The organism is Microcystis ichthyoblabe FBCC-A1114 (assembly GCF_050500245.1).
Classification (GTDB): Bacteria; Cyanobacteriota; Cyanobacteriia; order Cyanobacteriales; family Microcystaceae; genus Microcystis; species Microcystis ichthyoblabe_A.
The window spans coordinates 3,918,726-3,976,396 of record NZ_CP191408.1; the positions used below are offsets into that span (position 1 = coordinate 3,918,726).

The window sequence follows — 57,671 nt, forward strand, 5'->3', positions numbered from 1 at the left end:
GTCGCCAAGATCATCGAAGAATGCGGGGCGAGTGGTTACACGGTGATGGATACTGGCGGTAAAGGCAGTCGCAACGTGCGCTCGTCAGGACAACCCCACGTTTCCGAAACCGACAGTAATGTTAAGTTCGAGATACTTACCCCCGATCGAATTATGGCCCAAAATATTGCCAAGCAGGTTGCCGATCAGTTTTTCCTCAATTTTGCGGGCATGATCTATCTCTGTGATGCGGAGGTTCTGTACGGACAGAGTTTCTGTGGACCAGAGGGCTGTGAAATCTAGACAACTAAGCTTGTCTTGATCCGGGCCACCGCATCCCCAGCCTGACTGTCCTTGAGCGGTGGCCCTTTTTCCTATCCCCCAGTTTTATGACCACCTGAAATCTTTAACCCTCATCCCTTTAAACTGATGATTTTGTCCCCTATTCTGCCTCCTTCGATCGGGGAGATAGCAGCCCCCATGACTCCGCTCCCCTTGCTTGCCACCGTTGTGGCCGAGGATTCACCGATTATTCTCTCTGGCGTATTGCTGACACTGGTGGTGATTTATCTGGCCAGCAAGCTCGGCGCAGAGGCCGCCCGACGATTGGATTTTCCGCCCGTACTGGGAGAACTGGTCGCTGGTGTGATCGTCGGCGTTTCGGCCTTGCATCTGCTCATCTTTCCCGAAGGGGGACTATCGGCCTCGGACTCGCTGATTATGACGGTACTGCAAGGATTGAATCAATTGGCCCCGGCTGCCGTGGACCGGATCTTTGAGTCCCAAAGTGAAGTGATTTCGGTTCTAGCTGAAATCGGTGTGATTATTCTGCTGTTTGAAATTGGCCTAGAATCCGACCTCCGACAACTCAAGGAAGTGGGAATTCAAGCCACGGTTGTGGCCTGTGTGGGGGTTGCGGCACCTTTTGCGGCAGGTACGGCCGGGTTAATGCTCGTCTTTCATGTGGCGGCTATCCCGGCGATTTTTGCAGGGGCTGCCTTGACAGCAACCAGTATCGGTATTACCTCGAAGGTGTTGTCCGAGTTAGGTCAACTCAAATCCAAAGAAGGGCAAATTATTGTCGGTGCAGCGGTGATCGATGATGTCCTTGGTATTATTGTTCTGGCTGTGGTCGCTAGTTTAGCCAAAACTGGTGAGATTGATGTGACCAATGTTATTTATCTGATTGTCAGCGCTACGGCCTTTTTGATCGGATCAATTTTGTTGGGAGGTATTTTTAACAAAAGTTTTGTGGCGATCGTGGAGCGGCTGAAAACTCGGGGAAATATTGTTATTCCGGCATTTGTCTTCGCTTTCTTTATGGCATTTTTAGGCAATGCTATTCATCTTGAAGCGATTTTAGGGGCCTTTGCTGCGGGTTTGGTGCTTGATGAAACTGATACCCGCAACGAGTTGGATGAGTTAATTAAACCGATCGCCGATTTGCTTGTACCGATTTTCTTTGTGACGGTGGGAGCGCGTGCCGACCTCGGTGTTTTAAACCCAACGGTACCGGAGAATCGGGCTGGACTTTTGATCGCTGTCTTTTTGATGGTTGTGGCGATTATCGGTAAACTGGTGACAGGCTGGGCAGTTTTTGGCATATCCGGAATCAATCGCCTCGCCATCGGTGTGGGTATGATTCCCCGGGGTGAGGTGGGTCTAGTTTTTGCCGGGATTGGCTCGGCCAGCGGAATTTTGGATAAGCCTTTGGAAGTGTCGATTATTATTATGGTAATCCTGACTACTTTCCTCGCTCCTCCCTTCCTCAGAGTCGCTTTTGGTAAGACGGAAACTGTTGCCGAAACCCTGGAAAGCAAGGGGCCAGCTAATCCTATTCCTTAATTTTGCGGGTAAAATCTGATTTTTTAGACGAGGCTGAAGCATTTTCAGCCTTTTTACAAATCTATGCTCAGGATAAGGGAGCGATCGAGGTAAGATTTGAGAGTATCTAATCTTTTTCCTATGTTCGAGCAGACATTTAATACCAATTCTCCAAAGTCTGACTACAGAAGTTTAATCCCCCTAAATCCCCCTTAAAAAGGGGAACTTAAAGGGGGATTTAAATTCGATGTGTAGTTTTCATTTAGAGAAATGGTATAACTGAACTTCCCCCATACATATATACTATAATAGCCGAAAACCCTTATCCATCAATGGATACGCCCCTTAACTTTTCTTAATGTACCCATGTAATTTGTAACATTTCTTAATGGACAAGAATTCTCTCTATTTGCTAGAATGGTGGTCATGTATATAGAAAAAGTTCCTAACCGTAATTCCCCCCCCCGCCGTTCTTCTTCGGGAGTCCTACCGAGAAGGAGATCAAGTCAAAAAAAGAACCCTGGCCAATCTCTCAAAATTACCCGATGATATTATCGACAATTTGAAACTGGCTCTCAAAGGGGCAACACTGTCCATGAATGAGGGCATTCCCAATCATTTTGAAGTGATTAGAAGTCTTCCTCATGGTCATGTGATGGCTATTTTAGAGACGATTAAAAAATTAGGTTTAGATAAAATAATCAGTGAAAAATCCTCACGAATCAGAAACTTAGTAGTGGCGATGATTGTGGCAAGAATCATCAATCCTAAATCGAAACTAGCCACAGCGAGAGGGTTTAATAGCGAGACTTGTAGTCAGAGTTTAGGACAATTGTTAGACTTAGAGAAAGCCGATGAAGACGAATTATATAACGCCTTAGATTGGTTATTAGAAAAACAAGAGGCCAATTCAAGTCTGAATTGCATCACTGTCTGATCTACCTTTATAGAATACCTCATTCGGGGTACGATAGTCAAGACATTTTCGAGGACGATTGTTAATCAAGTTTACGGCTCTTTCCACCTCCTCTGGCTTAACGATTTTAAAATTCGTTCCCTTAGGGAAAAATTGTCTTAACAGTCCATTGGTATGCTCGTTTAATCCCCTCTCCCACGAATGATAAGGAGTAGCAAAATAAAAATCTGCTCCTAGTTTCTGACTCAACTCTTGATGTCCACAAAATTCTTTAACCTTGTCACAAGTAAAGGTTTTTCTTTTGTCAGGGTGAATCTCTTGAAAAAGTTTTTCTGTGACTCTATTGATTTCCGATGCGGTTTTGTTTTTGGCTAATCCTGCTACTAAAAATTTCGAGGCTTTATCTACATGAGTAACGAGAACTCCTAGATGATTGCCTCCAATCATTGTGTCACTTTCCCAATGACCGATTTCAGTTTTCTGGTCAGCAATTACTGGTCGCTCGCTGATATCTACACGCCCTGGAATCCCTCCACGCTTACTTTTTGCTCCGCCTCGACTCTTTCTTTGACAAAGCCCCCGGCGTAAATATTTCTGGTACTCTCCACATCCGTGATAGTTCTGATAGATCATTTGATAGATGGTTTCGTGACTGAGAGATTCTTGACTGGCTCTTTTCAGACGACCTGCTATTTGTTCGGGACTATGATAATCTTTCAATCCTTCTTTGACCAACTCTAAGGCTGACTCGCTGACATTTTTAAAGGGTTGTTTGGCATTTTTTCGCCTTGTCTCGCTTTCAGCTTGTGCTGTGTCAGGTAGATAGCAGCCAAGAGAACTTTGATTCCTTTTTAATTCCCGTGATATTGTGCTTTGATGACATCCGAGCCAGACGGCCATTTGCCGTTGAGATAAATTTCCCTTCTGACTAAGTTGGTAGAGCAAGTTTCTTTGTTCTATGTTAAGATGTTGAGGGCTTCGTTTTTGGGTCTGATTTGTTTTTGTTAATGATCAGACAGTACCTGATGAGCCTTTCTTTGTCAACTCTTGAGGTTGATGCGTTTCATTTTTGAATTGGCGTAGAAAGATGGTAGAATCAGTAAAAAGTGTTGAAGCCGACTCTAATTCACCATCTAAAATGGGACCGAAACCTAAACTATCTATAGAAGAACAAGTTTTAGTAACGTTAGAATATTGGCGAGAATATAGAACATATTTTCACATTGGGACAAGCTGGGAACTATCAGAATCAACTATATGTCGGATTGTAAATAAGACGGAAAAAATGCTTTTACAATCGGGAAACTTCCGTTTAAAAGGAAAAAAAGCTTTACTCAATCAAGCAGAGATACCGGTCGTAACGGTAATGGATGTAACGGAAACTCCCATTGAACGTCCCCAAAAGAAACAGAAAGATTTTTTTTCGGGTAAAAGAGGTTATCATACTTTAAAATCCCAATTAGTAGCTGCTCAAAATACAGAGGAAATTATCTGTGTCTTTTGTGGGAAAGGTAAAGGTCATGATTTTAGTTTATTTAAAAAAAGTCGAGTTCGTTTTCATCCTTTAACTACCAGCATAGAAGACAGTGGTTATCAGGGAATAGCTGCATACCATAGTAATAGTTATACACCGAAAAAGAAATCGAAAAATAGAAAATTAACAGAGTTAGAAAAAGAGTATAACAAGGCTTTAGCCAAAGAAAGGATTATCATTGAACCTATAAATAGGAAACTCAAAATCTTTAAAATCTTATCCTGTAAATATCGGAATCGTCGTCGAAGATATAGTTTAAGAGTTAACTTGTTGGCGGCTATTTATAACTGTGAGTTAGGGATAGGTATAGCAGCTTCTTAAAAGTTGCCTAAAGATTAATCAAGTCAAGGAGAATTTATTCTCAATTTTTATAATTGAGATAGTTTGTGCCGCTTAAATAAAGAGGTTTTGATAACCAAATTAAAGCAGCTCTAAAGAGTTTTGAGTTAAAAGTTAAACTTCAAGTTTTCATTCAGGACGAATGTACTGATTAACTAATTTTTTGGGGAAAATTAGTTAGCCCATCATTATAACATATAATTAATTTGCAAGAGTTCTAATAATTAACTGAAAGTCCCTCCCATTATTGTTTCTATCGTTTGTTTTCGGATTTATGCAAGAGGTCTCTTGTAAGAAACCGTGGCACTTAACCTTAAACAACATTCCTCTAAAGCTGGACTAATTCTTTGATGGGATTCCAGATGTAAATACTCCGCTTGTTTTTCGGTGACGGGTAGTTGACCGATTATACTTTTTAGAATTCTTTCTCGTCCCGCTTTTGTTCCCGTTGTTTTTTCGATAAAAAAATTCCTAATTGGGGGGTAACATAATCTAAAGTCTGTTGTCGGATCGTTTTTTCAATATCCCCTAAACTGGCTAAGTCTTCGGGAGCGGCCTCTTGATAGAGAATTTCGGCGATTCCTCGGGCGTATTCTTGGAGTTTTTTCTGGTTTTCTGGGTTCATTGACCGTTTCCTCCTTTGATATATCCCTATTTTACTCGATTCTTCTACCGGTCTCCAGCGCACTCTTCTGCAAAACTGACTTGCTCCCAAGATAGACTCTCTCTCACCAGCCGAGAAATCCTTTGTCGAAAGGTATTATTTAATCTTTCAATAGGCGCGCTCTATCTGCACTGAATAGAATTTAACTTGGTATTACTAAGGCTGCGAATGTATGAAAACGCATCAATTGGGCAAAAGCTCAACAATGCTTTTTTAAGCTCCAAAAACCGCTATATTTGTAACCCAAAACAAATTAATTCTGATTAGAGTCAGTGTTTGTAGGCGCTTTTGCCGGTGGCGATTGATGTTCACTTATCGGAACTAGGAAGAACAATCTGTCTTTTACTTAGCTGTTGCCAAATATCTACTAGGAAAACTAGCAAGAATAGATGAACAGCACCTAGAAACTGATGTCTTTCAAAGATAAAGAAGAACTTGGGTAATAAGGGAATATTCGGTGGTTTTTGAAAACCTAAATACTGTTGTGCTTGTAGCACATAAGCATTAGATACTTGGGAATAAAGAAAACAACCGTAGGCAAAAGCAGCAAATAAAGAGGCGAGTAGGGCGCGTCTGGATATCAAGAAATCCTGATAGTAGAGCCAGATAATACTGATCAGGATAAAAGGATAACCTATATAGAGATAGCGCTGATGAGTGCCACTGAGAAGAATATTAAAACCTAGGTAACTTAGTCCATGGAAAAGGCAGAGAAGTACCATTAAATAGGTAGGATTATATTTAGGGCTAATCGCCTCGGTTTTGGTGGCGAGAATTTGCCAAATCTTGATTAAACCTGTACAGATAAGAAAACCCATGAAACCAGCATAGAGTAAAAGCCCTGCTTGGTGAGGGCTGATACCTTTTTTCCAGCTACCCAGTTGCAAATCCATAAAAGGTACTCGGGAGGAAGCACGGGGTTCTAAACCGAGAAATATCCAGATATTAAAGCCATTTCCTGAGATTTTGTCACCGTGACCACTACCAGATTTTAAGACAAAGAGGAAACTAGACTGAATCAGTCTGAGGGGAACCGCAAATAAGCTATCTAGGTAGAGGAAAAATCCGAGGCTTAAAAGTAGAGTTGCTCCCAGCCAGATTAAGCCTTTAGTCTGGTATCTTTGCTGGAATTTGTAACCTGTGGTGAGGATAAGTAGGGCAAAAAAGGGTAGGGAAAAAATAAAGAGTTGTTTAGTGAGAATAAATAAGACTAAACTAAACATCCCCAGGAGAAACCAGAGGATATTTTTGAGCAGAGTGTTTGTCTCACTCCAAGATTGGAAAAAAGCAATGGTCGCCAGAAGGCAAAATAATAAGCCTACGTTGTCAATCTGTCCCCAGAGAGAACCTGCCGCCCAGATAAATAGCACTAGGGTTATGCTTAAACCGATGATTACGGGGCGTTTGAATTTTAAGATTCTCGCTAGGTAGGTGAGAAGGAGAAAATTGACAGCATCAACAAATGCTAGGTAAAAACGGAAGTAGTAGATAGCTTCGGTTTTTTCGCTAATTCCCAATAGGGATTTTATCGCCGCAATTACGCCGCCACTCGCCAGTATACCTATACTAGGATAGTTGGGGACTTTGCGAGGACAATCCATATATACTTTACCTGCTGCGAGACAATCCCCCCATCTACTAAATTGGAAGACATCGGTAACGTGGTAAATGGGGAGAAAATAGACCAAAATAAAGGGTAGGGCCACTCCTAGCACATAGGCAAAGGGGATGAGGAAATTATTTTTTTCCCCTCGGTTAGTTGAGTCTAGAAAGTTTTTCATTATTTGGTAGGGTTTGCTGAAAAAGTCGCTCAAGTAATTGCAGCACTTTGCAGAACTGATACCATTTTTCTTTATTCGTGGCAGGTATCCCAGTCCCCTCTCCTTTTCTGGGAGAGGGGTTCGGGGTGAGGGTAATTAACCATCTCTGCCATTACTTTAGAAAAATGGCATGAGAGGCATAATAACAGCAATGGGGGAAATAGTTTCTCGAGTGTTTCTTGCTTACTAGCATCAAGCCAAGATGTAAGATAGCTTTTAAGGCTTCTTCCCTTTTCGGGGCGAGTTTTTTCACGAGAGATTTTAATTCCCACCAAAGATGTTCTATTAGCTCACCATTCAATTCTGATTAGAGTCAGTGGCTGTGGCCATTTGCATTCTCTGCACCAGATTATCGAGGGCTAATTCTAGATGCAAACCGGCATCCACGGCGGTCCAACCCTGTTCGGTTAGGTGTCGCCATTCAAAGTGTAGGTGCGGACCAGTAGAAACTCCCGTACTACCCACGCGACCGATAACCGCTCCCTGTTCCACCCATTCTCCCGGTTTGACGGTAATTTCCGAAAGGTGGGCATAACGAGATTCTTGACTACCATCGAGGTGACGCAAAATCACCGTTAATCCGTAACCTCCCAACCAGTCGGCGGTGGCCACTTCCCCTGCGTAGGCGGCTAATACAGGTGTTCCCATCGGTGCGCCTAAATCAGTACCCGCGTGCATGGCCCGATTCCCGCTGACCGGATGATTTCGCCACCCGAAAACCGAGGTAATTTGGGCGGGAAGAGCGAGGGGAAAGAGTAAATCCGTGCGTTGAGTTTGGTTAGAATCCGTGGGACTTAAACGGGTGGCCCGCTCATAGGTGGTCGCTTCGCTGATGGCCTCCACTTCTGCGCGAGTCACCGGGGCCAAAGCTAATTTTACGCCATTCCATTCCGGGGGATTGAGGGCTACCACCTGACTTGGAATCACCGTCGGGGCGGCCAGACGTACTGGGGAGCTAGAAGCGACGAGAGTGGGGGCATAACGACGCAGGGAATTATGAGCGATAACCGGCTGATTTTGAGACCGCCGTCCTACCCGCACGGCCGGATTAGGATTGAGACGCACCCGGGCCAGATTAACCGGGGGTAAGGGTTTGGCCACAGTGCTGACCGGCTGACGACGGGAGGCCCGGGCCGCCAGATTACAGCTACCTCCTACCAGTTGACCATTTTGGGCGATGGTTTGGCAACCACTGCGGCGCTCGGTGACGACAACGGAACTGGGGGGGTTAAAGTTTCTAGTATCGATAAAATTATTTTTACCGCCGGCCCGGGGGGCAAGGGTAGGCATATCGGTTTGATGGTTTTCGGGGATAGCCAGACGGGGGGCAGGATTAGTATTTTCTTTGATAACGGGGGCTTTCAGAGTCGGGGCGGGATTTTCCACTACCGGGGTTTCGCCGCCAATTTCGGAATTAGCGATCGCATTGGGAGCAAGAGTAATCAGACCGCTGACCACTAAACCGAGACCACTGCATAAACTCAGCTTCTTTTTTAAGGATTTTCCGAGAAAAAGTTTCAATATCACCGATGAAGGATACATAGGGCGGCCTCACTTCTCACAGTTTAGTCAAAAAAATATTTAGACTCAATTATAGCCGAGACTGACCCTACCGGCCGGTATATAGATTTCGCTACTGGCATTGTCCGAGGTTAATTTAACTTTTAATTCCCCTCGATCGCTTACCCCAGTTATTATGCCCTGATAGCCCTCAAAAGCTATCTTTTGACCAAAATTGGCAAAAAGTTCTAAATAGGAGGCTAATAGGGCTTTTATGCCGCGATGACAGTAATATTCATAGCCGTATAGGATAGCATCGCTGGTGAGAGAGGTTAACTGAGCGATCGAGGTACTTTTATTGCCAGTAAAAGCCTGTAAATTAATACCCGTGGGGGGGACAGGATTAGACCAATTGAGGCCTACTCCGATGACTGCTTGCGGGATTTTTTGACCCTGAATACGGGTTTCTAGGTTAATTCCCCCTAGTTTGCGCCCTAGTAATACTAAATCATTCGGCCATTTGATTTTAACAGGTATTTCCTGACAATTCAGCTGATGAGCGATGCCCCAAACTGTAGCGAGAACGAGATGGGCAGATTTATCCACCTCTAAATCCAGATTTAAAGCCAAAGATAAATATAATCCTCCCGGTTCAGAAATCCACTCCCGTCCCCATTGTCCCCTCCCGGCACTTTGTTGACTAGCAGTCACCACAAAAGGCGGCTTTTCCCCCGACTCTAATAATTCCCATGCTTTAGTATTAGTGGAAGGTAATAGCTCAAAGTGATGGATTTTGGTCATAAATTGGAAGTGGGGAGTATTTTCAGTGATCAGTAAACAGTAATCAGTGACCTGATACGGCCATCCGTTGAGTATAGGCTAAATATCAGGACAGGCAAAAGGCAAGAGGCAAAAGGCAAAAGAGGGAATAGATAATCAGTTTTTAATAACCGGATTGAGTATGAAAACTGACATCTGATCACTGATAACTGAATCACTGATAACTGATCACTGATAACTGATAACTGACCAAAAGCTTGGATTGAATGATCAAGTGGGAAGTAATACGGCCATCCGTTGAGTATAGGCTACATATCAGGACAGGCAAAAGGCAAGAGGCAAAAGGCAAAAGAGGGAATAGATAATCAGTTTTTAATAACCGGATTGAGTATGAAAACTGACATCTGATCACTGATAACTGAATCACTGATAACTGATCACTGATAACTGATCACTGATAACTGATAACTGACCAAAAGCTTGGATTGAATGATCAAGTGGGAAGTAATACGGCCATCCGTTGAGTATAGGCTACATATCAGGACAGGCAAAAGGCAAAAGGCAAAAGAGGGAATAGATAATCAGTTTTTAATAACCGGATTGAGTATGAAAACTGACATCTGATCACTGATAACTGAATCACTGATCACTGATAACTGATAACTGATCACTGACCAAAAGCTTGGATTGAATGATCAAGTGGGAAGTAATACGGCCATCCGTTGAGCATAGGCTACATATCAGGACAGGCAAAAGGCAAGAGGCAAAAGGCAAAAGAGGGAATAGATAATCAGTTTTTAATAACCGGATTGAGTATGAAAACTGACATCTGATCACTGATAACTGAATCACTGATCACTGATAACTGATAACTGATCACTGATAACTGATAACTGACCAAAAGCTTGGATTGAATGATCAAGTGGGAAGTAATACGGCCATCCGTTGAGTATAGGCTACATATCAGGACAGGCAAAAGGCAAGAGGCAAAAGGCAAAAGAGGGAATAGATAATCAGTTTTTAATAACCGGATTGAGTATGAAAACTGACATCTGATCACTGATAACTGAATCACTGATAACTGATCACTGATAACTGATAACTGACCAAAAGCTTGGATTGAATGATCAAGTGGGAAGTAATACGGCCATCCGTTGAGTATAGGCTACATATCAGGACAGGCAAAAGGCAAAAGGCAAAAGAGGGAATAGATAATCAGTTTTTAATAACCGGATTGAGTATGAAAACTGACATCTGATCACTGATAACTGAATCACTGATCACTGATAACTGATCACTGATCACTGATAACTGATTAGGTGCAGGGGAGAGAACGCAGGTACTCACTGAGGTGGGAACGTAAACCGATGCCATGGAAAAGCGGGCCACGACTGCCTAATTCGACAATACTGACGGCGGCCACGGGCATTTCAAATCGATCGCGATAACGGCCCACATCAATGCCCATCAGACTACAGAGCATGATCCGGATGGTGGCCTTGTGGGAAACGATCAAGATATTGCCATCACTGTGGGTGTGTTCAATTTCCTCCAAAACGGCCGCGGAACGACGGGCGATATCGATCCCCCTTTCCCCGTTGGGGGGGGCATTCCAAGCCGGATCCGTCAACCAGCGTACATAGAGATCATGATATTGACGATCGATATCGTTGGGGTGCATACCTTCCCAAAGACCATAACCGATCTCTTGTAATCCCTGGCGGATTTCTAATTTCAGTCCCACCGCTTCACAGAGAGGTTTAGCGGTTTGAATAGCTCTTTGGAGGGGACTGACGTAGGCCGCACGCCAAGGTAAAGAACGATAGACATCAGCGAATTCTTCCGCCATTTCGATGCCTTCGGCAGTCAAACCGGGATCATTTTCTGGAGTACCACAGTATCCTCCCGTTTTGCTATAGGCTGTCTGTCCGTGTCGCAGAAAATATAACATCAAGCACATAGTTTTTCAGGAGACCAAATCCGGGGCTTCCTTGGTTACTGTTGACTGGTTAGGTTCCCGCTCGCGAGCGCAGGTCATTGCGGAGGTGAGAGCGATCGCCCATGACTTGAAAGAGGGGACCATGTTCGGCTAATTCGACGATCGTCACCGAGGCCACGGGCATGGCAATTCGATCGCGATAACGGCCGATATCAATGCCTAAAAGAGAACATAACACGATTCGGATCGTTGCTTTATGGGAAACGATCAAAATATGGCCATCATCGTGATGATGGTCGATTTCCTCTAATACTTCCGAACTACGGCGAGCGATATCGATGCCTTTTTCGCCTCCTGTGGGAGAATTCCAGCCCGGATCTGCTAACCAGCGCACATAATCATCATGAAACTCCTGATTAACCTCGGCTGCGGTTTTTCCCTCCCATTGGCCGTAGGCAATCTCTTTTAATCCTTCCCGTTTGTGGATGGGAATACCCAAGAGTTCGCTTAAAGGGTTGGCCGTGGCCATGGTACGTTTGAGGGGACTGGAATAGATCCCTGTCCAAGGCACATCTCGATAGGCAAGGGCGAAATCCTTGGCCATTTCATAGCCTGCTGGGGTTAGTTCCAAGTCTAATCGACCGCAAAAACTACCCGTTTGACTGGCTGTGGTTTCGCCATGACGCAAAAAGTAAAGTTTTAGACTCATCTTTTGGGTGCATCTCAATATTTGTGACTCTCTCCCACTTATAGTGATAAGCAGAAGTTATTAAAAGAGGGCGAAGGCAATTCGCCGCTACAATCATCCTTTTTACCTTTTGTTTCTCGGTAATTCTCTAAATTACCACTATATTTGGGACACCTCGAATAAAAGATTTTGTTAAGAAAGTGTTGGTCGGGGAAATCTCCTTTATATACAGTGGTGAAGAGGGAATAATTCGCCAATTCAAAAATGAAACGCATCAACCTCAAGAGTTGACAAAGAAAGGCTCATCAGGTACTGTCTGATCATTAACAAAAACAAATCAGACCCAAAATGAGCCACCAACATCTTAACATAGAACAAAGAAACTGGCTCTCCTGGTTTTCGTGTGTTAATTTTTGTTATAAATTAAAGCAAGCAAACAGCTTAAGTCGAAGATGTTCAAAATTGGTAAATCCATAACTCATTCTTTTAATAAGCTTGATTTTGGTATTCATTCCCTCAATTAATCCGTTGGTTGTATGATTTTCAAAGTAATTACAAATACCAGGCAAATGCTTCTGGATCATGCTGGCACTACTTTGATATAATATCCCGCCTATTCTTATCCATTTTTCCAATTTTCTCTCAGCACCTCTGAACGTTCTACTACTTTGATAAATTTGTCTAATTTCTTCTTTCATTTCCCAGGCTATTCCCAAGCAGGGATGTTCTTTCAGGATAACTTCTAGTTGTTGTTTTTGCTCGTCCTTTAAGTCCTCTTTATTCTTCCATAATAAATGAGGTAATCCTTTTTCATGCACCCCCATTAACTTTCTCAATTTATTAAGCTCGTCATTAATGATATCCATTACATGAAAACGGTCATAGATGATTTTAGCATTGGGAAATAATTCCTTGCTCACTGCTGTAAATCCTGACCACATATCGACGCTCACTTCTTTCACCTTCTCCCGAACTGCGTCTGGCTGTGCCTTTAAGGCTTCCATTAATTCTTCTTGCTTATGTCCTTTAATCACATCTAGTAAAATTTTTTTGTCCAAATCTACGACCGTTGTTATGAAATCTTTATGTCCTTTTAAGTTACTAAATTCATCCAAGCTTATTCGTTCTGGTGCTTCCCACTCTTCCTTTTCTAGTTCTTTAGCACAGTGATTAAATATTAACTCAACTTCTGACCATCCTAACCCTTCTTCTCGACTTATTTCTTCGATGCTACAATTTTTTACTCTCTCATAAATCATCGATTCATAGCGAATTGTCTGAGGCTGTCTTAATCTCATAAAACTCAGTCTTTCGCTGATATACTTTTGGCACTTTTGACAATGAAACTGGCGGCGTGGTACTTCTAAATATACCGGATTGCCTAATATTGACAAATCTCTGACTAGATTATACTCTGTCTGATTGATTCTGTCCAAGGTTTGATGGCAATTCGGACATTCAATTGTTTCATTTAAAAGAGCGAGCTTTAGGAAAATTGTCTGAGCAATTTTTTGATAATTGACCACTGTTACATTTGGTAAATCGAGGAGTTGATCAAAATTTATCCACATAACCCACCTCCTGTTCTGTGTTACTATTATACCATGCTCACACAGAACCTAGAATAGCCAGAAACTTGCTCTACCAACTTAGTCAGGAGGGAAATTTATCTCAACGGCAAATGGCCGTCTGGCTCGGATGTCATCAAAGCACAATATCACGGGAATTAAAAAGGAATCAAAGTTCTCTTGGCTGCTATCTACCTGACACAGCACAAGCTGAAAGCGAGACAAGGCGAAAAAATGCCAAACAACCCTTTAAAAATGTCAGCGAGTCAGCCTTAGAGTTGGTCAAAGAAGGATTGAAAGATTATCATAGTCCCGAACAAATAGCAGGTCGTCTGAAAAGAGCCAGTCAAGAATCTCTCAGTCACGAAACCATCTATCAAATGATCTATCAGAACTATCACGGATGTGGAGAGTACCAGAAATATTTACGCCGGGGGCTTTGTCAAAGAAAGAGTCGAGGCGGAGCAAAAAGTAAGCGTGGAGGGATTCCAGGGCGTGTAGATATCAGCGAGCGACCAGTAATTGCTGACCAGAAAACTGAAATCGGTCATTGGGAAAGTGACACAATGATTGGAGGCAATCATCTAGGAGTTCTCGTTACTCATGTAGATAAAGCCTCGAAATTTTTAGTAGCAGGATTAGCCAAAAACAAAACCGCATCGGAAATCAATAGAGTCACAGAAAAACTTTTTCAAGAGATTCACCCTGACAAAAGAAAAACCTTTACTTGTGACAAGGTTAAAGAATTTTGTGGACATCAAGAGTTGAGTCAGAAACTAGGAGCAGATTTTTATTTTGCTACTCCTTATCATTCGTGGGAGAGGGGATTAAACGAGCATACCAATGGACTGTTAAGACAATTTTTCCCTAAGGGAACGAATTTTAAAATCGTTAAGCCAGAGGAGGTGGAAAGAGCCGTAAACTTGATTAACAATCGTCCTCGAAAATGTCTTGACTATCGTACCCCGAATGAGGTATTCTATAAAGGTAGATCAGACAGTGATGCAATTCAGACTTGAATTGGCCATTTTAAATAACTAATACTAAATCCCTCTTTGCCACGGTATCAGTCGGTTCAAGTCCTGTAACTTGTCTTGGTTCTCTTCTGTCCCTGACTGGCGTTTTGGCTATTCTAGGTTCTGTGTGAGCATGGTATAATAGTAACACAGAACAGGAGGTGGGTTATGTGGATAAATTTTGATCAACTCCTCGATTTACCAAATGTAACAGTGGTCAATTATCAAAAAATTGCTCAGACAATTTTCCTAAAGCTCGCTCTTTTAAATGAAACAATTGAATGTCCGAATTGCCATCAAACCTTGGACAGAATCAATCAGACAGAGTATAATCTAGTCAGAGATTTGTCAATATTAGGCAATCCGGTATATTTAGAAGTACCACGCCGCCAGTTTCATTGTCAAAAGTGCCAAAAGTATATCAGCGAAAGACTGAGTTTTATGAGATTAAGACAGCCTCAGACAATTCGCTATGAATCGATGATTTATGAGAGAGTAAAAAATTGTAGCATCGAAGAAATAAGTCGAGAAGAAGGGTTAGGATGGTCAGAAGTTGAGTTAATATTTAATCACTGTGCTAAAGAACTAGAAAAGGAAGAGTGGGAAGCACCAGAACGAATAAGCTTGGATGAATTTAGTAACTTAAAAGGACATAAAGATTTCATAACAACGGTCGTAGATTTGGACAAAAAAATTTTACTAGATGTGATTAAAGGACATAAGCAAGAAGAATTAATGGAAGCCTTAAAGGCACAGCCAGACGCAGTTCGGGAGAAGGTGAAAGAAGTGAGCGTCGATATGTGGTCAGGATTTACAGCAGTGAGCAAGGAATTATTTCCCAATGCTAAAATCATCTATGACCGTTTTCATGTAATGGATATCATTAATGACGAGCTTAATAAATTGAGAAAGTTAATGGGGGTGCATGAAAAAGGATTACCTCATTTATTATGGAAGAATAAAGAGGACTTAAAGGACGAGCAAAAACAACAACTAGAAGTTATCCTGAAAGAACATCCCTGCTTGGGAATAGCCTGGGAAATGAAAGAAGAAATTAGACAAATTTATCAAAGTAGTAGAACGTTCAGAGGTGCTGAGAGAAAATTGGAAAAATGGATAAGAATAGGCGGGATATTATATCAAAGTAGTGCCAGCATGATCCAGAAGCATTTGCCTGGTATTTGTAATTACTTTGAAAATCATACAACCAACGGATTAATTGAGGGAATGAATACCAAAATCAAGCTTATTAAAAGAATGAGTTATGGATTTACCAATTTTGAACATCTTCGACTTAAGCTGTTTGCTTGCTTTAATTTATAACAAAAATTAACACACGAAAACCAGGAGAGCCGCGTTTTTTGACTCTCCCCTGTCTTTTTACCATTTTCGTCGGCTCCTAAGGACTCTCCCCTCTAGTCCTATCCATTAGTCAGATCTTTCTTAACAAAAAGAGAAGAAACTTAAAAAAAGGGGAAACGATTGATAGGTATAGTTTTGAAAGAAGGAATTAAGGTGGAGGTAAGCAAAAAAATGGAGAAATGGGGGCTCTTCTCGACTTTGTGTGATAATTTTTGCTTATGGAATCGTGAAATGTTGACTGAGAAGGACTTTTACGACTATTTTGCCGAAGAAACTATCAGTATAGGCTTCGTTTCCACACATAAACCAGAAGAGCCAAATGGGCAGCCCAAGAATTACAGTATGCAGACCTGGGGGACACCAGAAGAAAGAAAAGGTTAATCAGTATCGTAGAAAACTTGGCCAGCCAACCTAGCACAAGTGTACCACAAGCTTCGGGAAATCTAGCCGCAGCGAGTGCCACCTACGACTTTTGGAATTCCCCCTATTTTCACCCCTCAGATATAATTGCCGCCCAAGCCAAAAGTACAGTAGAAAGAATCAAAGAACATCCAATAGTTTTGGCAGTGCAAGACACAACAAGTTTAGACTTTACGACCCAAAAAGCCAAAAAAGGAATGGGTTATCTAGATTGTAAAAAATCCTTTGGTCTCAAAGTTCATACCACATTAGGAGTGTCAGTGCAAGGAATACCTTTAGGACTGATTAATCAATATGTCTGGGCAAGAGAAGAAAAGAATTTAGGGATTGCCAAGCAAAGAAAAAAAAGAGAAACCGAAGAAAAAGAGAGTCAAAGATGGTTAGATTCTTTATCAGAAACACAACAACAAATACCCGAAGATATTCAAGTAGTAACAATCGGAGATTGTGAGGCAGACATATTTGATTTATTTGCCCAATCAAGAAGTCCTAACTCTCATTTATTAATCCGAGGAACTCATAACCGAAAAGTTAACGGTTCTTCCGAACTTACCATGTAAAATCAACTAGCAAAATGCCAATTTAATAAACATCTAAGACTAAAGTTTTTAAAGTTTCTAAATCCATAGCCTCTCCTTTTAATCACCTTCAGTTTATTATTACTGGACTTCCCCGTTGACAAAAGGCCATAACCTATGCTGTAGGAGGGATTAAGAGAATTTCCGCCGCCCCGTTACTGGGTACAAATCAGGGAAACTCCCAATAAATCTAACGCTTTTTGTTGCAGTTGGGTCGGTCGAGTTATCTTAGAAAAACGATAACTTCCCTCCCTAATCGTACATTCCACTGTATTCAAGCAAATTGTCCCCAGGTCTTCCAACAAAGTCCGAAAGCTATGCACAGGGAGGTTCTCTTGATTCCGTTTTTTTCTCTCTTTAGACTGAGCGGATTCACTGCGACTCGCTTTAATCACATTCAGAGAACCATCATCAATTTCTTCATCCTCAAATAACAAAGGAGCCAAGCACTGTTTTAAATGCCATTCCACATAATAAGCCAACATACATAAAAAGATATGAGCTTTGACTCTATCACCCTTATAATGATATATAGGACGTACCTTTAAATCAATTGACTTATAACAGCGAAATGCCTCCTCCACTTGAGACAAACTTTTATAAGCTTTAACCGTCGTCGCTGCATCCATCAAGGTTGACTCCAGAGAAGTTCTTAACACATACACACCATCCAAAGCCGTTTCTTGAGCGATTAATTCCCGCTGACGCTGATAAGAAAAGCCTTCCTCTGTTATCTCTAAGTTATAGTATTTATTGACCTTAAACTGATTAAGAACCTTGCCCACTCTCAAAGCTATCTTATCTTGACCCTTTAAAGCTCTTTTCTCCCTTTAAGTCGCCTGAACAATCAAATCTAGTTCCTTCTCTACCGCTTCTAATAATGCCTCTCTTTGTAGTTGATTTTTCTGGGCGATTAAGGGATTCCGACAAGCAATTAATCTTTCATCGGGATAATCTTCACTCTCAAATTCCACCAAGTTTACCTGATCAAATAATCCTAATTGAATCACTTCTACCTCAGCCAGTTTCCGAATTTGAGGCTTAGTTAAACCAGTAATATAGTCTAATCCTTCTATGGGTTTTACTAATTCGTTGATTTTCGAGTTGGTTAAAATTCCTCTATCGCTTACCCAGACAACATTCTCAATCCCCCAACCCTTTCTGACTTTCTCAATTTGTCCGCTTAAAGTAGCACCGTCTGAAGTGTTTCCTGCAAATACTTCTACCGCTATCGGACAACCCTTAGCTGAACAGAGCAGACCAAAAACTATCTGAGTTTTCCCTTTCTTTTTATCTCGGTTATAACCATATTTTCCCAGTTCACAACCATTTCCTTCTAGGTAGGTAGAAGTGACATCATACAAGACTAATGTTCCTGATTCTAAGTGTTTAATTGCTAGGTGCTTCTCAATTTTCTCTTGTTTTTCTAATAACCAATCTAAGGCGTTATATAATTCGTCTTCATCGGCTTTCTCTAAGTCTAACAATTGTCCTAAACTCTGACTACAAGTCTCGCTATTAAACCCTCTCGCTGTGGCTAGTTTCGATTTAGGATTGATGATTCTTGCCACAATCATCGCCACCACTAAGTTTCTGATTCGTGAGGATTTTTCACTGATTATTTTATCTAAACCTAATTTTTTAATCGTCTCTAAAATAGCCATTACATGACCATGAGGAAGACTTCTAATCACTTCAAAATGATTGGGAATGCCTTCAGTCATGGACAGTGTTGCGCCTTTAAGAGCCAGTTTCAGATTGTCGATAATATCATCGGGTAATTTTGAGAGATTGGCCAGAACGGAGGTGAACTAGGGGGGGTACTTTGTTCGGTGCTAGACTGATATTTCAGGAAGCCAGACAGGAGCCAGAAAAAGATATTTATCAGAAAAGTCATGATCAAGCTAGAGGTTTAAAGACTGATCGGGTTCCAATTATTTTTATTAATAAATATTTTACACAATTCATACCAGGTAAGCAAGAGGGCTACGCCACTACTACCAAATCATTACCCATCGGAGGCTATTTGGTTATCTCTTTAGTCTAGCGATCGCTCCGACTTGATACGTTATGACAGCAAATTAAATAGAGCATTCATTCGATCGCACTCAAGCGCGGGACTTCTGCTGACGCTAAGTTAAAATTATAAAAAGCCCACACTCCCAGAAAGCCATTTATTTTTTACAATGGAAGATTACCTGGATTATTTTTGCGGGGGGGCGATCGGTGATTCTCAATTTTTCCCTAAGGATTGTAGCGGCCAAAGGCAGACTATTCTGTAAGTTTTCACTCTACAAAACCTATCGGGTGGTCAGTAGCGCCCCCGTCGATGTCCTCTGGCAAAAATTAATCAATGTGGCCGATGTCTCTTGGCATCCTTTGATTGCCAAGGCCGATGTTCCCTTGGGTTTAATCGCTAAACCGGGGTTAATCTATCAAGCTGTCACCCGTCTGACTCCCATTCCTATCCGGGTTTTCGTGGAAAATGTCCGCCCCGGGGAACTCCTCAGCCTCAGAGTTCTCGCTATCCCCGGCATGGAACAGAAAATGACCTACCAAGTGGAATCAACCCTCTGTGGTACTTATATTTCCTATTCTGTCACCCTGCGCGGTTGGCTGTCCCCGTTTATCTGGTGGTTAAGTCGTCCCTATTTAGCCAAAGTCGCCGCCCAACTAGCCCACGCTGCCGAAGAATTAACGGCCTAAAAAAAAATTCCCCTCCATTGTGCTAATAAATAATCTGCCAAGGGTCAAGATCTAAGTCACAATAGTATATGGATAGACTTAAACAAAATTTTAGTCAGCTACATTGGTACATATAGTCTACTGATATCATCCCGACGAGTTGAGCGCAACAACCTCAATCCGCCGGGATGAACTATCTCTAGAGACTTTACTGATGAAGTAAGCTCTACAGGAGGGAATTATGGGGGAATTAAACACAGCCGAACTTCTAGTTAAATGTCTAGAGAATGAAGGGGTCGAGTATATTTTTGGGCTACCCGGGGAAGAAAACCTCGATGTTTTGGAAGCCCTAAAAAACTCCTCGATCAAATTTATCACCACCCGTCACGAACAGGGCGCGGCTTTTATGGCCGATGTCTATGGACGCTTGACGGGAAAAGCGGGGGTTTGTCTCTCCACCTTAGGACCGGGGGCGACTAACCTGATGACAGGGGTAGCCGATGCTAACCTGGATGGGGCACCCTTGGTGGCCATCACCGGCCAGGTGGGAACCGATCGGATGCACATTGAATCCCATCAATACCTGGATCTGGTGGCCATGTTCGCCCCAGTGACGAAATGGAATAAACAGATCGTCCGGCCGGGTATAACCCCAGAAGTGGTACGGAGAGCCTTTAAAACCGCCCAAAGTGAGAAACCGGGGGCAGTTCATATCGATCTTCCTGAAAATATCGCCGCTATGCCTGCCGATGGTAGTCCTTTGCCCCTCGACAGTCAGGAAAAAGTTTACGCTTCCTATCGGACTTTGAATATGGCGGCGGCAGTGATTTCTAAAGCCAAAAATCCCTTGATTTTGGCGGGAAATGGGGCAATTCGCGCTAATGCTAGTGAGGCTTTAACGGAATTCGCCACGGCCTTGAATATCCCTGTGGCTAACACTTTTATGGGTAAGGGGGTGATTCCCTATACCCATCCTCTGGCTCTTTGGGCGGTAGGATTACAGCAACGGGATTTGATTAGTTGTGCCTTCGATCGCAGTGATTTAATTATCGCTGTTGGTTACGATTTAATCGAGTATTCCCCGAAAAAATGGAATCCAGACGGGAAATTACCGATTATTCACATCGGCATGACTCCAGCGGAAATTGACAGCAGTTATGCTCCGGTGGTGGAAGTGGTGGGTGATATCACCGATTCTCTCATCGATATCCTCAAACGGGCCGATCGCCAGAATAAACCAACTCCTGTCACTGCGGGATTAAAGACGGAAATTCGGGCCGATTACGAAACCTATGCCAATGATACGGGTTTTCCGATCAAGCCACAAAAATTGATCTACGATCTGCGTCAGGTTATGGGACCAGAAGATATCGCTATTTGTGACGTGGGCGCTCATAAAATGTGGATGGCCCGCCATTATCACTCCGATTGTCCTAATACTTGCATTATTTCTAACGGTTTCGCCGCTATGGGTATTGCTATCCCTGGTGCGATCGCCGCTAAGTTAGTTCATCCCGATAAGCGCATTGTGGCGGTGACGGGAGACGGCGGTTTTATGATGAATTGTCAGGAATTGGAGACAGCTTTGCGGGTGGGAACTCCCTTCGTCACTCTCATCTTTAATGATGGCGGTTACGGTTTAATCGAATGGAAGCAGTTAAACTATTTTGGGACATCTTCTTTTATTAAGTTTGGTAATCCCGATTTTGTTAAATTTGCCGAAAGTATGGGATTAAAAGGCTATCGGGTGGAATCTACTCAGGATTTGATCCCGACACTAGAGGAGGCTTTCCGGCAAGAGGTGCCTACGGTGATCGATGTTCCCGTCGATTACGGTGAAAATCTGCGTCTTTCCCAAAAATCGGGCGATTTAAGCTGTCAGATTTGGGAATAGAAGTTGATAGCGGCAAGCAACCCCCTCGGTAGCTTGCCGTTAACTTCTCGAAAAAAATCCCCTAACTGAATCTCAGTTAGGGGGAAGTAATTAGGTTGGCTTTGGTAACGTTAGAAAACCCGATCTAGAATAACCATTCTAGAACCGCCTCATCTTTAGTGTTGGTATTGCGAGAGGGGGTTTCCCGGGTAAATTTCATGTGGATAGAACGATTTTGTTCACCATCGGCGGCCACGGCCATAATCGGATAATCGATTAAACCATCTTGGAAGGACATCTGATAGCGGAAAGTGCCATCGGGATTGAGTTTAATCGGACGACCACCGATAGTTACGGTGGCATCGGGTTCGGTGGCACCATAGACGATTAATTCTGCATCGGCAACTAACCAGAATTTGCGCGGACGTTGTAGGGTTTCCGAAGCACCCATACCGATACCAGAAGCAGTCATCCCGATACCGGAAGCGGTTAGTCCCGATACCGTGGGAACTGCCCACATACCAACCCCGGAGGGGAATACATAAGAACTGATCACTTCCGACATCGGTACGGAACCAGCGACGTGCTGCATGGAACCAAACAAGGAACCGGCCACCCGTAGGGCCTCCATATCGCCGACACTCTCGAAAATTTGGTCGTAGATAGGGCTTCCGGTGGTTCCGGTGCTGCTGTCGTAGCGTTTGCTGGGGGGAACGAGTTCGTAAACAGTTTTACCCACCAGTTCTTCTTCCCAGTTAACGGTGACAAAAATATCTTCAATCCAGTCGGAAGGATAGACGGGAGGAATGCGGACTAAAGGAGAACGGGCCAAAACTAACCAACGACCATCAGCACAACGATAACCGATATCGATAACATAATCTCGATCGCTGACCGGAATCGGTAAATACCATTCCCGGGCTAATTCATCACAGAGATATTCTTGGACGCTATGCGCGCCTTGGCTATTGATATCGATATCGGTGACATCATAAAGACGCAGGGCTAACTGTTGTCCTCCTTGACGACGGAGATCTTCTTTTGATTCGTTGGGGATATCCCAGTAAGCATAGGCCCACTGAGGATCGCGAGGTAGGAGGGTAATGCGATTTTCACCGTAGCCACCGGGCAGATCTCCTAAACCATCATCCACTGAACCTAGAATATCTTCGATCGGGTTAGCTTGACCTAATTCAAATTTTGCTGCTTCCACTGGTTTTTCCTCTTTAATAATAGATTTAAAATTGCCGCTTACTCCCATAGCTTGGGTAATTGCCTCGATTAATTGCGTTTTCCGCATCCGACTGTAACGAGAGATGCTGTATTGACTGGCAACTCGTCGTAGTTGCCGCAAGGTCATCTCATCTAAGGGGGGGTATTCTGGAACCATGAGTTGACGCTCTCCGATTAGTTACGACGGCAAATGTTTTTGGGCATTTGCAAAAGCAGTGATCTGGGTAATCCTTCAACTACTCATCGATTGCTTTGTGAACAAGAGATCCACTCGATGGGGATCAAGGGAATCGCTTGTTATAAATACCTATTAAACAGCAAGATTCCGATTTTGACCAAGTACATTGTCATGGTTTCTTGATAAAACCGCCAAACCCTTGATCCCAAAGAGATTGTTATATCAGAAAGTTTTGATATGCTGTGCTGCCTTGAAACTGTAGGCGATATTTTAGTACAAGTGTGCTATGCTAATTACTGATTACTGATCACTGATTTGTACTCCGATCCCGATCGCCTGTAATCTGATATTGAGACTTTTAGTTAAGGAGACTGAACCGCTTGGCTACTCGTGTGATTATTGTTCGTCATGGACAAAGCAGTTATAACGCAGAGCAGAAAATACAAGGTCGCAGTGATGGCTCGGTTTTGACGGAAAAAGGGCATCTGGACGCGGAAAAAGTAGGAAATGCCCTCAGTCAAATCGATATCGCCGCTTTTTACTGTAGTCCTCTCCAAAGAGCCAAATCTACTGCTGAGGTGATTCAGTCTCGTTTAAATCACTCTCCCGTCATTCAACCCACTTCGCAGTTACTAGAAATCGATCTGCCTATCTGGGAAAATATGGTCAAAGAGGAGGTAAAAGCTCAATACCCCCAAGAATATCGGGATTGGCACCAAAAACCTCATGAATTTAAGATGATACTGCCCGATGGTCAAGAACATTATCCCGTTCTCTCCCTCTATCAACAAGCGCAGGATTTTTGGCGAGAAATTATTCCCCAACACGAGGGCCAAACTATCCTCATTGTTGCCCATAACGGCATTAATCGCTGTTTAATCCTCAGTGCCATCGGTATTCCAGTTTCCTTATACCATTCCCTACAACAATCTAACTGTTGCGTTAATGTTCTCAATTTTACGGGTGATTTTGGTGATCCTGTCCAGGTGGAATCCCTCAATCAAACGGCACACTTAGGGATAGCTTTACCCCCACCGCGTCCTCCTTTCCAAGGATCGAGGCTGCTGCTGGTGCGTCACGGAGAAACCCAATGGAATCGGGATAAACGTTTTCAAGGGGTGCGCGATATTCCTCTCAATGATAATGGCAAAGCTCAAGCTGAGAAAGCCGCCGAATTTCTGCGAGAAACGGCGATAAATCACGCTGTCACCAGTCCTTTATCCCGTCCCAAGGAAACTGCCCAAATTATCCTGCAATATCACCCCAATGTCACCTTAGACACCCAAGTAGATCTGACAGAAATCTGTCACGGACTTTGGGAAGGTAAATTAGAGGAGGAAATTGAAGCGAGTTTCCCCGGGATGTTAGAAGACTGGAAAAATGCCCCAGAAACCGTGCAAATGCCAGAAGGGGAGAATTTACAGGAAGTTTGGGATCGAGCGATCGCTTGTTGGCAGCAAATCGTTAAAACCTATAGTAATAGTGATAGTCCTAAGACAATTATGGTAGTAGCTCACGATGCCATTAATAAGGTGATTCTTTGTTATTTATTGGGTTTAAAACCCGCTAATTTCTGGAATATTAAACAGGGAAATGGCGCGGTTAGTGTTATCGATTATCCTAAAGGAGTTGACTCTCAACCAGTCCTGCAAGCAATTAATATTACCTCTCATCTAGGAGCGGGAATACTCGATCGCACGGCAGCTGGCGCTTTATAACAGTTATCAGTTATCAGTTATCAGTGGGTAAGTTAACAGTTAACAGTTATCAGTTATCAGTATTCAGTATTCAGAAGATTGCTTTTATTTATTCTTCCCAATTCATAATTCATAATTACGGCTAACTAGAAGCTAAGTACCTAAGCAAAATTAATTACACATTTCGATAAAGCTTTTGCCTATTGCCTATTGCCTATTGCCTCTTGCCTATCTTCACTAGGAAATTTATTTTGCACGACTACTTAATTGATTCTCAATCTGTCTAACTACCGTGAGTGCCGAATAGCTGACTCCGGCAGTGCCTTCTCCCGGATGGGTGGAATCTCCTACTAACCAAAGATGGGGGATCGGAGTGCGCGTCGCTACGCCAAAAGGGCCAAAAGTGGACAGTCTTTGACCAATACCGCCGACAATGCCCTGATTTCGCCCCGTAAACCGTTCAAAAGTGCGAGGTGTAGCTGATTCGATATGAACGATGTGATCAGGACTAAGATGGAAATAATTACCGAGACGCTCGATCGCCTCTTGGGTGTATGCTGCTTTTAATTGCTGATAATTATCTTCTCCTTTTCGCCACCAAAGACTGGTATCGGTGAAGGAAGAAGCAATAATCGTCGCTTTTCCCACTGGAGCGCGACCATCCCCTTCTTTACTCACGGAAACAAACAAAGAGTTATTTTCGCCGATTATGCCATCGTAATCGTAGAGGAATTGCAAATGGGGGGGACAATCGGGGGGAATAGCAGCGCGATCGACTCCTAAGTAAACCACAAAAGCAGCGGATGCGGGGGGAAGTTTTTCAATTCTCCGGTGATAAAGACTGGGAATGGCTTCGCGATCGATTAATTGTGGTAAATTTTGGATCGGGATATTAGCGACAATCTCATCGGCCATTTCTGGATGTATTTGACCATTTTTTTGATTTCTGACGATAATTCCAGTGGCTTTTCCCTTTTCTGTCAGTATTTTTTTCACTGTGTGGCGCATTTGCAATTTACCGCCGTATTTTTCCAAAGCTGTTACTAGGCGATCGCTTAATACCTGCATACTACCCTGAAGGTGGGATAAACCTTGGGGAGACTGAGAAACTGCTAAAGCGGTGGCGGCATAAAGTAAAGCGGTTTCATCGGCAGTAACTTGGGAATAAAGCTTTAACTGGAGATCAAGGAAGGTTTTTAGGCGTTTATCCCTCTCTAAGCCGTATAATCGCAGAGCATCCCCCACAGTCATCAAAGTAAAGGGGAAGGTAATGGCAGTATCTACACGCAAAGCGGCGATTAATTGCCCTAAATCCCACCAGTTGCGCGGGGGTAAAACTGGATCGCGACTTTGAAAACGCCAACTTGCTTGAAAGAGTTTTTGTAATAATTGCCAAAAAGGTTCGCTGCCCGGAAATTGTTTTTGTCTTTCCTCTTGCCACTTTTGCCGATCGCGCCAGACATTAATCGGATTGGTTTCCCCCGGCAGAAAAACGGCACAGGCGGGATCGCAGGGGACAGAATCGGGTAAATCTATCCCTAATTCGGCAAAAATGCGCTGATGAATGCCCCCTACTTCTAATCCTGCCACTTGAGTTGCCCCCACGTCAAAAGTAAAACCCCGACGGGAAAAAGTCGAGGCACAACCCCCGGGGACAAGCGCCTGATCATATACTGTGACTTGATAACCTCGACGCGCCAATAATGCCGCCGCCGTTAGTCCGCCAATCCCTGCACCAATAACGGTAATTCGCGTCATTTTCTTAACAATTATGGCTCTTCTAGAGTAGTTATGATATGTTAGCAGAAAATAATCGACGCAAGCCTTGCCAAGTAAGGCTCACCAGAATTCAAAAAAGCAATTTTAATAAAAAAAGCTTTTTGCTTTGTTGGATTCCAGGCTATTTAAGGGTTTAGGCTCATTTAAACTACTAATTAAGGAAACTCTATGAACCAAGAATCCCTCGCTTTTAAGGACGGGAGTGTCAACACCTTAGTGATTTGTACTGGTTTTCATGATTCTAGATTGACGGAGGATTTTTTAGGACATCTGGGGAGCAAATCGGTCAAATTACGCTCCTATATTATTATTTCTCCTTTTTCTTGCTTAAATGAAGCTTTTTTACCCGGAGAAGACCTAACCTTGATTGGGTTTAGTGCGGGGGTGGTAAATGCGATCGCTTTAGCCTATTATTGGCAAGCTCAAGGGGTGAAAATTCGAGCTTTAATGGCTCTGGACGGGTGGGGAGTGCCATTAATCGGTAATTTTCCCATTTATCGCCTTAGTCATGATTATTTTACCCATTGGAGTTCCTGTTTATTGGGTAGCGGTGGAGAAAATTTTTATGCGGATCCCCCTGTAGATCATCTTAGCCTCTGGTCGTCCCCCGATCGAGTGACCGGTTGGTCTGTCAATGGTAATTTTGTCCAACGCACCACAGCGTTAACTTTTTTATCTAAAATCGGTTAGGCAAGAATGAATTAAGTATAATTGGCCAGTCGCCTCCCTATCTTTCCTATTTCTTTACCGCTGCCGACTAATGAGTACACCAGTTCTGAGTTCTTCGATTCTCTTGGTGGGAATTGAGGAGAATATCGCTAAACTAGCTAGTGCGAACTTGCAAGAAGCAGGTTATCGTCCCCTGATTGTGCCTAGCATTGATAGCGCTTTCCCAGAAGTGGAAAGTTGGCAGCCAGCGATGATTATACTCGATCGCCTCCTCGCGGCGGAGGCCGGTGTAAAGTTTTGTCGTCGTTTACGTTCCCAAGGAAGTCGCGTTTATATTATTTTATTAGTATCTCAAGAAACTCTAGAAGAACGTCTCGCCTGTTTGGAAGCGGGAGCCGACGATTATTTTCTCAAACCCTATAATTCGCAATCTTTCCTCAAATTAATCCGTTTTTACCTGCAACCGATGGAAACTATCCCCGAACAATTGCGCTTCGGTGACTTAGTATTGGATTTAGCCACTCGTCGTCTCTCCTATAAGAACAAAAATATTGAGTTGACGATGAAGGAATTTGAACTGCTCCGCTACCTGATGATTCACCCGAAAGAAGTATTATCAAGGGATCAAATTCTCGAAAATGTCTGGGGAGATGAATTTCAAGGAGAATCAAACGTTATTGAGGTATATATTCGCTATTTACGCCTGAAAATGGAAGCTGGTGGTCAAAAACGCCTCATTCATACCGTGCGCGGTGTCGGCTACGTTTTACGCGAATCTTAACAGGAGATAGGAGCCGGTCGTCGGTCGTCAGGAGATTATTTTTATTTATTTTCCCCACACCCTACACCCTACACCCCACACCCCACACCCCACCACCCTAGTCAAGCTCTGCTATTCAATCTGGATAGAGTTGGGGGAATCGATGGGAGGGGTGGAACTCCCCGGGGTAATAGTTTGACGGTATTGACTATAAAGACGATCACGCCAGACAAAAAAGCCCTCGTAGGCGCTATTATCAGCTAACCCTGGAATCCCCTTGCCTTGCAATTCCGGGGGTAAGTTGAGATAGGAACCCTGGGGAAACTTAAGCAGTACACTTAATCCCGCCACAGCTAAATCGGCTAAACTGGGCTGATCCCCGACTAAATAGGGACGATTGGCTAAAATGAGGTTTAAAGCCTCTAAGTCCTGTTGTAGCCCTTTTTTAGCCGTATTGATAGCATCTTTTCCCAGACCTACACCCGTCCCAAAAATATCAATTAATTCCCCCGGCAAGGAACCCAGCAACAAGCGCATAAAATCGGGAGTTTCCCGGGGTAAAAAGGCGGTACGAAAGTTTTGATTTTGGGCAAAAGCGCCGAGAAAAGCGGTTCTTCCTTTTAATCCCAGGGATTCATCGGCCCATTCTTCGATTAATAAACATTGACCCCGTTGGAGGGGATCCGTAGGGATAATTGGTTTTTCAGGATACTTGCGATCGAGATAAAAAGCAATCTCCGTCGAGTCAGCGATATAAGTGTCACCATCCTTGAGGACCGGGACCTGGCGCTGTCCGGAAAGACGGAATAATTCCAATTGTCCCACCCCTGGCACCACGTCCCTTTTTTTATAGGCAAGACCTTTATAGTCGAGGATGAGACGGACTTTCTCACAATAGGCAGATAATTCAAATTGGTAGAGTTCTAGCATAGGATAATATAGCCTCTCGATAAATCAGTTTCTCCCTGATTACTCTAACCCTATCCGGCATCAATCGCCTAAACCTAAAGACTTTACTCCGATTTTACTCAAACATTTGTGGTTCTTCGGTTTGTGTTATGCAATGGACGGGGGTTATAAGAGATGAAACCCTTATAGAAACAGAGATTACCGCAATTTTTGTCAATTGTTTGCGATCTGGAGCGAACTAATCAATTAAGTCTCTTGCCAGATAAGGATTTAGTCGATTTATGCCCCCCTATCGAACCATACCAAGTAACGAAGAAGCAGATGTTTTAAATTCATACCACACCCAGGAGTTTGAATGGTCTAATTGTAGTCGCTCAAATTCAATCTGTAAACTTTTAGAGGGAGGAAATTAAGAATTCTGCTACATTAATGAATATTCTAGACGAGAGACAAAAAAATGACCCTCGATCGAGTGATCGTCGGTTGGCGAGAATGGCTCGATTTACCCGATTTAGGCATTACCAAAATTAAGGCCAAGATTGATACAGGCGCTCGCTCCTCGGCCCTACACGCTTTTCATCTGCATCCTTTTCGAGATGGCGATCGCAATTGGCTGCGCTTTCAAGTTCATCCCTACCAAAAAGATAGTCACCACACTGTCACCACCACCGCAGAAATCCTCGAATGGCGACAGGTAAAAAATTCCGGTGGTCAAAGTCAACTACGTCCCGTTATCAGAACAAGTGTATTGCTTGGCGGTCGTCAATGGCCGATCGAATTAACCTTGACTAATCGCGATGTCATGGGGTTTCGGATGTTATTAGGACGAGAGGCCCTAAAAAAAGGCTTTCTTGTCCATCCGAATAGGTCTTTTTTACTGAGTTAAGTTATATTTAAAGCCGTCAGTTTTGAATCAGTTATCAGTTATCAGTTATCAGATGTGAGTTTTTAGTTCACTGTTTACTGTTTACTAAAAAGGCTCCACTACTTCCCGATCTCCTATACCTTTTAAACAAGATTTAGTATTAGATGCCCATAATATTGATTCTCTCTCAGATTCTTGAGGAATGCCTCTCGACATTCTTAATAATTTCAGGTGTATTATTATCTATCTAAATTCTTGGAGCTTGTTGCTGTATAATTGTGATGACTGCCCCCGCTTTTCATCTGAACTATGCCTATTCCCGATTTTCAATCGATTATGTTGCCTCTATTAAAAATACTTGCAGATGGCAAAGTGTATAAATATCGAGAAATTATTGAAGCCTTGGTCAGAGAGTTTCAAGTCACAGAAGCGGAAAGAAAAGAAATGCTTCCCAGTGGACAACAAGAAATTTTTTCTAATCGAGTCGGTTGGGCAAAAACCTATTTAAAGAAAGCGGGATTAATTGACTCACCCAAAAGGGCAACTTTTGTAATTTCCGAGAAAGGAAAAGAAATCTTATCTCAAAATCCTGCTCGAATTGATGCCAAATTTCTCAGACAGTTTCCTGAATTTCAAGAATTCAATCGAGTCAATAAGCAAAATGAAACTATTACTCTTGAAAGCAATTTATCAACTTCTGATCAAGAACAAAACCCAGAGGAATTACTAGAAAACTCCTATCAAGAAATTCGTCAAGCATTAGCAACAGACTTACTTTCTATTTTGAGAAAATTATCCCCAGATGCGTTTGAAAAATTAGTAGTAGAATTACTGGTAAAAATGGGTTATGGTGGCTCGATTAGAGATGCAGGTAAAGCAGTGGGTAAGAGCGGGGATCAAGGGATTGATGGGATAATAAAAGAAGATAGACTCGGTTTAGATATAATCTATATTCAAGCCAAAAGATAGGCTGATAATAATGCCGTTGGTCGTCCAGAAATCCAGAAATTTGTCGGGGCATTAGCGGGACAAGGAGCCAAAAAAGGTATTTTTATCACCACTTCCTATTTTACCCAAGAGGCTTTAGAATATGCCCCCAGAAATGAGATAAAAATAGTGCTGATTGATGGGGAAGAATTAGGTCAATTCATGATTGATTATAATTTAGGTGTATCGACAAAAGAAATCTATGAAATCAAGAGAATTGATCATGATTATTTTGGGGATGAATGAGAGAGAGAGAGGGACAAGGGTTACAGAAAACGGCCATGGCGTTAAAATAGATGGAAAAAACAGAGGATAAAAACTATGGACGGTATGACCTTTTTTCAGAAAAGTGCGGGACAGTGGAAATCTCAGCGCACCACCCATCATTTACCCTTTCGACGCGCAGAAACCGGCGATTCCGAGATTTATGTGGAAGCTTTAAGCGCCGATAACCCGAAAATTATCGCTATCTGTGAAATGCACGAAGTCGATCCCGCTAAGACTGTGGGGGGTGCCTTTGTCAGTTGGGATGGTTCGATGCAGTGGGACAAAGAAGACGAAAATCATCAAGGAACCACCGTTTTTGCGCTAATTCCCGATGAAGATAATCCCCAAGCTGGTGTTCTCCTGCGGGAGCGAGGTTATGCGGAAATCATTCCCGTGGCGGGCCGTTATCACATTGATGAACAGGAAGGTTTAGTCTTAATTACAGAATACGAAACTATGACCTCGATCGAGCGTTTTTGGTTTGCCGATGCCGATTTACGTCTCCGCACTAGCACAGTTCAACGTTTTGGCGGTTTTAATACGGCCACTTTTTGTGCTGAATCCCGCAATCAGTCATCGGAGTCAGTCTCTAGTGATTCCCCCGAACCATCATCCTATTCGATTAGTGGCTGGTAAATTCAGTTATCAGTTATCAGTTATCAGTTATCAGTCGAACGCTTTTTTCTCCCCTCTCCCTGCTCCGGCGCTCCCCAACACCCTGGATGGTAAGCAAGTTTTCTTAACAATTGTAAGAATTTTTAATATTTCTTTTCTAGTTGGCACCTACTCCCTTATCATTAGGAGGAAAGTTTTTTAAGCATTTCTAAGGATACGGAGGTTTACCCTTGGCCATTCCTCTTTTAAATTACGCCCCCAAGTCCCAAAACGTGCGGGTAGCTGGTTATGATGTCGGTGGAGACGAAAAACCGAAAGTTTACACGACAGAAAATGTCCTCTCCCCTACCGACCTGGACGATTTAATCGAAGCCGCTTACCGTCAGATTTTCTTCCATGCCTTCAAATGGGATCGGGAACCCTTCCTCGAATCCCAATTACGCAATGGACAATTATCGGTGCGGGATTTCATTCGTGGTTTACTGTTATCGAAAACCTTCTATAACAGCTTCTACGAGAAAAACAGCAACTATCGCTTTGTCGAACAGGTAGTACAAAGAGTTCTCGGTCGCGATGTCTATAGCGAAAGAGAAAAAATTGCTTGGTCGATTGTCGTTGCCACCAAAGGCATTCAAGGTTTTGTTGATCAACTTCTCAACAGTGACGAGTATCTGCAAAGCTTTGGTTATGATACCGTTCCCTACCAACGTCGTCGCACCCTGGCCAGCCGCGAAATCGGTGAACGTCCATTCAACATTACCTCGCCTCGCTACGATGGCTACTATCGTGGTATTTTGGGCTTCCCCCAAATCGTTTGGCAGAATGCTGTCCGTCGCTATGTTCCCCAAGAGCAAAAACCCAAAGCTGGCGATCCTTCCAGCTTCTTGGCCATGGCCCGGGGTCTCGGTAGCGCCAAAGGCAATCCTGTACCAAGAGTCTCCGCTATGAATATTAACATCGAGGCTTCTGTACCCCGTCGTTAATTTTTAGCTCAACTTGCCGGGGAGAGTCCCTAATTGGCAGAATGACCCGCGAACCATAATCAGGTTATTCTGTGAATTGGTGGCTCTCCCTATGGGGTGGCTCCTGAGATAATCCCCCCACCGAGGACGATTTCCCCTTCATAAATCACGGCTGCTTGGCCCGGGGTGATACTAAATTGTGGTTCATCGAAAACCAGCTTCACTTGCTCATTTTCTAGGGGGATAACATTGACGGGAACGGCCGGAGAACGATAACGTACCTGTACTTGAGCGCGGATAGGGGTGGTAGGTTCAGCAATAGAAACCCAGTTCATCCGTCCGACAAGACAAGCGGCACTAACGGCACTTTCGCGATTACCGACGATAACCCGATTCATGACGGGATCAAGTTTTACCACATAGAGAGGTTCGGCGGCGGCGATGCCGATGCCTTTGCGTTGTCCGATTAAGTGAAAGATAGGAAAAGGTAGTGTTGGGTTTCGTTGCCTCAACCCAACCGACAAGATCGGTGTACTGCTACGCAGTGCCTTCGGCATCGCACTATACAATTTGTGTTAATCTTCTTTTTGTACCAGATCTAAAACATTGCGTTTGGAGAAACCCCAGACAAAAATAAGAGCGATCGCACTAATCATATCATATTCCAAGGCTCTGTCTTGGAACAAGGATATGGTTATTGATTTCTTTTTGCTTCCTCCGCTAACTTTTTGTTATTAGAAGCATAAGGATGTTGAGGATTAATTTCAATGGCTTTATTAAAATCTTTAATAGCTTTATCATATTCTTTTAAATTATAGTAAACATACCCTCGATTATTGTAAGCATAAGCATCTTGAGGATTAATTTCAATGGCTTTATTATAATCTTTAATAGCTTTATCATATTCTTTTAAATTATAGTAAACATACCCTCGACCATTGTAAGCATAATCATTTTGAGGATTAATTTCAATGGCTTTATTATAATCTTTAATAGCTTTATCATATTCTTTTAAATCAGAGTAAACATTCCCTCGACCACTGTAAGCTTGAAATAATTGAGGATTAATTTCAATGGCTTTATTATAATCTGCCATTGCTTTATCATAGTCTTTTAAAATACGGTAAACAACTCCTCGATTATTGTAAGCTTCGGCATATTGAGGATTAATTTCAATGGCTTTATTGTTATCTGCCATTGCTTTATCATAGTCTTTTAAATCAAGGTAAACAATCCCTCGATTCTTGTAAGCTTCGGCATATTGAGGATTAATTTCAATGGCCTTAGTATATGCCGCAATCGCTTTATCATATTGATTATTATTACGGTAGTCTTCCCCTTGCTTAAAATAGGTTTCAGCAGTGGTAGAATTAGGTTGAGATGATTGCGCTACCGTAACAGGATTAAAAGAAAAATCCCCCACCAAAGAGGAAGACTCCCAAGGAACTTGCTTATTTTGAGTAGCTTGTACAACATCCTCCCGCACCCGTTTAAACATCAACTCCACATCTAAATTCGGTGTTTTCAGATGCTTTAATAAAAAAGAAGTATATAACCCATTTTCTCCCTCTCCATCAGCAGCAACCCCTCCTGGTTCCGTCGCAAAAGCAATCAAGGCACCCCTAGCTGATTGTATCGGAGCCAAACCCCGTTGACTAGAGCGCCATTTTCGAGCAAAGGGATTATTGCGACAAGCATCAAGAATGACAATATTCATCTGATTTGCCGCATCTTCCATCCTAGCTAAGACTTTTCCTACCGGAATCGCCTCATAGCGCACATCTTCTGCCACATCCAGCTTCGCATTTACCGGAATAAGATAATTTTCGCCATCCACTTGTTTACCATGTCCCGCATAATAAAATAATCCCACTCCTCCTGCCTTAAGTTGGTGGTGAAATGTGTCAATAGCATTTTCAATCTGCTTTAAATCAGCATTTTCCAGCAAAATTACGTCAAAACCAACATCTTTAAGCGCATTCGCCATCGCTTCTGCATCATTAATCGAGTTTTTGAGAGGATTATCCTGATAACTCGCATTTCCAATGACTAAGGCTGTGCGTCGTTGTTTTTGTTGACTTTGTGACTGATTTGTGGTAATAGTAATTCCACGATCTTGAGTTTGCTGGTTTTGACAGGATACGAGGGAGAAAATTAGGGGAAATAGGGATAAAATTAGGCAAAGTTTCAATAATTGCGGTTTCATGGCAATTCAGATAAGCATTGGAGGATAATAATGGGATTGAACTGATTAGGGAAAGGATAAAATTATTTCCCTACATTATCATATCTATTCCAATATTTGCTATAATTAACAATTATTTATTATTTGCTGACAACACTAGACGGCGGATGCAAGCAACTGTCCAGTATATTACTATGGAGGATGAGTTATCTTATGAAGATATTCAAGAAGCAGGGGAGGATTTCTCAGAGCAGTTAGGTCGAGTTTTAGAAGCTAAAATAGTAGTCAATGGAATTAGAATCCGATTGGAGAATTAACGATGACTTCAAAACCGTTTACTGAACAGGAATTAGCAGAAATCTTAAAAATCGCTCAGCAAGGAGAAAATAAACTCAGAGAAATGAGCGATTATGCCACAATTCTAGCAGAAAAATGGAGAAGCAAAACCCAAAACACTCCTAATCCCGTAAACAAAGGTATATTTTGAGTCTAAAACGCTGCACCATTGTTTGGATTAGATTGCTGTTTTGGGGATTTTTCTACTTTCAAAACCTCAGATAAATCATAAAAAACTTGCTGCTTTTTACCAGAATTTTTAGAATCATTTACTCCTCTAGTTAAGGGTGTATTGTTATCAGGTGCTTGACGAATTTCCATAAGATCATCTAATACTGCATAAGGCTCATCCTTAGTTTCCAAAGTAAAGAGTAAATCATCTTGATCACAAGTAGCACTTTTGGATTTTACTCCACAGACAACGGGAACTTCTCGATCATTAATCCAACTTGCTACCGTAGCCGTGACATACTGTAGTCCATCCCGATCATAAATATCTTGGAATCGTCTAGAAACTTGATCACATCGTTTTCGAGGATTCCATTGATTACCAAAATAATAATTATCTGGTTTCCAAATAATTATAGTAAAATCTCTGTCTGAATTTGGATTATGGACAATAGTAGCTGGCACATTTTTACCTAAATATTGAGCATTTCCACAAAAAAACTTAGATTTTGTTGCAGCATTAGAATTTCCTTGACATCCTGATGTCAGCATTAGCAAACCAAATAAAAGTGAGACTGCTATTCCCGAAGTATGACGCTTCATAAATCTTACTTACTCCTGTTAAACTTGTTCCTATTACCTTTATAGCTTAAAAAGCAGGTTGATGTTGTGTCTCATTGTTTTGTTGTCTCTCAGATAAATTGATCACCCCAATACCAATTACTCCTCCTAAAAGTAACATTAAAATTAGGGGAATAACGGCAATTTTACCCCCTTTATTTTGTATAGATGAAGAATGAGACATAAAAACTGTTGGCGCAATGGTAGGGGAGACTCCCTGTAAACCTTGAATTGCTTGCAAAGCTTCTGTAGCTGAGGGATAGCGTTGTTGAAAATCTGGATGACTCATTTTAACTAAAATATCAGTAAATTTAGGTGTTGTTTTGACTTTATTTTGCCAATGTATTTCTCCTGTTTGACTATCAACTAATTGGGTAGGATAATATCCCGTTAACATCTGAATAGCAATCATTCCCACAGAATAAATATCACTGCTAAAGGTAGGTTTTCCTAGATTTTGTTCATTTGACATATATCCTGGTGTTCCTATTCCAATTGTCTTAGGTTGGTTTTGAGGATTACTTAAATTAATAATCTGTTTTACCGCACCAAAATCAATTAAAATAATTTTATTATCTCGTTTGCGTCTAATTAAGTTATCAGGTTTAATATCCCGATGAATAACGTTATGCTGATGTACAAAAGCTAAAGTTGATAATACATCTTCTAAAAATTCAATTACTGCTATTTCTTCCCATTGTTTCCCTAGTATAGTTTCCTCACCTAAAGGATGTCCCTCAATATATTCTTGAACGAGATAAAATTGATTATTTTCAGAAAAATGGGCAAATAATTGGGGGATTTGAGCGTGTTTTCCCAATTGATAAAGACTTCTTGCTTCTGTATCAAATAAACGCATTGCTATTTGCCAAGATTGGGGATCAGATTGGGGTTTAAGTTGCTTGACAACACACCAAGGATGATCTGGTAATTGGGTATCTTTAGCTAGAAAAGTTTCACCAAATGCACCAGAAGCAAGCGATCGCACAATTTGATAACGATGGACTAATAAATTCACCCTTATCTTACCTGCTGATAAATAGTGGTTATTATAGCATTGATTGATCCCCCCTAGTCCCCCTTAAAAAGGGGGGAACCGGATTCAAAGTCCCCCTTTTTAAGGGCGATCGCAGATATTGTATATACTTTAGACGTTCATAATCTGAGATTTATTAAACTTCTGAAATCGTAGAGTGAGCAACGAATCCAGTTCTTTTTTATGTTTCAGATGGACATCATTCAGACATTCATAAATAGCTGAAGAAAAGTCAGAAAAGTTTTCATAATATTTACCATAACCCAAAGCTGGCGATCCTTCCAGCTTCTTGGCCATGGCCCGGGGTCTCGGTAGCGCCAAAGGCAATCCTGTACCAAGAGTCTCCGCTATGAATATTAACATCGAGGCTTCTGTACCCCGTCGTTAATTTTTAGCTAAACCTGCCGGGGAGAGTCCCTAATTGGCAGAATGACCCCCGAACCATAATCAGGTTATTCTGTGAATTGGTGGCTCTCCCTATGGGGTGGCTCCTGAAATAATCCCCCCACCGAGGACGATTTCCCCTTCATAAATCACGGCTGCTTGGCCCGGGGTGATACTAAATTGTGGTTCATCAAAAACCAGTTTCACTTGATTATTTTCTAGGGGAATAACATTGACGGGAACGGCCGGAGAACGATAACGTACCTGTACTTGAGCGCGGATAGGGGTGGTGGGTTGAGCAATAGAAACCCAGTTCATCCGTCCGACAAGACAAGCGGCACTAACGGCACTTTCGCGATTACCGACGATAACCCGATTCATGACGGGATCGAGTTTTACCACATAGAGGGGTTCGGCGGCGGCGATGCCGATGCCTTTGCGTTGTCCGATCGTATAATGATGGATACCGCTATGTTTACCCAAAACTTTGCCATCGAGATCTACTATATCGCCCTCACTAACGGCGATATACTTATCCAAGAACGATCGCATAGTTCCGTGAGCTTCAATCAAGCACAAATCCTGACTATCGGGTTTATCTGCCGTTTTTAAGCCAAATTCCTGGGCAATTCTGCGGGTTTCTGCCTTGGTTTGTTCTCCCAAGGGAAATAAAGTCCCACGCAGTACATCTTGAGTTAGATCATAGAGAAAATAAGATTGATCTTTATTTTTATCGACGGCACGCAGCAGTTGATAACGGTTATTTTCCGGAGAAAAACGAATTCTGGCGTAGTGACCGGTAGCAATAGTATCCGTTTCTAAGGTTTCCTTAGCATAATGCAGCATCGGGCTAAATTTTACCGATTTATTGCACTGAGAACAGGGCAGCGGTGTGATTCCCGCTTCGTAACCGGAAACTAGATAATCAATAATTTCTTTTTGGAAAAGCTCGCGACTATCGACGATATGATGGGGAACCCCCAACTGCTCACAAATAAAGGCCGCATCTACCATTCCCTCGGAGCAGCATTGACCTTTACCCTTCATTAACCACAGGGTCAAGCCAATAACATCATAACCTTGAGCGTGTAAGGCGGCAGCGGCAACAGAGCTATCTACTCCCCCTGATAGACCGACAACAACTTTTCCCATAAATCTTGTAATGATTTTTAACCAATATACTTTCTAGACTAGCATCTCCTACTTTAAAATTTGGACATGGTGTACCCAAATTTCGTGTGAGGACAAACCAGCATGATGAGAACAAACTTACTGTTTTTCTCGGCTTTATTTTGGTTAAAAGTCGGGATAATCGCTCAAGGAACGCTACTGCTAAAAGCAGACTTATCTTTTGCCCAGAATGTTTATCCCGGTCGTCGTTTACCCCCACCACCAGCGGTGAGACAACCAACTAAACGTTCAGACAGTCCCAGTGGTGCTAATTGTTCCCAATGTTCACCCTTAAATTTACCCCCAGTTAATTCTCCTTCAGTTCGTCCTCTGGTGGCGGACCCAGTTTCCGGTAATCAACCCCTGAGAGAATACGTTTTTCAAGCTCCCGCTACCGTGCGGCCCGCCGATGCTACGGTGGTTAATAATCATAATCGTCAAACTGTCAATCCACCAGCACCCAGACCTCAAAATCGCGCCAATAAACCCCCCGCACCACAGCAGCGGGTTATTGCCGCTAATCAACTCTTTCGCGTGGAAGTTAGTAGTAATAGTGCGGAAGCGTTGGCAAAAATTCAAGAAATTGAACCCCTCGCATTTATCCGCGCGGGAGAAAATGTTATTCAAGTGGGGTTATTTCAGCAACAATACCAAGCTAAACAACGGGTACAAGATTTAACTAAACAGGGTTTTAGCGCTCAGATTATTACCCTCAATAATTAGGGTATGCTGAAAAAGTCTGTTGGTGGGGTGTAGGGTGTGGGGTGTAGGGTGTGGGGTTTTATTCCCCCCCGTTCACTCCAATGGCTGACACTTTTTGATATCAAAAAAGTCTAAAATTTTTATCCAACAAGGTTTTTAGATTTATTCAGCAAACCCTAATTAGGGTTTGCGGCAAAAAGTCTGTTGGTGGGGTTAGCAGTCGGTCGTCAGGCTCCTTACCCCACAGTTAACTTTACTTTTGTCCAACTACTTACCTAGCACATAGAGTTAATTTTGTCAAGCAAAATTCTGACCGCATCGATGATCACATCCGGTTGATCCATCCAGATAAAATGGCCACTTTTATCCGCTTGTATTTCCATAAAATCTCTGGATAACTTGCCTAATTCTAGGTGCATCTCCTCCCGGAGTTGGTTGGCACTTTTGAGGGGAATAAAGCGAGTCCAAAGGGAAGGTTTAAAAAAAGAATTAGCTTTAATACTAACTATCGGTAAATTACCGAAATTGTTAGCCTTACTCACCTGACGAGCGCTTTGGTCGAGATTAAACATTTCTCTACTCATCGTCATCCAGTGTTTAGCGCGACAGAAAGAACGCTTAACTCGATGACAAGAATCTGGGGAAAAGCGACGCAATTCTGGTTTTAATAATTCAAAAACTCCCAGAACTCTCATAACTCTTATAATGCCTAAAATTGAGCCAATAATCGACATCAAAAATCCAGAGATGAAAAATAATTTTAATGCCTTTAATGCTGGCGACATTTTCAGCATTCCCTGCTCGTGTAAACCATCGGTGAGTACCAAACCTAATACTTTTTCTGGGAACAGATGAGCATACAGTCGAGCATTATAACTACCAAAAGAATCACCAACTAAAATATAAGGCGGTTCTATTTTTGCTTGGGTTAGTAATTTATCTAATTCCTGAACAATTTGGTAGCTAGTCCGGGGATAAGGACTAGAATCGCTCCAACCATAACCCGCTCGATTATAAATACAAACCCTAGCTAATTGTGACAATTCTTCTATCAAAAAATATCCCTCAATTCCCCCTAAACTATGGTCAATAATAATAGTGGGAATAGCCTCTCCTGCTAGACAAAAATGCAGGCGATATTTACCCAGATTAATCAAATGACCCGGCGGTGCTTTTTGTTCTTCTAACCAAACAGATAACGTCTGATAAACTGTTGTCGCTACTAGGAGAATTACTCGAATTGATAAATACATAACTACACCTCTTGTAAAAATAAAAAATTCTCTTGGTTGCTGGAGAATTAACCATGAATAATCATCAATTAAATGGTCAATTTAGCAGTGATTAAAAGAGAGCGCCAGCATTGCAGCCAAAATATAATACAAATGAACGCTTGACACGATGATTTTGAGCCAAGTATTGCCAGTCAATTGAGCATAAATACTTAAAAATACCCTCAAGTGCGAGCTGCTACGCAGTGCCTTCGGCATCGCATTTACCTAAGAAAAAGCGCTTAATAAGTTGTTAAATTTCGAGAACAACATTAGCAGTATGCTGATAATTGGCGAAAACTATTAAGATCATAGACCGAGTTTAATCTTATGCTAGAGAAAATACTATACGCTGATTCCGGCACAGGTCAAACCCAAGAAATGCTACAAGCATTAATGGATCTCCCGGCTATCCGGAAAGCGTCGATTACCATTCTCCGGGTTGTTCCCCCTCAGATTACCACCGAAGCTCTGGCCAGTAAATGGGAAGAAGGGACCCAAATGCTGACTAAAATTCTGCAAGAAGTCAAAATTGAACCGAGCAAAGTCTCCACGATTCTGCGGCAAGGAGATCCCAAAGATACCGTCTGTCAAGTTGCCGACGAAATCGGGGCCGATTTGATCCTGATGGGTTCCCGAGGACTGAAGCGACTGGAGGCAATTCTAGAAAATTCCGTCAGTCAATACGTCTTTCAACTGACTAATCACCCGATGTTATTGGTAAAAGACGATATTTACGTCAAAAAAATCAAAAAGGTGATGGTAGCTCTCGATAAGTCTAGTTCGGCTGATTTAGCTCTCGATCTGGCTATTTATCTCCTGCGGGATTATCCTTCAGCAGAGTTAATTCTGGCCCGCGTCAACCCCGACTTAAAACCGGAATTTGCCCCCACTTCCCCCAAAGAAATGGAAGAAAACCCGATTATAGGGCCGGCAGTGGCAAAAGCGAAACGGATGAATATACCCTATCGCTGCGTGGTGACGGGGGGTAAACCGGGAGAACAACTCTGCAAACTCGTCGATGATTATGGTGTCGATCTCTTACTGTTGGGTTCGCCCGATCGCCGTCCTTCCGTGGCTAAGAGTTTACCAGATCTCGATCGCCTTCTCGGTACTTCCCTCTCGGATTATGTGCGGGTTAATGTCAATTGTCCCGTCCTTTTAGCTAGAAAAGAAGGGATTTAGCCCCTATTGGGTGTAGGCAGGTAAGTCTTGACTCATTTGATTTAAGTTGCTGGCAATGGCTTTCATCGTCATAAAAGCCGAGCTAAAGGCGATTAGCTCATTTAAGGGATAACTTCGACTCTCAACCCCCAAGCTCAGTAATTGCTTCTCAAGAGATTCGATTTCTTCGATGAGCAATCCTAACTTTGGTGGGTTGAGAATTACCTGGGCAGCGATCGCAGCTTGTTGTGCGATCGCTAAAATCATCGGCCATTTTTACTTTTTTGGTGAGGACGGTGGGCAGACATTTGGAGCGTTTTGCCCGTAAATATGCACCGATATTTTCCAGTTCAATTTTCAGAACTTCTCGATAAAGGAAGAGGATGGCGTTGAGGGCTTGGTTCTGGGTGGCGGCGGCAACGTTTTTATCAACGGCAAGATGGGTCAAAAAGGCTCTAATTTCTTCACCCCCCATTTCACGGGGATGTTTTTTCTGATGGAAGAGCAGATAACGCTTAATCCAGTCCAGATAGGTTTGTTCGGTGCGGTAGGAGTAATGCGGTAGGGCGGCTCTCGTCTCTCGCACTACGTCTAGGAGTTCTCGGGGTGGGGGAGGGTTCATAACAGAGTATGCTAATCGGCATAACACGCTTATCGTAATATTATACGGAAAACTTCTCGCGATCGCTCCATTTGAGCGTAATATACGGAAAGATTCTTAAAAAAATGTGTATTTGGCGTGATATACGGAAAATTTCCGCATAATATGTAGTTATGCCAAGTCCGGTAAGCCCATTAAAATTGTCTGTCTTGATCCAAGGTTAGGTAATCAAAAATGGGTTGCTTCGTTGATAAGTCCCGGTAGATTTAGAGACGATCGTCTAGGTTAAGTGATTGCCAAAGCGATCGGGCATAACACACCATTCGAGCGGACGTAATCGGTATTTGTAGTGATAAACTCAGAGAAACGATCGCCGCTCAATTCAACCGTTATGCCAAAGCGCGAAGTCCGTTAAGGTTATCTGTTTCATGTTTAGGACTAGGTAATCAAAAATGGGTTGCTTCGTTGCTAAGTCCCGGTAGATTTAGAGACGATCGTCTAGGTTAAGTTATCGCTAAAGCGATCGGGCATAACACACCATTCGAGCGGACGTAATCGATATTTGTAGTGATAAACTCAGAGAAATGATCGCCACTCAATTCAACCGTTAGCTCTCTAGGTTGTCTTAGAGATCGCAACTCTAACATTATATGATAATTATCAGGATATTAGTAGAATGGATCGAATTTCGCACTCTATAAAATTAAATACCATTTCTAGAGAGCTATGGCTGAATTAATTAAAGCTATTGCTGATCTTGCCAGCAATCAAAGCAGTTTATTAATTGTGGCTGGCCTGATTTTCCTGGCAATAGGTGCTTGGGGAAAAATTGAAGGGAAAATCAATCTTGGTCGACCGGGTAGAATTATTTCTGGATTGATTGGTTTTACTCTTTTAATATGTGGCCTCTTATTGCCGCAATTAGGACTTAATAGAACAGATACAAACAGTAGTAGTTCTCATGCCACGTTACAAAAATCCTATGATTTAGCAAGCAGAGGAGACTTTGCAGGAGCAATTCAACTTGCTGAGACGATTCCGGCAAACTCCGATAAATATTCACAAGCTAAGCAGAAAATTGTGGAATGGCGGCAAGCCCTCAGCCAACAAGGGGGTAAATCGGATCAAGAGAAATTACAAAAATCCTATGATTTAGCAAGCAGAGGAGACTTTGCAGGAGCAATTCAACTTGCTGAGACGATTCCGGCAAACTCCGATAAATATTCACAAGCTAAGCAGAAAATTGTGGAATGGCGGCAAGCCCTCAGCCAACAAGGGGGTAAATCGGATCAAGAGAAATTACAAAAATCCTATGATTTAGCAAGCAGAGGAGACTTTGCAGGAGCAATTCAACTTGCTGAGACGATTCCGGCAAACTCCGATAAATATTCACAAGCTAAGCAGAAAATTGTGGAATGGCGGCAAGCCCTCAGCCAACAAGGGGGTAAATCGGATCAAGAGAAATTACAAAAATCCTATGATTTAGCAAGCAGAGGAGACTTTGCAGGAGCAATTCAACTTGCTGAGACGATTCCGGCAAACTCCGATAAATATTCACAAGCTAAGCAGAAAATTGTGGAATGGCGGCAAGCCCTCAGCCAACAAGGGGGTAAATCGGATCAAGAGAAATTACAAAAATCCTATGATTTAGCAAGCAGAGGAGACTTTGCAGGAGCAATTCAACTTGCTGAGACGATTCCGGCAAACTCCGATAAATATTCACAAGCTAAGCAGAAAATTGTGGAATGGCGGCAAGCCCTCAGCCAACAAGGGGGTAAATCGGATCAAGAGAAATTACAAAAATCCTATGATTTAGCAAGCAGAGGAGACTTTGCAGGAGCAATTCAACTTGCTGAGACGATTCCGGCAAACTCCGATAAATATTCACAAGCTAAGCAGAAAATTGTGGAATGGAAACTGCTAGCAGAAAAGCAAAAGAATTAAAGTCCTATTAATTTCTTTATCATGATGTTAGTGATCGTGGGCTAACAATCGTGTTGCAGCGGAACAATGAACTTGGTCGGTTGAGTTCGAGAGGTGATCTATGTCCGCTGAACACGGTCGTTAGGCGTGTTCTTTCACAAGGTATAAACGAGAATGTCAAATCTTATTGAGTATAACTGAACTTACCCCATACATATATACCATAATAGCCAAAAACCCTTATCCATCAATGGATGCGCCCCATTAACCTTTCTTAATGTACCCATGTAATTTGTAACATTTCTTAATGGACAAGAATTCTCTCCATTTGCTAAAATAGTGGTCATGTACATAGAAAAAGTTCCTAACCGTAATTCCCCCCCCGCCATTCTTCTTCGAGAGTCCTACCGAGAAGGAGATCAAGTCAAAAAAAGAACCCTTGCCAATCTCTCAAAATTACCCGATGATATTATCGACAATCTGAAACTGGCTCTTAAAGGAGCAACACTGTCCATGAATGAAGGCATTCCCAATCATTTTGAAGTGATTAGAAGTCTTCCTCATGGTCATGTAATGGCTATTTTAGAGACGATTAAAAAATTGGGTTTAGATAAAATAATCAGTGAAAAATCCTCACGAATCAGAAACTTAGTGGTGGCGATGATTGTGGCAAGAATCATCAATCCTAAATCGAAACTAGCCACAGCGAGAGGGTTTAATAGTGAGACTTGCAGTGCGATCGCCGATCTTGTAGGGTGCGTTAATGAAATGTAACGCACCTTATCTAACCCCAGTTCGGGTTAAGCAGCGGGGGGTAAAGCCCATTCCATCTTCAAGGAGGGTTTTTTCGGCTGGTGACAGTAAGCAATCAAACCACCCTTATTAGAAGCGGATAATTTCGATCGTGCATCGCGATCGTTGAAAACAGACATCAAATTCTCGAAAAAAGTTTGTTTGCCCAAGAATTAAGGGTATCTGAGAGGTTTTTGCCCAAGCAAAGGCTAGACGAACAGGTTCCAAATTCCCAATTTGAACATACACAAATAACCCTCGTGCTTCAACCCTTGCAAGATTTCCGGCCAATGGCAAGCGGACAGTTTGTTCCTCCCAAATTGCACCCAATTGCAGCCCGATGTCGTAAGGTAATAGATTGACCGTAGATCCGGTATCCAGCAGGGCATTCGCAGAAACAGAAAGGCCTGCATGACTCAGAGTGATGGGAATCGTGGGTAATGCTTCATCGTCGGAAAGGGGAAATTCGACTGTACTAGGCATGGGTAGATGCCTCTCGGTCATCCTGAATCATATGCATCAGAATATTGGCGGCTTCCGTGGCATCGTAGGGCGACCAAATCGGATACTCTGATGCGGAAAAGATAACCTGTAGTTCAGCATCCGGGATTTGTGCAGCTAGGAGTTTGAAGAGTGATAATTTGTCTGTCTGGCTCAGATTGTTGACCAGAAGAATTAACTCAGTGAGTGACATGGCTTAAACTTCTAGATATGCGAGAATAAATTGATCATAAGCGATCTGTGAGGTACGGTCTAACAATCCCGTTGCACACCGACCGTATCAGGTTGGTCGGTGCTGAGTAACAAGAACCACATCATGTGTTGCTACAATTTGATCCCACATCCATAATTCTATCAAGCTAAAATGGAGTGCTATCTAGAAGGAACTTATGATGAAATACAAAATTGTCCTTTATCGTTCTGAAGAAGGAATTACTGTTGGCGTTCCTGCGCTCCCCGGTTGTTGGTCCGAGGGAGATACTGAGGAAGAGGCATTAACCAATATCCAAGATGCAATTCGTGAGTATCTTGCAGCCTTAGAAGAACGCTTGCAAGATGGGGAAATTCGTGAAATTGAAATGCAGGTGTAACTATGCCTAGAATTCCTGGCGTAAATCACCTAGATGCAGTACGAGCCTTGGAGAAGGTAGGCTTTCGGATCATTCGCCAAGGCAAACATATCATCATGAGTGATGGGGTGCGTCAAGTTGCTCTTCCAAGGCACAATCCAATTAAGGCATTTACAATGGGTGGAATTGTTCAAGATGCTGGTTTGACAGTCGCAGAATTTCGTCAACTATTATGAGTGCGATGCCAAAGGCACTGCGTAGCAGATCGCCTCGCCCGTAGGTTGGATTGACCCAAGGAAACCCAACATCAATCAACTCATAACAGAGTGCGATGCCGAAGGCACTGCGTAGCAGCACGCCGATCTTGTAGGGTGTGTTAATGAAGTGAACGCACCTTATCTAATGTTCAAAATCCGTGGGTTACGCTAACGCTAACACAGGCTACATCATATCGATCGCCAAGATTAAGTGATTGCCAAACACACCCTATCAATTCAAAAGAGCGAGATCGTTCAGGTTAACATGGAGAAGGCAGTCAATGGGGCAAGGCTATGACAGTTCGGCAAAGGCGTTACAGCAAAGAGGAGATGGCTCGTCGGGGGAAAGAACTCTACGAGTCTGGCATTCGGCAGCAAGTCGAAGCGGGTAATGAGGGTAAAATTATCGCGATCGACATCGAAACCGGAGATTTTGAGGTTGATGAAACGGTCGTAGCTGCAACCAATCGGCTATTTGAGCGTAACCCTGATGCCCAGCCTTTTGGAATTCGGATTGGACACCCTGCCGTGTATCACTTTGGTTCGCGGAGCTTAAATAAGAATTCATGATACGCGGAGTTGTGAATTTGCGCCGTGAAGCTACACTTTCCCTTGTAGCCGTAGGGTGCGTTCCCTAATGCAAGTCCTACTGTTCCACCAATAGATTTTGGGGAACGCACCATGCACATTGATTGAAGCTGATTTTTCTTGGTATATTGGCAAAACGCGGTTAACTTGAGTTTCAGTCTGTCCAATTTGTCACCTTTAGAGAGGTTAGATTGTCGATGGAAAGTAGCGATCGCGTAGTCTGGCGCTATGCTCAAGAACACGAGATATTGAGTTAGATTCAGGAACGGAGGTACTGGCAAACTGTAATTGCGGGCTTGATTCGATCCGCTATAATTAAGAAACTATCCTTTGTCTACAAGGGGTACACCACACCTTTCCGAGTTGATGGGACTAAGACGGCAGACTAACACGACTATCGAAAGATAGTCCGCTGTGTGGGCAATCGGGTTAATCCTTAGTCCCTGATCTCCACTGTTATCTTTCCTGCAAAGGGAGAGCAATGCCGGTTCACTCGATCCGGAGGAAGACAGTGTTAAAGGGAAGTAAGCTCAACGGCAACGGGCAGCGCAAATCAAACCAGTCACTTCAGTCTTTTTGCCAAAGGCTAAAGGTGAGTATCAAGCGTCTAGATAAAACTTCTCGATCTTATTATCGAAGATTTAGATTAGTTATTAGGCGTTTTTTACCCTTCTTACAGGCTATCGCTGCACTCATTGCAATCGCTAAATCTCTAGGGTTCTTGTAACCCAATCTAAGTTCGTAAGGCAAGGGAGAGATGTTTCTCAATCTTGCCTTTAACGTTAGTAGAGGAAGTGCGATCGCTGATCTTGTAGGGTGCGTTACGGCGAATTATTAATTTTAGTTTTTTGACTAAATTGATAGCCGCCTAACGCACCCTACACTCTACTGAATATACAGCCCTGAGAGCAGAAATCCTTCAGGCTGATAATATTTGCCTATTACCTATTGGGTGTAGGCAGGTAAGTCTTGACTCATTTGATTTAAGTTGCTGGCAATGGCTTTCATCGTCATAAAAGCCGAGCTAAAGGCGATTAGCTCATTTAAGGGATAACTTCGACTCTCAACCCGCAAGCTCAGTAACTGCTTCTCAAGAGATTCAATTTCTTGGATGAGCAATCCTAACTTTGGTGGGTTGAGAATTACCTGGGCAGCGATCGCCTCAGCCATTTGATCAAAAGCGATCGCGGTCTGTTGTGCGATCGCTTGTAATTCAGGTAAAAACTTTTGTCGTATCGGTTCAGGAAGCGGTTGCTGTAGCCCATCTTGTAAAGCATCCAGTTGAGCCGAGAGTTTTTGTTCGTAGCCCATGGAGAAATTCCAAAAATTTTTGTTTTTAGTTGCTAAAACTGTGGAAATTTGTTCGAGACTGGCAATCTTAACCGAGGCTGGATGTTGAGCGATCGCCACTGTGATGGCCTGCTTCAGTTGGGGGATATCTGACGGTGGTATCGTATCCTGAAAATAGCCTGACAGCAGTTTTTGATATAGCTGTCCCATTTTCTTAAAAGTCACAGAAAAATCTGTTTCCAGTTGGTTTGTAGCCGATTTTGTCATAAATACAGTGGTCAGCAACACCCCCAGAAACGCACCTACGGGAACTGAAATTAGTGCGGCCCAAATTCCTTGCTCGAAAAAAGGAAAAATATCCTTCCCGATGGCATCGGCTGCTACAATCGCACCGATGCGAGCGATGGGCGTAAACCCCAGCCAAGCACAACTGAAGTAGGCGAAAAAATAAGCCAGACTGCTACTAAAAGGATTATAACCAAAGGACTTGACCAACAGGTAAATACAGAGAATCGTCAAACTCAACGAAACAGTGGCCGCCCAACCGATCGCGATCGCTCGACCCCTTGTCGGTTGAATGACAGTGACCACTGCACCTATGATCACAATATCTGCCACTTTTTCGTAAGCAGAAGGATAGGGAAACTCGATGTGACGAATAATAGCCAGTAACAAACCAATAACCACGCCAAGACTGACAATTTCTCTCAGGCGTTTTAGGGATATAGGGGCCCATTTGGGAAAGGTAATCAGGTGTCTTCGTCTGAAAGTTGCAGTTACTTTGGTTTTATCGATTATCCTGCCTCCTAATCCCTCGCATTGTTGGATAAATCGAGATACAAGTTGAATAAATTGATAAAACTGTAGTGATTCTTGAACATCATACCGATCAATCTCTCCACTTGTTCGGAGATGATCAAGTTTACCCCCAATATTCGCTAAATCTTCTTCTAATTCTGTCAGGTAGGGGGTAGCTAAGATTTTTTGGCCGTTACTCAAATCCCTCAAGCTATCAAAGCTGTCGGTAAGATGAGTCGCCAATTGGTTTAATTCATCACTGAACTGATGCACTAAATTTTGTTCATGCTTTTCGCCCTTAAAAGCCATCAGATCAGCTAATTGTCGAGTCAATTGGTTCTGAATTGCCAAGATTTCACTCCAATTTTCTGCCACCAATATCTCACTACCGAATTCATGGGTTGCTTTTGTGAGTATTGAAAGGCTAGTTTGTGTTGATTTTTTAATCTGATTGAGTAAGTTAAGCTCGTTCTGCTCAATAGAAAGAGAATAATCCCGCTCCTCGACCTCAGTTTTTAAGTGGCGATCGAGGATTTTTTGGAACAAGCGCGGTATATCTTGAAGGATTCCCATCAAGTTCCGGTTGAGATCGGATCGAGTATTCTGGGGCCAAAATAGTAAGGCCACAGCAATTCCCACAGCGATTCCGATCCAGTTATCGATCAGGCGCGACCGCAAATAGAGCCAGATATCTTGTTGTGCTGATGTTCCTACCACTCTCATGGCAATTAAAGCGCCCAGTAGTGTGGCTTGGGAATAAGCGGCTTGCCATCGGTAAGTTTCACAGATCAGGGCGGCTAAAATGTAGGTGAGAGAGGGAATGACAAAAAAACTTGAGCCTTGGATTCCGTAGGCGTTCACCAGGATAGCGGCAATGATTCCCCCCAAAGCACTTCCCCCCAAACGCCCCAAACCTGCCGCAATCGCACCTCCCATCGATGGCTCAATCAGTACAGAGACATACCCAAAGACGGGATAGACAAAGTTGTCTAATACATTTCCTCGGTGCCAAAAGAAACTCGTTAAGAGAGCAGCACCCAGGGAAAATTTCAATCCCTGTCTGATCATTAGCCCGTTTTTACTGTCCAAGGTATCTCTATATCCTTTTTCGACTTACTCATTGTTACCCATTAATCGCTCGCTCAATCCCATATAAAATCAGTGCCAAAAACGTCACCAACCAAAACCAAAGCTGAGGAGGCTCACTATGGATCAAGATTACTAAGACAAACGCTGCGGCAATAATCCACCACTTAAACCACCAAGTCCACCATTGAGAACGTCTTTTCGGATTTTCCATATTAGGTTTAACCGTTTATTCTAGTCGTTGTTTCTTTCAGCTACTTACGCTCGCAAGATTGTGGTTAACGGTCGTACACCCCTGTAATCCAGCGAAAAGCAGGGGTTATATAACTCACTAAAGAACGCTCTTCTACCACAGCATGGACATCTGCGGTAGTCCCGTTGGTAATTCTTTGGGGCGCTCCCTTGGCTTGAGTCCAGTAAAAACCACTCGGTGTATTGCGATCGACCTTCAGCGCTAAAGTGGCTTTGATAACACTTGCATTGACGGGTATAGGCTTATCGCGATCGTCTTCATCTCTACCCAGAAACAGTTTGCTGGCGAGTTCATGACTTCCGACTATATTTGCTAGTTCTGCCACAGTTACCGGCTGCTGATCGACGGTAATTACCTTAGCAACGATACCCCCATAGCGTTCGCGATCATAGAGATCGGGAACGACTTCTACTTCCTGGCCCGGTTCTAATCGTTTGGCATCACCGCTCTTAAACAAGGCCACCACGTTGGTCTTGGCCTTTAGATTGGAGACTTCTAACGTACCGATGCGCCCCCCCGGAGCCAAAACTTCCCCCGGATTAACAGATAAGTCTAAAATCTGGCCGTTGTACAGACTCACTACATTTTTGTTGGCTTGAATAGTGGTTTTTAACGTATTAATCTCTCGTTGCTGGTCAGCGATCGCATTGTAACGAAGAATATCACTGGCTGTATCTTGCAGGTCTATTTGCCGTTTTTCCGTGTTTAGTATATTATTCTGGGCCGTCAATGCGTTCATCTGCGCTCGCAGGCTTTCATCAACCCCCTTCAGGCGATCAAGTTCTATTTGGACGCGATTGATACTATTAGAAGCCTCTAGATTATTGAACTGAAACAAATAGGAGGGAAAATCTAGCTTGGCGACAGCCCCCTCTTCGATAAGTTTATCGTAGGCGGCTAGTCTTTCATCCGTTGAGTTCTGGAAATTTTTAAGATATCGAGCATGGGAGAGATAGGCTTCTCGCTGTTTTTGATTACTGGATAATTGAACTTGAAGTGCTTTAATCTGAAGCTGATTCGCCTTTTGCTGGCGATCTATTGAGGCTGCATTCAATTGGCGACGACTCACTTCAATAGAGTCAACTCTTTTATCCTGCTGCTTGAGATCTGCTAGTCTATCCTTTTTATCTTTTAATTCTGTTTCTAATTCAGGAAACTCTAAAGTTGCCAGTAATTGCCCTTTTTTGACAGAATCTCCCGGTTGAATCAGGAGGGTTAACACCCGTCCACCTTGACGGGGTTCGATATTAACAATAGAACGAGGAATCAAAATGACCGCTCGTCCTTGAATAGGAGTCGGAATCTTACCAACTATCGCCCAATAACTCAGTCCTCCGAGCAAAAGACCCAACGGCATTAAGCGCAGGATTATCTCCCCTAATCTTCCTGTTGGCTCCGAATATTTAAACGGTTTTTCCGAATCAATTTTAGGATCAATTCCCGTTTTTATTTGATTATTATCCTGATGTTCTATCCTAGCCTGCGTTGTTTTCTTCGCACCCATATCTGGCTGCTGATGATTCTGATCAGACATAGATTCTGCTTGATTTTTTGCCATTGTACTGAAATGAGTAAAAATCACTTAATTTGTAACATTATAAGCATTCAGAGGATATTACTTTAGACTAGAAAAATCCTCTGAAAAAATCGCTCAAGCTATTTTTGACATAAGATAACTAGGCTACATCGAAAGATTTACCGAAGGCTCAAACCTTTAAAATTTCCTGTAAGAAACCTAATAAAGTATTACTCTTGATGTGACCTAAAACAACCTAATTAGGGATCAAGTGTTTGAGTCCAACACTCCGACTAGAGAGATAATCTATCGAACGAGTTTACACCATTCTAGCTTCTAACTTACATAAGGCGCATAGCTTTATTGTAACCGTTCAGGGGGGGGATGTCAAGCCGCCAGTGGCATTGACTCAGTGGAAGGACTCTCCAGGGGCAGCACAGAGATGGATACTACTCTTTCACATTAGCCGCTCTTTTCCACGTCTTTTTAGATTATCAGATTTTGTCACCCCCTGAACGGTTACTTCAAGGGAGAAAAAGCGATCGGGCTATAATAGAGAAAATTTCATTTTAACTTGAGAAAATTCATTATGACAGCCACTATTGAAGACATTCGGGCAATACTAAAGGAATTGGCCCAATCCCAACAAGAGTTATCCCAATCCCAACAAGAGTTATCCCAAGCTCAACAAGAGTTATCCCAAGCTCAAAAAGAAACGGATAAACAAATCAAGGAAACAGATAAGCAAATTAACAGAGTTAGTAAGCAGATTGGGGAGTTGGGCAATGGTTTAGGAGAGTTTGTCGAGTGGCAAGTACGTCCTGCGGTGGTGCGTCTTTTTCAAGAGCGGGGTATTGATGTGCATGAGTTTCACCCTGGTATTTCGGTAAAACGGGATAATGAGGGTTTAGAGATTGATCTATTAGTAGTGAATGATACGGATGCCATTTTAGTGGAGGTCAAAAGTAAGTTAACTCAAAGGGATGTGGATGAGCATTTACAACGTTTGGCGAAGTTTAAGCGGTTAATGCCTCGTTTTCGAGATGTAAAGGCCTTGGGAGCGGTGGCAGCGATGATTGTTCCCAATGAGGTGGCGAGTTATGGTTGTCGTCAGGGTTTGTTTGTGTTGGTGCAGTCAGGAGAAAATGTAATAATTTTAAATGATGCAGAGTTTACGCCCCGGGTTTGGTAGGTTTAGCTTTCGTTCCACCCCCTCGCTCTTGAGAAATATATCTTAAAATACATTTTACCCACCAAATCCAAGAGAGCCGATTCCATTCCTGCCAATAATCAACTTAACTTGAGAAAATTCATTATGACAGCCACTATTGCTGAACTTCCCCCATACATATATACTATAATAGCCGAAAACCCTTATCCATCAATGGATACGCCCCTTAACTTTTCTTAATGTACCCATGTAATTTGTAACATTTCTTAATGGACAAGAATTCTCTCTATTTGCTAGAATGATAGCCATGTATATAGAAAAAGTTCCTAACCGTAATTCCCCCCCCGCCGTTCTTCTTCGGGAGTCCTACCGAGAAGGAGATCAAGTCAAAAAAAGAACCCTGGCCAATCTCTCAAAATTACCCGATGATATTATCGACAATCTGAAACTGGCTCTTAAAGGCGCAACACTGTCCATGACTGAAGGCATTCCCAATCATTTTGAAGTGATTAGAAGTCTTCCTCATGGTCATGTAATGGCTATTTTAGAGACGATTAAAAAATTAGGTTTAGATAAAATAATCAGTGAAAAATCCTCACGAATCAGAAACTTAGTGGTGGCGATGATTGTGGCAAGAATCATCAATCCTAAATCGAAACTAGCCACAGCGAGAGGGTTTAATAGCGAGACTTGTAGTCAGAGTTTAGGACAATTGTTAGACTTAGAGAAAGCCGATGAAGACGAATTATATAACGCCTTAGATTGGTTATTAGAAAAACAAGAGAAAATTGAGAAGCACCTAGCAATTAAACACTTAGAATCAGGAACATTAGTCTTGTATGATGTCACTTCTACCTACCTAGAAGGAAATGGTTGTGAACTGGGAAAATATGGTTATAACCGAGATAAAAAGAAAGGGAAAACTCAGATAGTTTTTGGTCTGCTCTGTTCAGCCAAGGGTTGTCCGATAGCGGTAGAAGTATTTGAAAGAAACACCTCAGACGGTGCTACTTTAAGCGGACAAATTGAGAAAGTCAGAAAGGGTTGGGTGATTGAGAATGTGGTCTGGGTAAGCGATAGAGGAATTTTAACTAACTCGAAAATCAACGAATTAGTAAAACCGATAGAAGGATTAGACTATATTACTGGTTTAACTAAGCCTCAAATTCGGAAACTGGCTGAGGTAGAAGTGATTCAATTAGGATTATTTGATCAGGTAAACTTGGTGGAATTTGAGAGTGAAGATTATCCCGATGAAAGATTAATTGCTTGTCGGAATCCCTTCATTGCCCAGAAAAATCAACTACAAAGAGAGGCATTATTAGAAGCGGTAGAGAAGGAACTAGATTTGATTGTTCAGGCGACTCAAAGGGAGAAAAGAGCTTTAAAGGGTCAAGATAAGATAGCTTTGAGAGTGGGCAAGATTCTTAATCAGTTTAAGGTCAATAAATACTATAACTTAGAGATAACAGAAGAAGGCTTTTCTTATCAGCGTAAGCTGGAATTAATCGCTCAAGAAACGGCCTTGGATGGTGTGTATGTGTTAAGAACTTCTCTGGAGTCAACCTTGATGGATGCAGCGACAACGGTTAAAGCTTATAAAAGTTTGTCTCAAGTGGAGGAGGCATTTCGCTGTTATAAGTCAATTGATTTAAAGGTACGTCCTATCTATCATTATAAGGGTGATAGAGTCAAAGCTCATATCTTTTTATGTATGTTGGCTTATTATGTGGAATGGCATTTAAAACAGTGCTTGGCTCCTTTGTTATTTGAGGATGAAGAAATTGATGATGGTTCTCTGAATGTGATTAAAGCGAGTCGCAGTGAATCCGCTCAGTCTAAAGAGAGAAAAAAACGGAATCAAGAGGACTTTCCTGTGCATAGCTTTCGGACTTTGTTGGAAGACCTGGGGACAATTTGCTTGAATACAGTGGAATGTACGATTAGGGAGGGAAGTTATCGTTTTTCTAAGATAACTCGACCGACCCAACTGCAACAAAAAGCGTTAGATTTATTGGGAGTTTCCCTGATTTGTACCCAGTAACGGGGCGGCGTAAATTCTCTTAATTCCTCCTACAGCATAGGTTATGGCCTTTTGTCAACGGGGAAGTCCAGCTATTGAAGAGATTCGGGCAATACTAAAGCAATTAGCTCAATCCCAACAAGAGTTATCCCAATCCCAACAAGAGTTATCCCAAGCTCAAAAAGAAACAGATAAGCAAATTAACAGGGTTAGTGAGCAGATTGGGGAGTTGGGCAATCGTTTAGGAGAGTTTGTCGAGTGGCAAGTACGTCCTGCGGTGGTGCGTCTGTTTCAGGAGCGGGGTATTGATGTGCATGAGTTTCACCCCGGTATTTCGGTAAAACGGGATAATGAGGGTTTAGAGATTGATCTATTGGTAGTGAATGATACCGATGCCATTTTAGTGGAGGTCAAAAGTAAGTTAACTCAAAGGGATGTGGATGAGCATTTACAACGTTTGGCGAAGTTTAAGCGGTTAATGCCTCGTTTTCGAGATGTAAAGGCTTTGGGAGCAGTGGCAGCGATGATTGTTCCCAATGAGGTGGCGAGTTATGGTTGTCGTCAGGGTTTATTTGTGTTGGTGCAGTCAGGAGAAAATGTAATAATTTTAAATGATGCAGAGTTTACGCCCCGGGTTTGGTAGGTTTAGCTTTTTCTCGAAATCTTATAGGTTCTGTGCGATCAGTTTAACTTACAATATGAGCGATCTTTGTGTCCTTTGTGTCTTTGTGGTTCGTTCCACCCCCTCGCTCTTGAGAAATATATCTTAAAATACATTTTACCCACCAAATCCAAGAGAGCCGATTCCATTCCTGCCAATAATCAACGCTAAAATTATACTAAATCGCTTGAGTATAGGCTACATCACTTTAACTTGAGAAAATTCATTATGACAGCCACTATTAGAACTCTTGCAAATTAATTATATGTTATAATGATGGGTTAACTAATTTTCCCCAAAAAATTAGTTAATCAGTACATTCGTCCTGAATGAAAACTTGAAGTTTAACTTTTAACTCAAAACTCTTTAGAGCTGCTTTAATTTGGTTATCAAAACCTCTTTATTTAAGCGGCACAAACTATCTCAATTATAAAAATTGAGAATAAATTCTCCTTGACTTGATTAATCTTTAGGCAACTTTTAAGAAGCTGCTATACCTATCCCTAACTCACAGTTATAAATAGCCGCCAACAAGTTAACTCTTAAACTATATCTTCGACGACGATTCCGATATTTACAGGATAAGATTTTAAAGATTTTGAGTTTCCTATTTATATGTTCAATGATAATCCTTTCTTTGGCTAAAGCCTTGTTATACTCTTTTTCTAACTCTGTTAATTTTCTATTTTTCGATTTCTTTTTCGGTGTATAACTATTACTATGGTATGCAGCTATTCCCTGATAACCACTGTCTTCTATGCTGGTAGTTAAAGGATGAAAACGAACTCGACTTTTTTTAAATAAACTAAAATCATGACCTCTACCTTTCCCACAAAAGACACAGATAATTTCCTCGGTATTTTGATCAGCTACTAATTGGGATTTTAAAGTATGATAACCTCTTTTACCCGAAAAAAAATCTTTCTGTTTCTTTTGGGGGCGTTCAATGGGAGTTTCCGTCACATCCATTACCGTTACGACCGGTATCTCTGCTTGATTGAGTAAAGCTTTTTTTCCTTTTAAACGGAAGTTTCCCGATTGTAAAAGCATTTTTTCCGTCTTATTTACAATCCGACATATAGTTGATTCTGATAGTTCCCAGCTTGTACCAATGTGAAAATATGTTCTATATTCTCGCCAATATTCTAACGTTACTAAAACTTGTTCTTCTATAGATAGTTTAGGTTTCGGTCCCCTTTTAGATGGTGAATTAGAGTCGGCTTCAACACTTTTTACTGATTCTACCATCTTTCTATATGTTTGTTTGTACACACCGAAACGGCGTTTGAATTGTTCATCTGATAAGTTTTGATAATCCATAATTTTGCTAATAAACATAGCAAAATTATAGATGATTTCCTGACCTAAGATCACATTTTATTCTTTTTTCCACTTCAATCTAAGAATTGAGAAAAAAGCAAAACCTTATATTATACCATAAAAAAATTATGCAAGAGGTCTATTGAAGAGATTCGGGCAATACTAAAGCAATTAGCTCAATCCCAACAAGAGTTATCCCAAGCTCAAAAAGAAACAGATAAGCAAATTAACAGAGTTAGTAAGCAGATTGGGGAGTTGGGCAATCGTTTAGGAGAGTTTGTCGAGTGGCAAGTACGTCCTGCGGTGGTGCGTCTGTTTCAGGAGCGGGGTATTGATGTGCATGAGTTTCACCCCGGCATTTCGGTAAAACGGGATAATGAGGGTTTAGAGATTGATCTATTGGTAGTAAATGATACCGATGCCATTTTAGTGGAGGTCAAAAGTAAGTTAACTCAAAGGGATGTGGATGAGCATTTACAACGTTTGGCCAAGTTTAAGCGGTTAATGCCTCGTTTTCGAGATGTAAAGGCTTTGGGAGCGGTGGCAGCGATGATTGTTCCCAATGAGGTGGCGAGTTATGGTTGTCGTCAGGGTTTATTTGTGTTGGTGCAGTCAGGGGAAAATGTAATAATTTTAAATGATGCGGAGTTTACGCCCCGGGTTTGGTAGGTTTAGCTTTTTCTCGAAATCTTCTAGGTTCTGTGTGATCAGTTTAACTTACATTATGAGCGATCTTTGTGTCCTTTGTGTCTTTGTGGTTCCTTCCATTCCCTCGCTAGGAGAGATGTATCAATGATAGAACAGATGAAGAAGCAATTTTTTGTCAGCTATAATGGGCGTGATGAGCAGTGGGCAGAATGGATTGCGTGGATACTCGAA

Annotated in this window: 47 protein-coding genes and 13 pseudogenes (2 of these 60 cut by a window edge); 33 read left to right on the plus strand and 27 right to left on the minus strand. The window is 42.4% G+C overall.

Annotation, left to right across the window (positions count from 1 at the left end; translation table 11 throughout):
• From ACQY1Y_RS18960 to ACQY1Y_RS18970, 3 genes and pseudogenes are all read left to right on the plus strand, one after another.
• Positions 1–282, plus strand: the 3' portion of a protein-coding gene (locus ACQY1Y_RS18960; protein WP_002736019.1) for a P-II family nitrogen regulator. 57 nt of this gene lie to the left of the window's left edge; only the last 282 of its 339 coding nucleotides appear in the window; the start codon falls outside the window, past its left edge; the stop codon is at positions 280–282.
• A 126-nt stretch (positions 283–408) separates the two neighbouring features.
• Positions 409–1,824: a cation:proton antiporter gene (locus tag ACQY1Y_RS18965; RefSeq protein ID WP_042790746.1), complete on the plus strand. Its 1,416-nt coding sequence runs from the start codon at positions 409–411 to the stop codon at positions 1,822–1,824.
• A gap of 405 nt (positions 1,825–2,229) precedes the next feature.
• A pseudogene (locus tag ACQY1Y_RS18970) lies at positions 2,230–2,707 on the plus strand (IS1634 family transposase); the annotation flags it as partial.
• Between the two features lie 6 nt (positions 2,708–2,713).
• On the opposite strand, the pseudogene ACQY1Y_RS18975 reads toward ACQY1Y_RS18970, so the two are convergent.
• A pseudogene (locus tag ACQY1Y_RS18975) lies at positions 2,714–3,697 on the minus strand (IS30 family transposase); the annotation flags it as partial.
• 103 nt (positions 3,698–3,800) lie between these two features.
• Between ACQY1Y_RS18975 and ACQY1Y_RS18980 the strand changes: the two are divergent.
• A pseudogene (locus ACQY1Y_RS18980) lies at positions 3,801–4,574 on the plus strand (IS5-like element ISMae4 family transposase); the annotation flags it as partial.
• Positions 4,575–4,879: 305 nt separating this feature from the next.
• Here ACQY1Y_RS18980 and ACQY1Y_RS18985 read toward each other — a convergent pair.
• The 7 genes and pseudogenes from ACQY1Y_RS18985 to ACQY1Y_RS19015 all read right to left on the minus strand — a co-directional run.
• Positions 4,880–5,217 (minus strand): annotated as a pseudogene (locus ACQY1Y_RS18985) (ISKra4 family transposase); the annotation flags it as partial.
• Positions 5,218–5,564: 347 nt separating this feature from the next.
• Positions 5,565–7,037, minus strand: coding sequence for a hypothetical protein (locus ACQY1Y_RS18990; RefSeq protein WP_002736650.1), 1,473 nt, complete (start codon positions 7,035–7,037; stop codon positions 5,565–5,567).
• A gap of 336 nt (positions 7,038–7,373) precedes the next feature.
• On the minus strand, positions 7,374–8,618 hold the full coding sequence (locus ACQY1Y_RS18995) for a M23 family metallopeptidase (RefSeq protein ID WP_430013354.1): 1,245 nt from the start codon (positions 8,616–8,618) through the stop codon (positions 7,374–7,376).
• Positions 8,619–8,663: 45 nt separating this feature from the next.
• A complete protein-coding gene (locus ACQY1Y_RS19000) occupies positions 8,664–9,377 on the minus strand; it encodes a biotin--[acetyl-CoA-carboxylase] ligase (protein ID WP_430013355.1) in 714 nt (237 codons plus the stop codon).
• A gap of 1,294 nt (positions 9,378–10,671) precedes the next feature.
• Positions 10,672–11,316, minus strand: a complete 645-nt coding sequence (locus ACQY1Y_RS19005; RefSeq protein WP_002759710.1) for a histidine phosphatase family protein — start codon at positions 11,314–11,316, stop codon at positions 10,672–10,674.
• Between the two features lie 49 nt (positions 11,317–11,365).
• Positions 11,366–12,004: a histidine phosphatase family protein gene (locus tag ACQY1Y_RS19010; RefSeq protein WP_430013356.1), complete on the minus strand. Its 639-nt coding sequence runs from the start codon at positions 12,002–12,004 to the stop codon at positions 11,366–11,368.
• Between the two features lie 395 nt (positions 12,005–12,399).
• Positions 12,400–13,554, minus strand: a complete 1,155-nt coding sequence (locus ACQY1Y_RS19015; RefSeq protein WP_430013357.1) for an ISL3 family transposase — start codon at positions 13,552–13,554, stop codon at positions 12,400–12,402.
• A gap of 53 nt (positions 13,555–13,607) precedes the next feature.
• On the opposite strand from ACQY1Y_RS19015, the gene ACQY1Y_RS19020 reads away from it, so the two are divergent.
• The 4 genes and pseudogenes from ACQY1Y_RS19020 to ACQY1Y_RS19035 form a co-directional block, all read left to right on the plus strand.
• Complete coding sequence (locus tag ACQY1Y_RS19020) at positions 13,608–14,570, plus strand: IS30-like element ISMae39 family transposase (protein ID WP_430014694.1); 963 nt, start codon at positions 13,608–13,610, stop codon at positions 14,568–14,570.
• A gap of 165 nt (positions 14,571–14,735) precedes the next feature.
• On the plus strand, positions 14,736–15,890 hold the full coding sequence (locus tag ACQY1Y_RS19025; RefSeq protein ID WP_430013357.1) for an ISL3 family transposase: 1,155 nt from the start codon (positions 14,736–14,738) through the stop codon (positions 15,888–15,890).
• Between the two features lie 210 nt (positions 15,891–16,100).
• Positions 16,101–16,310, plus strand: coding sequence for a hypothetical protein (locus ACQY1Y_RS19030; RefSeq protein WP_430014695.1), 210 nt, complete (start codon positions 16,101–16,103; stop codon positions 16,308–16,310).
• A pseudogene (locus tag ACQY1Y_RS19035) lies at positions 16,280–16,885 on the plus strand (IS4-like element ISMae7 family transposase); the annotation flags it as partial. The gene ACQY1Y_RS19030 and the pseudogene ACQY1Y_RS19035, both read left to right, overlap by 31 nt.
• A 26-nt stretch (positions 16,886–16,911) precedes the next feature.
• On the opposite strand, the pseudogene ACQY1Y_RS19040 reads toward ACQY1Y_RS19035, so the two are convergent.
• Positions 16,912–17,010, minus strand: a pseudogene (locus ACQY1Y_RS19040) (transposase); the annotation flags it as partial.
• Between the two features lie 72 nt (positions 17,011–17,082).
• Positions 17,083–18,726: pseudogene (locus ACQY1Y_RS19045) on the minus strand (IS1634 family transposase); the annotation flags it as partial.
• A gap of 427 nt (positions 18,727–19,153) precedes the next feature.
• Here ACQY1Y_RS19045 and ACQY1Y_RS19050 point away from each other — a divergent pair.
• The gene (locus ACQY1Y_RS19050) at positions 19,154–19,633 is read left to right on the plus strand and encodes a hypothetical protein (protein ID WP_002735718.1); all 480 of its coding nucleotides are present in this window, start codon (positions 19,154–19,156) and stop codon (positions 19,631–19,633) included.
• 220 nt (positions 19,634–19,853) lie between these two features.
• The gene (locus tag ACQY1Y_RS19055; protein ID WP_002737584.1) at positions 19,854–21,506 is read left to right on the plus strand and encodes an acetolactate synthase large subunit; all 1,653 of its coding nucleotides are present in this window, start codon (positions 19,854–19,856) and stop codon (positions 21,504–21,506) included.
• Positions 21,507–21,630: 124 nt separating this feature from the next.
• Here the strand turns inward: ACQY1Y_RS19055 and ACQY1Y_RS19060 are convergent, their stop codons facing one another.
• Positions 21,631–22,875: a DUF4912 domain-containing protein gene (locus ACQY1Y_RS19060; protein WP_002737786.1), complete on the minus strand. Its 1,245-nt coding sequence runs from the start codon at positions 22,873–22,875 to the stop codon at positions 21,631–21,633.
• Between the two features lie 401 nt (positions 22,876–23,276).
• Between ACQY1Y_RS19060 and ACQY1Y_RS19065 the strand changes: the two genes are divergently transcribed.
• On the plus strand, positions 23,277–24,614 hold the full coding sequence (locus tag ACQY1Y_RS19065; RefSeq protein WP_193979523.1) for a histidine phosphatase family protein: 1,338 nt from the start codon (positions 23,277–23,279) through the stop codon (positions 24,612–24,614).
• 225 nt (positions 24,615–24,839) lie between these two features.
• On the opposite strand, the gene crtD is transcribed toward ACQY1Y_RS19065, so the two are convergent.
• Positions 24,840–26,351, minus strand: a complete 1,512-nt coding sequence (gene crtD / locus ACQY1Y_RS19070) for a C-3',4' desaturase CrtD (RefSeq protein ID WP_430013358.1) — start codon at positions 26,349–26,351, stop codon at positions 24,840–24,842.
• Positions 26,352–26,540: 189 nt separating this feature from the next.
• On the opposite strand from crtD, the gene ACQY1Y_RS19075 reads away from it, so the two are divergent.
• Together ACQY1Y_RS19075 and nblR are read left to right on the plus strand one after the other, a co-directional pair.
• Complete coding sequence (locus tag ACQY1Y_RS19075) at positions 26,541–27,062, plus strand: hypothetical protein (RefSeq protein ID WP_002736927.1); 522 nt, start codon at positions 26,541–26,543, stop codon at positions 27,060–27,062.
• A gap of 70 nt (positions 27,063–27,132) precedes the next feature.
• On the plus strand, positions 27,133–27,822 hold the full coding sequence (nblR, locus tag ACQY1Y_RS19080) for a response regulator transcription factor NblR (RefSeq protein ID WP_002744217.1): 690 nt from the start codon (positions 27,133–27,135) through the stop codon (positions 27,820–27,822).
• A 111-nt stretch (positions 27,823–27,933) separates the two neighbouring features.
• On the opposite strand, the gene ACQY1Y_RS19085 is transcribed toward nblR, so the two are convergent.
• Complete coding sequence (locus ACQY1Y_RS19085) at positions 27,934–28,731, minus strand: glutathione S-transferase family protein (RefSeq protein ID WP_190537993.1); 798 nt, start codon at positions 28,729–28,731, stop codon at positions 27,934–27,936.
• A 128-nt stretch (positions 28,732–28,859) separates the two neighbouring features.
• Here ACQY1Y_RS19085 and ACQY1Y_RS19090 point away from each other — a divergent pair.
• From ACQY1Y_RS19090 to ACQY1Y_RS19110, 5 genes and pseudogenes are all read left to right on the plus strand, one after another.
• Positions 28,860–29,040: pseudogene (locus ACQY1Y_RS19090) on the plus strand (hypothetical protein).
• Between the two features lie 127 nt (positions 29,041–29,167).
• Positions 29,168–29,596, plus strand: a complete 429-nt coding sequence (locus tag ACQY1Y_RS19095) for an ATP-dependent zinc protease family protein (RefSeq protein ID WP_002737273.1) — start codon at positions 29,168–29,170, stop codon at positions 29,594–29,596.
• Positions 29,597–29,884: 288 nt separating this feature from the next.
• Positions 29,885–30,808 (plus strand): annotated as a pseudogene (locus tag ACQY1Y_RS19100) (restriction endonuclease).
• A gap of 75 nt (positions 30,809–30,883) precedes the next feature.
• Complete coding sequence (locus tag ACQY1Y_RS19105; protein ID WP_024969812.1) at positions 30,884–31,465, plus strand: phycobiliprotein lyase; 582 nt, start codon at positions 30,884–30,886, stop codon at positions 31,463–31,465.
• Positions 31,466–31,674: 209 nt separating this feature from the next.
• Complete coding sequence (locus ACQY1Y_RS19110) at positions 31,675–32,427, plus strand: phycobilisome rod-core linker polypeptide (RefSeq protein ID WP_002744197.1); 753 nt, start codon at positions 31,675–31,677, stop codon at positions 32,425–32,427.
• Between the two features lie 89 nt (positions 32,428–32,516).
• Here ACQY1Y_RS19110 and ACQY1Y_RS19115 read toward each other — a convergent pair.
• Both ACQY1Y_RS19115 and ACQY1Y_RS19120 read right to left on the minus strand, forming a co-directional pair.
• A pseudogene (locus tag ACQY1Y_RS19115) lies at positions 32,517–32,879 on the minus strand (aminomethyltransferase beta-barrel domain-containing protein); the annotation flags it as partial.
• Between the two features lie 221 nt (positions 32,880–33,100).
• Complete coding sequence (locus ACQY1Y_RS19120) at positions 33,101–34,612, minus strand: tetratricopeptide repeat protein (protein WP_430013359.1); 1,512 nt, start codon at positions 34,610–34,612, stop codon at positions 33,101–33,103.
• 146 nt (positions 34,613–34,758) lie between these two features.
• Between ACQY1Y_RS19120 and ACQY1Y_RS19125 the strand changes: the two genes are divergently transcribed.
• Positions 34,759–34,908 (plus strand): hypothetical protein, encoded by a 150-nt coding sequence (locus tag ACQY1Y_RS19125; protein ID WP_155726598.1) that lies wholly within the window; start codon positions 34,759–34,761, stop codon positions 34,906–34,908.
• A 2-nt stretch (positions 34,909–34,910) separates the two neighbouring features.
• Positions 34,911–35,078: a hypothetical protein gene (locus ACQY1Y_RS19130; RefSeq protein ID WP_002788754.1), complete on the plus strand. Its 168-nt coding sequence runs from the start codon at positions 34,911–34,913 to the stop codon at positions 35,076–35,078.
• 2 nt (positions 35,079–35,080) lie between these two features.
• Here the strand turns inward: ACQY1Y_RS19130 and ACQY1Y_RS19135 are convergent, their stop codons facing one another.
• From ACQY1Y_RS19135 to ACQY1Y_RS19145, 3 genes and pseudogenes are all read right to left on the minus strand, one after another.
• Positions 35,081–35,698: a COP23 domain-containing protein gene (locus ACQY1Y_RS19135; RefSeq protein ID WP_430013360.1), complete on the minus strand. Its 618-nt coding sequence runs from the start codon at positions 35,696–35,698 to the stop codon at positions 35,081–35,083.
• 46 nt (positions 35,699–35,744) lie between these two features.
• Positions 35,745–36,734: a protein kinase domain-containing protein gene (locus ACQY1Y_RS19140; RefSeq protein WP_430013361.1), complete on the minus strand. Its 990-nt coding sequence runs from the start codon at positions 36,732–36,734 to the stop codon at positions 35,745–35,747.
• A 129-nt stretch (positions 36,735–36,863) separates the two neighbouring features.
• A pseudogene (locus tag ACQY1Y_RS19145) lies at positions 36,864–37,013 on the minus strand (IS630 family transposase); the annotation flags it as partial.
• A gap of 1 nt (position 37,014) precedes the next feature.
• Between ACQY1Y_RS19145 and ACQY1Y_RS19150 the strand changes: the two are divergent.
• Positions 37,015–37,140 (plus strand): annotated as a pseudogene (locus tag ACQY1Y_RS19150) (phycobilisome rod-core linker polypeptide); the annotation flags it as partial.
• A gap of 89 nt (positions 37,141–37,229) precedes the next feature.
• Here the strand turns inward: ACQY1Y_RS19150 and mnmA are convergent.
• The gene (gene mnmA / locus ACQY1Y_RS19155; protein ID WP_430013362.1) at positions 37,230–38,288 is read right to left on the minus strand and encodes a tRNA 2-thiouridine(34) synthase MnmA; all 1,059 of its coding nucleotides are present in this window, start codon (positions 38,286–38,288) and stop codon (positions 37,230–37,232) included.
• 102 nt (positions 38,289–38,390) lie between these two features.
• On the opposite strand from mnmA, the gene ACQY1Y_RS19160 reads away from it, so the two are divergent.
• Positions 38,391–39,029 carry a hypothetical protein gene (locus ACQY1Y_RS19160; protein ID WP_430013363.1) on the plus strand — a complete coding sequence of 213 codons (639 nt, stop codon included), beginning with the start codon at positions 38,391–38,393 and terminating at the stop codon, positions 39,027–39,029.
• A 254-nt stretch (positions 39,030–39,283) separates the two neighbouring features.
• On the opposite strand, the gene ACQY1Y_RS19165 is transcribed toward ACQY1Y_RS19160, so the two are convergent.
• On the minus strand, positions 39,284–40,261 hold the full coding sequence (locus tag ACQY1Y_RS19165; protein WP_430013364.1) for an alpha/beta fold hydrolase: 978 nt from the start codon (positions 40,259–40,261) through the stop codon (positions 39,284–39,286).
• 348 nt (positions 40,262–40,609) lie between these two features.
• Between ACQY1Y_RS19165 and ACQY1Y_RS19170 the strand changes: the two genes are divergently transcribed.
• Positions 40,610–41,464, plus strand: coding sequence for a universal stress protein (locus tag ACQY1Y_RS19170; RefSeq protein WP_002781003.1), 855 nt, complete (start codon positions 40,610–40,612; stop codon positions 41,462–41,464).
• A 148-nt stretch (positions 41,465–41,612) separates the two neighbouring features.
• Here ACQY1Y_RS19170 and ACQY1Y_RS19175 read toward each other — a convergent pair whose 3' ends face one another.
• Positions 41,613–42,065, minus strand: a complete 453-nt coding sequence (locus ACQY1Y_RS19175) for a phage integrase N-terminal SAM-like domain-containing protein (protein WP_430013365.1) — start codon at positions 42,063–42,065, stop codon at positions 41,613–41,615.
• Positions 42,066–42,770: 705 nt separating this feature from the next.
• Here ACQY1Y_RS19175 and ACQY1Y_RS19180 point away from each other — a divergent pair.
• Complete coding sequence (locus ACQY1Y_RS19180; protein WP_430013366.1) at positions 42,771–43,988, plus strand: hypothetical protein; 1,218 nt, start codon at positions 42,771–42,773, stop codon at positions 43,986–43,988.
• A gap of 324 nt (positions 43,989–44,312) precedes the next feature.
• Positions 44,313–44,702 (plus strand): annotated as a pseudogene (locus ACQY1Y_RS19185) (IS1634 family transposase); the annotation flags it as partial.
• A gap of 147 nt (positions 44,703–44,849) precedes the next feature.
• Here the strand turns inward: ACQY1Y_RS19185 and ACQY1Y_RS19190 are convergent.
• The gene (locus ACQY1Y_RS19190) at positions 44,850–45,242 is read right to left on the minus strand and encodes an aspartyl protease family protein (RefSeq protein ID WP_079209787.1); all 393 of its coding nucleotides are present in this window, start codon (positions 45,240–45,242) and stop codon (positions 44,850–44,852) included.
• A complete protein-coding gene (locus tag ACQY1Y_RS19195) occupies positions 45,235–45,453 on the minus strand; it encodes a hypothetical protein (protein WP_002753442.1) in 219 nt (72 codons plus the stop codon). Before ACQY1Y_RS19195 ends, ACQY1Y_RS19190 begins: the two co-directional genes overlap by 8 nt.
• Before the next feature lie 199 nt (positions 45,454–45,652).
• Here ACQY1Y_RS19195 and ACQY1Y_RS19200 point away from each other — a divergent pair, with 199 nt between their 5' ends.
• The 3 genes from ACQY1Y_RS19200 to ACQY1Y_RS19210 all read left to right on the plus strand — a co-directional run bounded on the left by ACQY1Y_RS19200 (position 45,653) and on the right by ACQY1Y_RS19210 (position 46,656).
• Positions 45,653–45,850, plus strand: a complete 198-nt coding sequence (locus tag ACQY1Y_RS19200; RefSeq protein ID WP_002738180.1) for a type II toxin-antitoxin system HicB family antitoxin — start codon at positions 45,653–45,655, stop codon at positions 45,848–45,850.
• A gap of 2 nt (positions 45,851–45,852) precedes the next feature.
• Entirely contained in the window at positions 45,853–46,065 is a 213-nt protein-coding gene (locus ACQY1Y_RS19205; RefSeq protein WP_002776326.1) for a type II toxin-antitoxin system HicA family toxin, read from the plus strand.
• A gap of 315 nt (positions 46,066–46,380) precedes the next feature.
• Positions 46,381–46,656 carry a hypothetical protein gene (locus tag ACQY1Y_RS19210; protein WP_110543635.1) on the plus strand — a complete coding sequence of 92 codons (276 nt, stop codon included), beginning with the start codon at positions 46,381–46,383 and terminating at the stop codon, positions 46,654–46,656.
• A 963-nt stretch (positions 46,657–47,619) separates the two neighbouring features.
• Here the strand turns inward: ACQY1Y_RS19210 and ACQY1Y_RS19215 are convergent.
• From ACQY1Y_RS19215 to ACQY1Y_RS19225, 3 genes are all read right to left on the minus strand, one after another.
• Complete coding sequence (locus ACQY1Y_RS19215) at positions 47,620–49,830, minus strand: hypothetical protein (protein ID WP_430014696.1); 2,211 nt, start codon at positions 49,828–49,830, stop codon at positions 47,620–47,622.
• A 55-nt stretch (positions 49,831–49,885) separates the two neighbouring features.
• A complete protein-coding gene (locus tag ACQY1Y_RS19220) occupies positions 49,886–50,062 on the minus strand; it encodes a hypothetical protein (protein WP_002735384.1) in 177 nt (58 codons plus the stop codon).
• Positions 50,063–50,126: 64 nt separating this feature from the next.
• On the minus strand, positions 50,127–51,659 hold the full coding sequence (locus tag ACQY1Y_RS19225; RefSeq protein ID WP_430013367.1) for an NHLP bacteriocin system secretion protein: 1,533 nt from the start codon (positions 51,657–51,659) through the stop codon (positions 50,127–50,129).
• A gap of 547 nt (positions 51,660–52,206) precedes the next feature.
• Between ACQY1Y_RS19225 and ACQY1Y_RS19230 the strand changes: the two genes are divergently transcribed.
• From ACQY1Y_RS19230 to ACQY1Y_RS19240, 3 genes are all read left to right on the plus strand, one after another.
• Positions 52,207–52,809: a DUF3782 domain-containing protein gene (locus ACQY1Y_RS19230; protein ID WP_430013368.1), complete on the plus strand. Its 603-nt coding sequence runs from the start codon at positions 52,207–52,209 to the stop codon at positions 52,807–52,809.
• Between the two features lie 286 nt (positions 52,810–53,095).
• Positions 53,096–54,832, plus strand: a complete 1,737-nt coding sequence (locus ACQY1Y_RS19235; RefSeq protein ID WP_430014653.1) for an IS1634 family transposase — start codon at positions 53,096–53,098, stop codon at positions 54,830–54,832.
• A gap of 43 nt (positions 54,833–54,875) precedes the next feature.
• Positions 54,876–55,454 carry a DUF3782 domain-containing protein gene (locus ACQY1Y_RS19240; protein WP_430013369.1) on the plus strand — a complete coding sequence of 193 codons (579 nt, stop codon included), beginning with the start codon at positions 54,876–54,878 and terminating at the stop codon, positions 55,452–55,454.
• A 498-nt stretch (positions 55,455–55,952) separates the two neighbouring features.
• Here the strand turns inward: ACQY1Y_RS19240 and ACQY1Y_RS19245 are convergent, their stop codons facing one another.
• Positions 55,953–56,810 (minus strand): IS5-like element ISMae4 family transposase, encoded by an 858-nt coding sequence (locus tag ACQY1Y_RS19245; protein WP_420065461.1) that lies wholly within the window; start codon positions 56,808–56,810, stop codon positions 55,953–55,955.
• A 99-nt stretch (positions 56,811–56,909) separates the two neighbouring features.
• Between ACQY1Y_RS19245 and ACQY1Y_RS19250 the strand changes: the two genes are divergently transcribed.
• Together ACQY1Y_RS19250 and ACQY1Y_RS19255 are read left to right on the plus strand one after the other, a co-directional pair.
• On the plus strand, positions 56,910–57,461 hold the full coding sequence (locus ACQY1Y_RS19250; RefSeq protein WP_430014697.1) for a DUF3782 domain-containing protein: 552 nt from the start codon (positions 56,910–56,912) through the stop codon (positions 57,459–57,461).
• A 123-nt stretch (positions 57,462–57,584) separates the two neighbouring features.
• Positions 57,585–57,671, plus strand: partial view of a tetratricopeptide repeat protein gene (locus ACQY1Y_RS19255; RefSeq protein ID WP_430013370.1) — the start only. Its footprint extends 2,511 nt past the window's final position; 87 of the gene's 2,598 nt are visible here — the first part of the coding sequence; the start codon lies at positions 57,585–57,587; its stop codon lies off the right edge, out of view.

What these genes read in the sequence shown, in the direction of transcription:
- ACQY1Y_RS18965 (WP_042790746.1), top strand. Translation starts at nt 409, where the DNA reads ATGATTTTGTCCCCTATTCTGCCTCCTTCGATCGGGGAGATAGCAGCC.
- ACQY1Y_RS18990 (WP_002736650.1), bottom strand. Translation starts at nt 7,037, where the DNA reads ATGAAAAACTTTCTAGACTCAACTAACCGAGGGGAAAAAAATAATTTC.
- ACQY1Y_RS18995 (WP_430013354.1), bottom strand. Translation starts at nt 8,618, where the DNA reads ATGTATCCTTCATCGGTGATATTGAAACTTTTTCTCGGAAAATCCTTA.
- ACQY1Y_RS19000 (WP_430013355.1), bottom strand. Translation starts at nt 9,377, where the DNA reads ATGACCAAAATCCATCACTTTGAGCTATTACCTTCCACTAATACTAAA.
- ACQY1Y_RS19005 (WP_002759710.1), bottom strand. Translation starts at nt 11,316, where the DNA reads ATGTGCTTGATGTTATATTTTCTGCGACACGGACAGACAGCCTATAGC.
- ACQY1Y_RS19010 (WP_430013356.1), bottom strand. Translation starts at nt 12,004, where the DNA reads ATGAGTCTAAAACTTTACTTTTTGCGTCATGGCGAAACCACAGCCAGT.
- ACQY1Y_RS19015 (WP_430013357.1), bottom strand. Translation starts at nt 13,554, where the DNA reads ATGTGGATAAATTTTGATCAACTCCTCGATTTACCAAATGTAACAGTG.
- ACQY1Y_RS19025 (WP_430013357.1), top strand. Translation starts at nt 14,736, where the DNA reads ATGTGGATAAATTTTGATCAACTCCTCGATTTACCAAATGTAACAGTG.
- ACQY1Y_RS19030 (WP_430014695.1), top strand. Translation starts at nt 16,101, where the DNA reads ATGGAGAAATGGGGGCTCTTCTCGACTTTGTGTGATAATTTTTGCTTA.
- ACQY1Y_RS19055 (WP_002737584.1), top strand. Translation starts at nt 19,854, where the DNA reads ATGGGGGAATTAAACACAGCCGAACTTCTAGTTAAATGTCTAGAGAAT.
- ACQY1Y_RS19060 (WP_002737786.1), bottom strand. Translation starts at nt 22,875, where the DNA reads ATGGTTCCAGAATACCCCCCCTTAGATGAGATGACCTTGCGGCAACTA.
- crtD (WP_430013358.1), bottom strand. Translation starts at nt 26,351, where the DNA reads ATGACGCGAATTACCGTTATTGGTGCAGGGATTGGCGGACTAACGGCG.
- ACQY1Y_RS19075 (WP_002736927.1), top strand. Translation starts at nt 26,541, where the DNA reads ATGAACCAAGAATCCCTCGCTTTTAAGGACGGGAGTGTCAACACCTTA.
- nblR (WP_002744217.1), top strand. Translation starts at nt 27,133, where the DNA reads ATGAGTACACCAGTTCTGAGTTCTTCGATTCTCTTGGTGGGAATTGAG.
- ACQY1Y_RS19085 (WP_190537993.1), bottom strand. Translation starts at nt 28,731, where the DNA reads ATGCTAGAACTCTACCAATTTGAATTATCTGCCTATTGTGAGAAAGTC.
- ACQY1Y_RS19095 (WP_002737273.1), top strand. Translation starts at nt 29,168, where the DNA reads ATGACCCTCGATCGAGTGATCGTCGGTTGGCGAGAATGGCTCGATTTA.
- ACQY1Y_RS19105 (WP_024969812.1), top strand. Translation starts at nt 30,884, where the DNA reads ATGGACGGTATGACCTTTTTTCAGAAAAGTGCGGGACAGTGGAAATCT.
- ACQY1Y_RS19120 (WP_430013359.1), bottom strand. Translation starts at nt 34,612, where the DNA reads ATGAAACCGCAATTATTGAAACTTTGCCTAATTTTATCCCTATTTCCC.
- ACQY1Y_RS19125 (WP_155726598.1), top strand. Translation starts at nt 34,759, where the DNA reads ATGCAAGCAACTGTCCAGTATATTACTATGGAGGATGAGTTATCTTAT.
- ACQY1Y_RS19130 (WP_002788754.1), top strand. Translation starts at nt 34,911, where the DNA reads ATGACTTCAAAACCGTTTACTGAACAGGAATTAGCAGAAATCTTAAAA.
- ACQY1Y_RS19135 (WP_430013360.1), bottom strand. Translation starts at nt 35,698, where the DNA reads ATGAAGCGTCATACTTCGGGAATAGCAGTCTCACTTTTATTTGGTTTG.
- mnmA (WP_430013362.1), bottom strand. Translation starts at nt 38,288, where the DNA reads ATGGGAAAAGTTGTTGTCGGTCTATCAGGGGGAGTAGATAGCTCTGTT.
- ACQY1Y_RS19160 (WP_430013363.1), top strand. Translation starts at nt 38,391, where the DNA reads ATGATGAGAACAAACTTACTGTTTTTCTCGGCTTTATTTTGGTTAAAA.
- ACQY1Y_RS19165 (WP_430013364.1), bottom strand. Translation starts at nt 40,261, where the DNA reads ATGTATTTATCAATTCGAGTAATTCTCCTAGTAGCGACAACAGTTTAT.
- ACQY1Y_RS19170 (WP_002781003.1), top strand. Translation starts at nt 40,610, where the DNA reads ATGCTAGAGAAAATACTATACGCTGATTCCGGCACAGGTCAAACCCAA.
- ACQY1Y_RS19175 (WP_430013365.1), bottom strand. Translation starts at nt 42,065, where the DNA reads ATGAACCCTCCCCCACCCCGAGAACTCCTAGACGTAGTGCGAGAGACG.
- ACQY1Y_RS19180 (WP_430013366.1), top strand. Translation starts at nt 42,771, where the DNA reads ATGGCTGAATTAATTAAAGCTATTGCTGATCTTGCCAGCAATCAAAGC.
- ACQY1Y_RS19190 (WP_079209787.1), bottom strand. Translation starts at nt 45,242, where the DNA reads ATGCCTAGTACAGTCGAATTTCCCCTTTCCGACGATGAAGCATTACCC.
- ACQY1Y_RS19195 (WP_002753442.1), bottom strand. Translation starts at nt 45,453, where the DNA reads ATGTCACTCACTGAGTTAATTCTTCTGGTCAACAATCTGAGCCAGACA.
- ACQY1Y_RS19200 (WP_002738180.1), top strand. Translation starts at nt 45,653, where the DNA reads ATGAAATACAAAATTGTCCTTTATCGTTCTGAAGAAGGAATTACTGTT.
- ACQY1Y_RS19205 (WP_002776326.1), top strand. Translation starts at nt 45,853, where the DNA reads ATGCCTAGAATTCCTGGCGTAAATCACCTAGATGCAGTACGAGCCTTG.
- ACQY1Y_RS19210 (WP_110543635.1), top strand. Translation starts at nt 46,381, where the DNA reads ATGACAGTTCGGCAAAGGCGTTACAGCAAAGAGGAGATGGCTCGTCGG.
- ACQY1Y_RS19215 (WP_430014696.1), bottom strand. Translation starts at nt 49,830, where the DNA reads ATGATCAGACAGGGATTGAAATTTTCCCTGGGTGCTGCTCTCTTAACG.
- ACQY1Y_RS19220 (WP_002735384.1), bottom strand. Translation starts at nt 50,062, where the DNA reads ATGGAAAATCCGAAAAGACGTTCTCAATGGTGGACTTGGTGGTTTAAG.
- ACQY1Y_RS19225 (WP_430013367.1), bottom strand. Translation starts at nt 51,659, where the DNA reads ATGGCAAAAAATCAAGCAGAATCTATGTCTGATCAGAATCATCAGCAG.
- ACQY1Y_RS19230 (WP_430013368.1), top strand. Translation starts at nt 52,207, where the DNA reads ATGACAGCCACTATTGAAGACATTCGGGCAATACTAAAGGAATTGGCC.
- ACQY1Y_RS19235 (WP_430014653.1), top strand. Translation starts at nt 53,096, where the DNA reads ATGTATATAGAAAAAGTTCCTAACCGTAATTCCCCCCCCGCCGTTCTT.
- ACQY1Y_RS19240 (WP_430013369.1), top strand. Translation starts at nt 54,876, where the DNA reads ATGGCCTTTTGTCAACGGGGAAGTCCAGCTATTGAAGAGATTCGGGCA.
- ACQY1Y_RS19245 (WP_420065461.1), bottom strand. Translation starts at nt 56,810, where the DNA reads ATGTTTATTAGCAAAATTATGGATTATCAAAACTTATCAGATGAACAA.